This window comes from Clostridium sp. C8-1-8 (assembly GCF_009928445.1).
Classification (GTDB): Bacteria; Bacillota; Clostridia; order Clostridiales; family Clostridiaceae; genus Clostridium_AR.
Genome location: NZ_JAABNO010000013.1, coordinates 1 through 57,671, shown reverse-complemented (window position 1 = coordinate 57,671; position 57,671 = coordinate 1). Strand labels below are relative to the sequence as shown.

Here is a 57,671-nt window from a genome sequence, read left to right as displayed (position 1 = left end):
ATATTAGATTGTGAATACCGTATTTTTCAGTTAGTGTGGTGTAAAGAAGCTGCCAGAGCTGCTTGTATACTTCAGAACCTGAAGAGCCCCACCAGAACCAAGCGCCAGAACCATCCGTATTGTTATTACCTTCAGCTTCATGAAAAGGTCTGAAAAGTAGGGGAACCTTTGCATCTTGAAGAACACGAAGCTGTTTTGCAAGATCGTCAATTGCAAGCATTAAGTATGCATATTCCTTTGTGGATTTATCTAGACAGTTAGCTGCTTTAAAGCTAGATGTAGGTTTATAAGTGCATTTTGACCAGTCTAATTTATCGCCTAATTTATAGTTTGTAAAATCGGATGGAATGTTGATATGCCATGAGGAAGTTGCGATACCTCCACGTTGTTTTACCCATTGAATGATACGATTTGTTGTACCATCTTCCCATCCATATAGAGGATTGTAGTTCATCATATCAAAGCCTCTGATAGCAGGGTATTTACCTGTCTTGTCATGTATATAATTAAATTCAAGCTCAGTATTGCCGTTATTTCCGCCACCATAAATCTCCTGCTGTCCAGAAAGAACGTGATTGCCATAAACGCTGGTAAGGTAGTTTTTAAGGGCTTTTGTTTCAGATGTTGCATTTACATCAGAAGGAGTTGGATCAATCTTTAATGCAGGCATTTTGGCATTGTCAAAGGTCACAGTGTCATATAGTACAAAGCCCCAGCTGCCTGAAGTACCTATGTCGATTTTTGCTTGCCCTGCTTCAAGATAAAAGTATCCAAAACTATAGTCAGTCCATCCGCCCTTGTTTGGAATATAGAAATTGCCTTGGGAAACTCCGTTGATGCTAAGAACCTGAAGTCTAGTGTCACCCTTATTTCCAAGGTACATCCAGCACCTTGTTGAAAGCTCGTACATACCATTCTTAGGAACTGTTACGTTTAGCGTTATTGTACCTGAGTTTGGCACCCATACAAATCCACTTCCAGAATACCCAGGATATTTGGTTCCATAGACATTGTCAGTAACAGTAGCACCATTGCTTAGAGTGCAAGCTTCAGCTTCTACTTTTACAGGAAGGGAAGTTGCGGCTTTAACTGAAATAGGCTTGTTAGTGAGAAAAGTACCTGCAATTGCGATCGTTGTCACCAGAGACAGTACTTTGCGTAAAGTCTTATTCATAATAGATACACCCCTTAAAATTAAATTTTTGTTTATTAGATAATTATGTTTTTTGAATTAGTACTTATATAATTACATAAAGGCATCACCTACCGTCAGAAAAGTATATATTTATTAACTTACAAGACTATAATATGTTAAGAAATTAGAATTAATAACAAAAATTATTATAAAAATATGTTGATTTTAACATTGTTGATTATTTTTACTTACTTATAGATTTATATAGTATTTTTAATAGTACAAGATAATTTCAGGTAGCTATAATGTTAGATTATTTATATTTGAATAATAAATTGCTGTGGAGTATAATATGTTAAATTAAGTAATTATGGGGTATCTGGGGGTATTGAGATGTAAAAAGAAATTTATCCATATCCAAATATTCAGTTTTTTCAAAGCATATGAAGATTTCCTATATCGAAGTTGAATTAGTATATTATAATAAGTTATTATGAGAGGAATAAATAATGGGTAGTTATAAAGATTCCATAAATAAAGCTTTATTAGTAATAGATATACAGGAAGATATGACTGGATTAACAGCTACGAAACCACATCCATACAAGAATTCAGAAGAACTAATTAATAATGTGAATTCAGTAATTAAACTTTCCAAGGAAAAAGATATCGTTGTAGTATATATAAAACATCAATATAGAAATAGCTTATTAAGTAGAACTTTAATTGGGAAACTAATTAAAGATACTGCTGGAAGTGAGATAGACTCAAGGGTAAATATTATTAGCGATAATATCTATTCTAAAGATAAAGGTAATGCTTTTTCTAATCCTAACTTAGATACCTTCTTGAAGCAAAATAACATTAATGAGCTGTTTTTAGTTGGATTAGATGCTTCTGTTTGTGTTTTAAAAACATCAATAGGTGCTAAAGGTAGAGGATATAAAGTTTCGGTTCTAAAAGATGCTATTACCACTATGAATATGAGTAAAATGCCAAAATTATTGGATAAGTACTTAGAACGAGGTATAGTATTAACTTCAATAGAAGAGTTCGAAAAGATTAGTTAAGTTTAACTATATAAAAAGATATGCTCTCTCATAGTTATTTGGGAGGGCATTATATATAAATGCTGAAGGGAGATTTTATGGAAAAGTATACTTATTATAAGGCTTACAAAGGGAATATAATTTACAGTGAGAACAAGGATAATCTGATTAGTAAGGAGAATTCATACATATTAGTTTTTAATGGTGTGGTTAAGGAGATTTGCTATGAATTGCCGGAAGGATTTCCAAAGGAAAATATTATAGACCTTGGAGATAGGCTTATTATCCCTGGTTTCTGTGATATGCATGTTCATGCTCCTCAATTTTTACAAAGAGGAATAGGAATGGACAGGGAGTTATTAGATTGGTTAAATACATATACATATCCCAATGAGGCAAAGTTCAAGGATGTAGACCATGCAAAAAAGATATATACCCTTTTTGTGGACGAGCTGATACGTCAAGGAACCTTGCATGTTAATTGTTTTCCTTCGATTCATTACGAGGCTTCGGAAATACTTTTTGATATACTTAGAGAAAGAGGGCTTTTTGCTTTTACTGGAAAGTTAAACATGGATCAGAACAGCCCAGAATACTATATAGAAGAAACAGAGCAGTCTATCATTGACACAGAGAGCTTTATAAAAGAACATATAAAAGCTGGAGAAGTAAAGGCTTCTATTGTACCTAGGTTTTCAATAACTTGTAGTGAAAAGTTATTATCAGGACTAGGAGACTTAGCAGAAAGATATGAAGTTCCAGTGCATTCTCACATGTGTGAAGCTGTTAATGAAATGAAGGTTTGCAAGGAGCTTTTTCCAGACTATAAAAATGGAGCAGAGATATTTTATAAAAATAAACTTTTAGGCAATACTCCAACAATAATGGCACACTGCATCTTTATGGATGAGGATGTTTTGGAACTAATGAAAAATCCAAACTGTATGGCGGTTCATTGTCCAGATGCTACTTCAAATATAAATGCTGGAGGAATAATGCCAGTTAAGAAACTTCTTGAGATGGGGATAAATCTAGCTCTTGGCAGTGATATAGGTTCTGGAGCAAGTTTATCAATAGCTAGATGCATTGCAACTACTATACAGCATTCAAAAATCCGTAATATGTTTGATCCACAGTGGGATGCGGTAACCCTTTCAGAAGCTTTTTACATGGCTACTCGTTCTGGAGGAAGATACTTTGACAAGGTTGGGGCCTTTGAAGAAGGATATTGGTTTAATGCCTTAGTAATAGATGATAGCAATATTTATTCGCAAGATATAAATCCATTAGAAAGATTAGAACGTTTTTGTTACATGGGAGACGATAGAAATATAGCAAAGAGATATATTAAGGGAAATGAAATTGGCACACAGGGACGGTTCTAATGCCCCCAATTTGAGTACACACTTAGGCAGCTAATTTCCCAATTAAATTAAGTGGTTAGCAGGAGATAACTTATTAGCATTAAGGAATCTAGCCAGTAACCACTTAATTTCAACATGTTACTTTAACAAGGCCTAAAATTTAACCTATGATTTATTTACGAGCTTATAATATAACGCTTCTATATCAAAGCTTAGTCCAGAGAAATAGTTTTTAAGTTTTCTTAAGCCCACGGCCTCGCCAACTTGCAATAATGCTACCACGGGAAGCATTCCTATACCTAGAAAACTATCTAGAGTATTGTCATATACAAAATATGTCCAGGTAGAAACAGGTGGCTTATTTCTTTCACTAATTTCTTCAAAGGATATTTCAGCATTTAACAGTCTACTATAATCAGCTTTTATGGCTTCTTCTATTTCTTCCTGTAAAATATCAAATTCCTCTACCAAGGTAAGATTGAATACATTTAGAGGATTTTTACCTCCTAACAGATTTAGATGAATACCTTCCTTTATGCTAGCCACTTTCGCAAGATATTCAGACCAACACTGATCAATATTAAACAACCTGAGATTTTTCTTAAACTTCTCAATTTCAGCTAAAGTATGTTGCTGCTTTAGTTTATCATGCAGCATTGGATATTCTTTGGAGAGTATTTCATCTTCAAAACTACCTTCTATAATACTCATACGGATATTGTACATATATTGTCTTTGATCATCCAATATAAGCGAAAATTTATATAATTCCCTTCTCAAATCAGAGTTATTACCTTGAATTATTCTTTGAACTTGATTTATCTTTCCTCTAAAGGCAGCATTTTTAAGAGGTTCCTTTTGATGCTTAGGCATTCTTGATTTAGGGATAATATTCTGTATTCCGTATTTTACAATGAGATCATCCTCTAAGCTTATGAAGAAGCGGGTTAAGCCGGAATCTCCTTGTCTGCCAGTTCTACCTTTTAACTGCTTATCTATTCTTAAGCTTTCATGAAGGTTCGTTCCTATTACATATAGTCCACCTAAGCTTTTTATTTTTTCTACATCTTTTCCCTCAGGACCGCCTAGCAATATATCTACACCTCTTCCAGCCATGTTGGTTGAAACAGTGACAGCTCCTAAAACTCCAGCTCTTTCAATAATTTGAGCTTCTAGCTCATCGTTTTTAGCATTTAGTACCTTACAGTTTATTCCTGAGTTTAATAGTTTTTCTGCCAAGTATGTAGATTCTTGAATGCTACTAGTGCCAACTAGTATTGGCTGGCCAGTAGCATTAACGGTTTTAACTTCTTCAACTAAGGCCTTGTACTTAGCATCTTTATCAGTAAATACGTAGTTTGGCAAGTCTACTCTATTAGAATTTTTATTTGGAGGTATTACCACGATTTCAATATCATAAATTTCATTGAACTCGTACATTGAATCAACAGCGGTACCAGTCATACCTGCTAAGTTTTCATATAGGCTGATAAAATGTTGAAGGGTTATCTGAGTTAAGATCTTACCACTAGATCTAACTTCTAGGTTTTCCTTGGTCTCTAAAGCACTTTGAAGACCATCAGGCCAATGTCTATTTTTTGCCACACGGCCAGTGAACTCATCCACCATTTCAACTTTTTCATTACGTATGATATAGTCTATATCTTTTTTTAGTAGTACTTCCGCATAAAGAGCACTATTTACCTGAGTTAATAGATTAAAGTTTTCTTTTTCGTAGAGATTGCCGCACTCTAATAAGGCTTCAATATGAGTTATTCCCTTTTCTGTAAGATAAACATTTTGACCATATTCATCTTTGGTATAGTCTGTCAAAGCGTCTAGTGAGGTAACCGCATCTCTAACTTTCTTAAAGTTTGAACCTCTTTTATCAGAGCTTACAGCTATAACTAAAGGTATTCTAGCCTCGTCTATTAGTATTGAATCAGCCTCATCTATGATAGCAAAATGAAAAGAACCGTGAATTAAATCTTCCTTATTATAGCAAATTGAGTCTCTGAGAAAATCAAAGCCGGCTTCCTTTGCAGTAACATAAGTTACATCACAACCATAAGCTGCTTTCTTTTCTTTGGTGTACATACTTTCTTGTACAAAGCCAACAGTTATTCCAAGCATTTCATATATAGGTTTCATCCAAAGAGCATCTCTTTTGGCTAAGTAGTCATTAAAGGTAAGTATATGGACTCCTTTCTTTGATAGGCTGTTTAGATAAGCAGGAAATACTGCTGTTAAGGTTTTACCTTCTCCAGTTTTCATTTCAATAAGCTTCTTATCATTAAGTGCTACCGCCGCCGCTAACTGAACATCATAAACTTCAAAACCTAAAGTTCTTTTTACAGCTTCTTTCACTAAAGAGAATCCCTCTATAATAAGCTCATCAGTAGAAGTTCCATCCAGAGCAAGTTTCCCTAAATTATTTGATTTATTTAATAACTCCTCATTACTTAAATGTTGCAAATTGACTTTGTTTATTTCTTCAGCTACAAATTCATAGCTTTCTAAAAGCTTGTTTCTTTTAAACATGAATCTTCCTCCATGCTGCTTCATAAAATATTGTATGTTGTATATATTTTACATTAAGCGATGGATTTATAAAAGTAAAATATATGTTTCAAGGTTTACATATACAAACTAATAGTTGAGTTATAAAACCTATAATTCACTCCTTAAGTTGATTAAAGCATGGGAGGATTAGAAATTATTTTTGACTAAGTGCTTTAACATTTCTAAATCATAATATTGTATGTTAAGTTACCTTGTTTACATATATTTGAAAGTGTGATATTATTAAGTAAATTATACGGAAAGGGGAAAGTAAGTTATGATACCAGCTAATTGCTAATATTAATTTATGAAAAATTAATAGATATTTTGTAATGAGTTTTAATTTGCCTAGGTTTAATTAGGTTTTATTGTTGTACTCTTTATGGAATAAAGCATTTAGAAGGTAACTTGCTTCTCTGAGATTTATATTATAAATTATTAAGTATCCCAATAATTATAGGGACACCTTGGACTTTTGTATAATCCAAGAATTAGATATGATAATAATGAGTTTTTAGTGTTAGTATGAAGAACACTAACTTTTACTGTATTTAATTTTGATAAAATATTTCGGACTGTAGGAAGATAGAGCTTCTTGCAGTCCTTTTTATATTTTAGGGTTTTAGGTATTTGGTGTGAGCTTTTAGAAAAGTATACGTAGGAATTTTAAATGCTAAGGCTATGTGATCTGCTAAATTTTTTTATGTAGGTGTCAAAAATGCAGGGATGAAGTAAGATACTGCCTATCCATAAAGAAGTGATTTGGATTAATGGATGAAAGAAGGAATATGTATGTTTGAATTATCGTTAAATGGTGTGAAAAAATATATGGAAGCAACTCTTGTGACTAAAGATATAACCTTTCAGGTCTATTCAGGAGAAAAGGTTGGTATAGTAGGGGTAAATGGCAGTGGAAAAAGTACTATCCTTAAGCTAATAGCAGGTATAGAGCCTATGAACTATTACCCTGGATATCCTCAGACCTCTAGCTACGGCTATGATGAGGGCTTTATTAATCTACCTAGAGAAGCTAGTGTGGCTTACCTTGAACAGATACCTGAGTATCCAGAAGGCGTAAAGGTTATTGATGTGTTAAATCTAGCCTTCCAAGAAGTTCAGGACATAGAAGGGAAGATGCGTAATCTTGAGCATGAGTTAAAGACTCTGGAAGGAGAAGCTTTAGAGAAGGCTTTAAAGAAATATAGCTCTTTGGTCCAGCTTTATGAAATTAAAGGTGGATATGAGGTAGAAGAGAAGCTAGGAAAGGTATGTACTGGCTTAAAGTTTAGTGAAAGTTTTTTAAATAAGGATTTTAGTTTATTAAGCGGTGGAGAAAAAACCACTGTTGTTCTTGGAAAGCTTCTTATCGATAACCCAGATATATTGCTTTTAGATGAACCTACCAATCATCTAGACATGGACTCTATTGAATGGCTAGAAGGTTATCTTAAGGAGTATAAGGGCATTGTAATAATTGTATCTCATGATAGATATTTCCTAGATAATGTAGTAACAAAGATAGTTGAAATAGAAGATATGGAGTCCATAACTTATAAGGGCAATTATTCTTCTTATGTTAGCCAAAAGGAAGAAAATATGAGAATCCAGTATGAGCAGTTTAGGGAGCAGCAGAAGAAGATAAATGCCATGGAAAAGACCATTAAGGACTTGAGAGACTGGGCAATGAGAGCGGATAATAATAAATTCTTTAGAAGAGCGGCAAGTATGCAAATAAAGCTTGATAAGATGGATAGAATAGATAAACCAATTCTTGAAAAGCAAAATATGAAACTAAGCTTTAAAGCTGCCCAAAGATCAGGAAAGGAAACAATTAAAGCCTTAAACTTAAACAAGAACTTTGAGGACAAAACTATTTTTAAAGATGCAAATCTAATGGTTAGCTATGGAGAAAGAGTAGCACTTATAGGTCCTAATGGATGTGGTAAAACAACTTTTCTAAAGCTACTTTTAGGGGAAGAAACTGCAGATTCAGGGATAGTAGAGCTAGGAGCCAGTGTTAAGGCTGCATATCTTCCACAAAGGATAACCTTTAATGATGAGGAACTCACGGTTTTGGAGTGCTTCAGAGAGGGAATCTTTATAGCAGAAGGAAAGGCAAGAGAGTATCTTTCTAAGTTTATGTTTTATGGTAACAGTGTATTTAAGAAGGTTAAGCATCTATCTGGCGGAGAAAAAATCAGGTTAAAGCTTGGGAGATTGCTATATGAAGATATTAATCTTCTTATATTAGATGAACCTACAAATCACCTTGATATTGATTCTATAGAAAACTTTGAAGAAGCTTTGGAAGATTTTAGCGGAACTATATTCTTCATATCTCATGATAGATATTTTATTAATAAGGTTGGAGAAAGAGTAATTGCTGTTGAGGATAAGGGTTTTAAGAGCTATCTTGGTAATTATGACTTTTATAAAAAGGAAAAGCTTAAATTAGAGCCTCAAGAAGTAAAGGCACCTTTAATAAAAACTGAAAAGCCTAAGAAAACAAGGACTGTGGATGAAAGTAAAAGAAGAGAAGCTGAGAAAGAAAAGGCTTTTATAAAGCTTGAGAAGCTTGAAAAAGACATAGCTGAGGTGGATTTAGAAATGGCCAATTCAGAGCTTCATTATGATGAGCTTAACAAGCTTTACTGTAGAAAAGAGGAATTGAGTAAAGAACTAGATACAGTTATGGAGCTTTGGTTAAGCTTTGAAAACTAAATCTATTTATTAATTAAAATGCACTAAGAATAGCTTCTTTAGTGCATTTTTTACTGTATAAAAAATACACAATTTTTTCAAAGAATTAAAATAAGTTTAATGATAAAATAGAATAAGATATATTATTATAGATAATTTAATTTTAAACTTTGGATATGTTTAATAATATTGTTTAAATTAAGTGGTCATGAAGGAGATGCTATATGAGCGAGCAGTTAGAATTAAATGATTTTTTCAGATGGAATGGCTTTAAAAATCACTAATACGTTCTTCATTAGTGATTTTTTGCGCATCTGCCTTTTCTGAACGCATGTGAAGAAATTCTGGCAGGCGATATATTCTCTCTTTTTACTCTTTACTTGAATAGCATTCTTAATGTTCTTCAAATTAATATACATAAGACTTATAAAAAGTGAATGGTTAAATAAAGAGTAAAACTGTATGTTCGAACGTAGTGAGTTTACAGTTTTAGCCATGGAATATGACAAAATCATATTAATTCTTTGCGCAAGCTCATCTAAGCATCGGATGACTGACCACTTAATTTCAACACAGTACTTTAACATAGCCTAAACTTTTGACAGGGGGCTTACACAATGAAAGAAATAATTAAAGATGAAGTGTATAAAGTTAGGGAGAGGCTGGTTGAAATAAATGATTTTATTTATGAAAATCCTGAGCTTGGAAACAATGAATATAAAGCAGTAGAAACCTTAACTAGGTTCTTGAAGGAAAATAAATTTGAGGTACAAGTTGGGATAGATGAAATAAAAACAGCCTTTAAGGCTACCTATGATAGCGGACTTGAAGGTCCATCAGTAGCCTTACTTTGTGAGTATGATGCACTGCCTGGAATAGGTCATGGTTGTGGACATAACATGATAGGAACTATGAGTGTTGGCGCAGCAGTAGCTTTAAGTAAGGTAATAGACAAAATCGGTGGGAAAATTATAGTATTTGGAACACCTGCAGAAGAGACTGATGGTGCAAAGGTTAAACTAGCAGAAAGAGGATGCTTTGAAGGCATAGATGTAGCGATGATACTACATCCAGGTGAATTGACCTATAAAAGTGGAACCTCACTAGCTATGGATGCTATTCAGTTTGATTTCTATGGAAAGACTGCTCATGCTGCGGCTTCACCGGAAAAGGGGATAAATGCATTAGATGCAGTAATTCTTACTTTTGATGGTATAAATGCGTTAAGGCAACATGTAACTTCTGATGTTAGAATTCATGGAATAATAAGTGATGGGGGAAAAGCGGCTAATATAGTTCCAGATAAGGCTACAGCTCAATTTTATGTTAGGGCAGCTAAGAAGATCTATTTAAAAGAGGTTAGAGAAAAGGTGTGTAATGTTGCAAGAGGAGCTGCATTGATGACTGGTGCTACGCTTGAGATAAGCAATTATGAGATATCTTATGATGATATGAATACAAATAATGCACTTTCTGAAGCCTTCAATTCAAATCTGAAGCTTGTTGGAATAGAGGATATAAAAACACCGGAAGGTGGTCATGGGTCTATTGATATGGGAAATGTTAGTTATGTAGCACCAGCCATACATCCTACTATAGGGATAGGAAATCCAAAGCTTATTGGACATACAAAGGAGATGGCTGACTTTACTATTACAAAATCTGCTCATGAAGCCTTACTAAATGGAGCTTGTGCATTAGCATTTACAGGATATGATGTAATTACAGATAAGAATCTTCTAAAAAGCATAAAAAATGAGTTTGAAGTTAATACAAGAGTAGAGTAATTTTATGTAGAAAATAGCTATAATATTATTCGAAATTCATACTAAAGAAAGGATAAGGTTTATGGGTTTATATAGTAAATATTTTAAAAGATATAAGCGTCCATTCTTAACAGCAGTAACCTGTGTTGCTTTCGAAGCTTTTTGTGACCTTCTTGGTCCCACTTTAATGTCCAACATAATAAATACTGGAATTGAACAAGGGTCCCTTTCTAAGGTTTATTATTGGGGGGCGCTTATGCTTATAGTCACTGGTGTAGGAGCTTGCTTTGCAGTTACTAGAAATATCTTAGCCAGTAAGGTGTCACAGCGTATGGGTGCAGATCTAAGATATGATTTGTTTAAAAAAATCATGAGCTTTTCTGAGGTTAGTGCAGATAAGCTTGAAAGTGGTTCTTTAATAACTAGGATGACCAATGATACAGCACAGATAGTGCAATTTGTAAATGGAATAATGAGGATATTTTTGAAGGCTCCAATAACTTGTATTGGAAGTATTGTGCTTGCAAGCATTTTAAATTTTAGGCTAAGCATAATAATCTATAGCGTGGTTGCAGTAGTTGGAGTTCTTATAGTAATTAGTATGAAGCTTAGCTATCCACGTTTTTATAAACTTCAAAAAGCAATGGATAAGGTTAACTCAGTGGTTCAAGAGTATCTTATAGGAGTTCGCCTGGTTAAAGCCTTTGGAACCTATGATAAGGAAACTGATAAGTTCGAAGAGGCAAATTTAAATTTGATGAACATGGGAGTTTCCTCTCAGATGATAATAACCTTTATATCACCACTAATGACTTTGACAGTTGGTATAGGCACAGTAGTTGTTATTTTTACTGGAAGCAAGCTGTTTTTATCAAGGCTTGCTAGCCCAGGAGATATATCGGCATTTACTATTTATATGGCTCAGATATTGACTTCACTTATCATGATAACCAACATATTCAATACCTTTGTGAGGACTAAAGCTTCTACTTCTCGTATTAAGGAGGTTATAGACTCTGAAGAGGACTTTAATCATGCTGGTAAGTCTGTAGAATTAAATGGAGCTATTGAGTTTAAAGATGTTACTTTTGCATATCCTAATGGTAGCGGAGTGCCTGCAATAAAAGATTTATCTTTCTCTATAAGAGAAGGAGAGAGTCTAGCTATAATAGGCCCCACTGGAAGTGGTAAGTCAACAATAGCTTGGTTGTTATTAAGGTTTTATGATATAGATGGTGGAGAAATATTGATTAATGGTATAGATATTAAAAAAATAGATATAACCTCAGTCCGTAATACTATTGCTATAGTTCCTCAGAAGCCAATGTTATTTTCAGGCTCAGTTGCCGAAAATATAAGCTGGGGAAATAGCATGGCCACAGAGGATATGGTTAAGGAAGCAGCTGCTAAAGCACAAGCTTCGTTTATTGAAAAGATGCCAAGAGGTTACGATAGCACTTTAGGAAGCGCTGCTGTCAACATCTCAGGAGGGCAGAAGCAACGTATTTCTATAGCACGAGGTATACTTAAACAAGCTTCTGTTCTAATACTTGATGATGCAACTAGTGCTCTTGATGCTGTAACAGAAGCAAAGGTTAGAGATAATCTAAATTCAAAGGACAGGAGTCAAACAATAATAACTATCACGCAACGTTGTGGAACAGCTATGTTTGCCGATAAGATTTTAGTCATGGACAATGGTCGTAAGGTTGGATATGGAACCCATGATGAGCTTATGGAAAGTTGTGAAATATATCAAGATATCTATAAGACACAGATTGAAAGCAGCAGGGAGGTGTAACCTATGTCGCAGCAAATTTCAAGACCAGAGGCAAAAGGACCATCTTTAGGTGGAAGACCTGGAGGAGGTCCAAATAGATTTGCGCCTACGGCAAAGCCTAAGAATGCCAAAGGTACACTAAGGCGTATTATAAGCATCTATATGAGATGGGGGAAAACTATATTTGTAGCTATGGTACTTACAATATTTTCTTCATTAATTTCTGTGGCAATTCCTTACTTTGTGGGGAAGACCTTCAATACCTTTAAGATTAGTAGTAGAACAGTAGACACTGAAAGGCTTAAGTGGCTTTTACTAATAATAGTAGGTTTATATGTAATAAATTGGGTTATTTCTTATTTAAACGGGGTTATCATGCTTAAGGTTTCTCAAAGACTAGTATTAGTACTACGTACCGAATTTTTTGAGAAGATGCAGAAGCTTCCTTTAAAGTTTTATGACACTCGCTCCCATGGAGATACCATGAGTAGAATAACAAATGATGTGGATAATATAAGCTCAACTATAGCTCAGACAACCACTCAGTTGATAGCTAGTATATTAACATTGGTTGGCTCATTTGTGGTTATGATAACACTGAATATTCCGCTTACACTTACAGTTCTATTATGTGTTCCCCTTGTAGCTTTACTAACTAAAACTATTGCATCGAGAAGTAGAGGTTACTTTAAGGCCCAACAAGTAAGTCTTGGAGCTCTTAATGGGGTAATAGAAGAGAATATCCTTGGACTTAAAATGGTAAAAGCTTTTGGAAAGCAGGAGGATATATTAAAACACTTCAAAGAGATAAATGAAGAACTATACGAAAGCAGTAGTAAGGCTCAAATATGGTCTGGATATATGATGCCACTTATGAATGTTATAAACAATTTAGTTTTTGCTATTGTAGCTATTACAGGAGGTATTCTTTCCGTAGCTTATGGTGTTTCCGTAGGAACTGTTGTAAGCTTCATGAGTTATTCAAAGCAATTTGCACAGCCACTTAATTCTGTTGCAGGTATGTTTAACACTATCCAGTCTGCTTTAGCTGGTGCGGAGCGTGTTTTTGAAATACTAGATAGTGAAGAGGAGCCAGCGGATATAGAAACTGCTAAAGAAATACAAAATCCAAAAGGAGAAGTTACCTTTGAGGATGTACATTTTTCATATGATAAAGCTACACCTATACTAAAGAATGTAAGCTTTGAGGTTAAAGCTGGGGAAGTAGTAGCATTAGTAGGTGAAACTGGTGCCGGTAAGACTACTATTGTAAATCTTCTAACTCGGTTTTACGATGCAGATAGCGGAAGAATCCTTATTGATAATGAATCAATTACTAATCTAAGAAGAGATAGTCTCAGAAAGTGCTTTTCAGTAGTGCTTCAAGATACTTTTATGTTTACTGGTACTATAATGGATAACATACGGTATTCACAAACTGATGCCACAGATGAACAAGTAATAGAGGCTGCAAAGCTTGCCCATGCACATGATTTTATTGATAAGCTTCCAAAAGGCTATAATACCATGGTGTCTGGAGCTACAGACAATCTAAGTCAGGGCCAGAGGCAGTTGATATCAATAGCTAGGGCAGTACTTTGCGACAGCCCGATTTTAATTTTAGATGAGGCCACTAGTAGTGTTGATACTAAGACAGAAAAGGACATACAACATGCTCTACTAAGTTTGATGAAGAACCGTACAAGTTTTCTAATAGCTCATCGTTTATCTACTATTAGAGATGCAAATCACATAATGGTAATAGGCGAAGGAAGAATATTAGAAAAGGGCAATCACAAGACCCTTATGGAAAAAAAAGGACGATATTATGATATGGTAATGAGTCAAATGGGTAGACTAGATAAAGCTTAGGATTAAGTTATGGAGTCTGTTGGACAGGTATCTATATTTATGCTGAGCAAAATTTGAATTAAAAATAGTACTATATAATAAAGTGCATTTATTATATAGTACATTAAAATATACATTAAGATTAAGCTACGTGAGGGAGTATATATGGAAATGGATTTTATAAAAAAATCACGATTTTCTGGTGCAGGTTATTTGCTATGTGTTATTAGCGCATTGCTAATTAGTATTGATAATGATTACACTAATTTGAAAAATGGGATAATATTAATAATATTATTTTTCTTGCAGCTACTACTGATTCTGGCTAATATCGTTTCTATTAATAAAAAAAGAAGAAAATATAATGTAAAAGTAATTTTTTTACAGAGGATGGAGTTAGCATTAAGATTCATAGTTTTTTATATCATAAATACCAATTTGAATAGATTTGGAATACATATATATTTACAAGGTAAGTTAATAATTATTTTATGTTCATTTATCGTAAGTTGTATCATTATTATGCTTCAACATAAAACGGGCATGAATGCAAATACTTCCATATCAACGGAAACTGGTGCTACTAATTCACCAGAGATATCATCAGGAAGTAATAGTAAAGATTTAAGCCATATAAGCTTGATTGGATTTTTATTGTATATTTATTCTGTAACCATGATCAATCATGAAATTAAAACTGTTACTTTAGGGATTAAGTTATTAGCATTTGGAGGTGCTTTGTGGTTTATTGCTGAAAGATTAAAAAAATACCATTCAAAGTTAGAGAAAAATAAATTATCTTTAATAATTGCCGCCTTAGCAATAGGATTTCTCTCTAATCTCATCGTAGCAACTATAGTGAGTATTTATAATATTAATACTAGTGATTTCAATGGAATAAAGGACTTTATGTTCATATTCTCAATGATATGTGCTCTTCCATTATTAAAAGAATATTTTAGATAGAAAAATAATAAATTCTATAGGATTATTTTTCAGCGGCTTAGTAGTGTATATCAAATATAATCTTTTAAGAAGTTTGAAAAATTAAGGATTGAAGCATCTATTATATATTAAATTTTCTTAATCTGAAAATCCATTGACCTATTTCAAATAAAAATGCTAGCATATATTTATAGACAATAAAACATAATTAGGGTTGTAACTGGTAAGCAGGCAAAACCTAGATTAGTATGAGATATCTTATTTGAAGACCTAGGGATATCCTATTAATTTAGGTTTTATTATTTACCAATCATAATAGTATAGGAGGAAAATAATATGGCAAAAGAGATTAAGTTTCCAGAAGGTTTTTTGTGGGGAGGAGCTACTGCTGCCAACCAGTTTGAAGGCGCATATAATGAAGACGGAAAGGGCTTATCAACGCAGGACATAGCACCTAGGGGAATTGTTGGACCTCTTACAGAAGAACCAACTGAAGATAACATGAAGCTTATAGGTATTGACTTTTATCATAGATATAAAGAAGATATAAAGCTATTTGCAGAGATGGGCTTTAAGACTTTTAGACTTTCTATAGCGTGGTCAAGAATATTCCCAAATGGTGATGACAAGGAACCAAATGAAAAAGGTTTAGAGTTCTATGATAAAGTATTTGATGAACTAGCTAAGTACGGAATAGAGCCTTTAGTAACAATATCTCATTATGAAACTCCGCTGGCGCTAGCTAAAAATTATGATGGATGGGTTAATAGAAAGTTAATAGGTTTCTTTGAAAACTACGTTAGAACCATATTTACAAGGTATAAAGATAAGGTAAAATATTGGTTAACCTTCAATGAGATAAATTCTGCATTGCATGCACCTTACATGAGTGCCGGAATATGGACACCAAAAGAGAACTTAAGCAAGCAGGACCTATATCAAGCTATGCACCATGAGCTTGTTGCCAGTGCTTTAGCAGTAAAGGTAGGACATGAAATAAATCCAGACTTTAAGATAGGCTGTATGATTCTTGGGGTACCAAACTACCCATTAACTTCTAAGCCAAGTGATGTACTTAAGGCAATGGAACAGGATAGGGAAAATCTTTTCTTCGCAGACGTTCATGTAAGAGGAGAATATCCAAGATATATGAATAGAATATTTAAAGAAAATAACATAGAAATTAAGATGGAGCCAGGTGATGAAGAGATACTAAAAAATACAGTAGACTTTATTTCCTTCAGTTATTACATGAGTGCTTGTGCAACAGCAGATCCAGAAAAGAATAAAAAGGGAGAAGGAAATATTCTTTTAGGAGTTCCAAACCCATACTTGAAAGCTTCAGAATGGGGATGGCAGATAGATCCAGAAGGATTAAGATATATCCTAAATCAATTATATGACAGATATCAAAAGCATCTATTCATAGTTGAAAATGGACTAGGTGCAGTGGATGAATTAATAACTGATGAAAATGGAAATAAAACAGTAAATGACGACTATAGAATCAACTACTTAAATGATCACTTAGTTCAAGTTGCAGAAGCTATTGAAGATGGTGTTGAACTTATGGGGTATACTACTTGGGGCTGCATAGACTTAGTAAGTGCATCAACTGCTCAGCTTAAAAAGAGATATGGCTTCATATATGTAGATAGACATGATGATGGAAGTGGAACTTTAGAAAGATATAAGAAGAAGAGCTTTAATTGGTATAAGGAAGTTATAGCTACTAATGGAGCTAGCTTAAAGAGAGATATGTAAAAGTACCGTGTTGATATTATTAAACAAGATATATTGTTGTTTAAAAATACTTAAGAAAATCTTGCATCTAGGACTAATTGGGCCTTAGGGATGCAAGATTTTTTTACTGTACAAGAAGGCATAAAGTTATTAGTTAGCTGAAAATAACAATATCAAGTGGGTATAACAGCAAAAGGTAATATTATTCGTCTACCATGTTTTACTCTTATACTTTCAGAAAGTCAGATGAACAACTAAGGCACCGGAAGAAGATCAATCACTTAGTTTTATAATGGCTATATTAAGTTAAGCCTTCATTAAAGCTCAACGCCATAGGCTCTTAGACCTTCGACTAACTTGGTAGGATCTTTAAGTAGTATTGTATTGAAGTTAAGTTTTTTAGCTCCCTGAATATTTTCTTCCACATCATCAATAAATATTGATTCCTCAGGGTTAAGATTATATTTTTCAACTATCCTTGTATATATAGCTTCCTCAGGTTTTATTAGCTTTTCCTTATAAGATACTATACCTCCATCAAAAAGCTTGAAAAAATCATACTTCTCAGTTATATGTTCAAAGGCTAATAAGTGAAAGTTAGATAAAAAGTACAAGTTATACTTTAGTTCTTTAAGCTTTTTTATCACTTCAACGGTGGATTCGATAGGTGTAAGTATATCGTACCAACCCTCAAAAGCAAGTTTTATTAAATCTCCATTTGCCTTGCTTCTATTGATTATTACTTTTCTAGCTTCTTCTTCAGTGATAACACCTCTATCTAGCATCACCCATTCTTCGCTTTGAAATAACTCCTTATGTACCTCTAGAACCTTATCGGGTTCAGATATTTTTTGGCTAAGATAATCCTTAGGATTAAAATCTAAAATTACATTTCCTATATCAAATATTATATTTTTATACATTCTAAAACTCCTTTTCATACAATCAATATAAGCAACTATATTACATTATTATACATAAATAAATGTGATTGGTATATATGTGTGTGTATTAATTCTTTGGGTAAGCTCGTAAAAACATCACATGACTTATGGCTTAATCTCAACACAGCGCCTCAATAGAACCTAAAGTTTATTGTTTTGAATTCGTATATAATCTAATAAAAATAACAGATGGCTCCCAACATGGCATTGTTATAGGAGGTCATCTGCATTTATATAATAGCTTATATTCAGTTTTATTAAACCTTTCCTGTTAGAGTTAAATATATTAAAACAGCATTCATAATTATTATAACTGAAGCTATGAGCCAACCTAATATCTTTACAAAAGGTTTATTTACAAAGTCACCCATTAAGTCTTTTCTGTTAGTAATCTTTAGCATAGATATTATTGTAACTGGTAGTACAAAGCTTAAGCATACTTGGCTTATTACCAGTGCCTTCATTGGATTTACACCTATTGCTATAATAATTATTCCGGGAAGCATTGTTATGATTCTTCTTACAATTGCAGGAATTTTTAAGTCTACAAAGCCATCCATAATTGTTTCACCTGCCATAGCACCTACAGAAGAGGAGGAAAAACCAGAAGCTAGTAAAGCTGCTCCAAAAGCACCACTTGATAGAGAACCAAGTAAAGGCTCGAGAGATCTATGTGCTTGCTCTATTGAATCAACTACCATACCATGACTATAGAATACTGATGCTGAAACTATTACCATAGCGGCATTAACTATAAAGGCAATATTCATAGCTACGAACACATCAATCTTCTCCATGAAGAGATGTTTTTTCTTTTCTTCTAGAGTCTTATTGTTGCTTCGACTTTGGACTAACTGTGAATGAAGGTAAATTACATGAGGCATAACTGTAGCTCCAAGCATCCCTACTGCTATTAACAAAGCTTGGCCGTTGGGAATGGAAGGCAGTAAAGTATGAATAGCTACTTGAGACCAATCTGGTTTTGCAAGAAATAACTCTATGGTGTAGGCAATGCAGATTACAGCAATCAATATTGTAATAACAAGTTCAACAATTCTTTGACCGTATTTTTGGAGATAGACGATTGATAAGGTTATTATTGTAGTTATTACTACTGAGTAAGATATAGGAATATGAAGTAATAAGTAAAGCCCAAGTGCAGCGCCTACAAATTCAGCTAGGGAAGTGGCCATGGCTGCAAGAGTTGATACGATATAAAAGAACCAATTAACTTTCTTTGAAAATACTTCTCTGCACATCTGAGTTAGGTTCTTATTAGTTGCTATACCTAACTTGGCTGACATGATTTGAAGAAATATAGCCATTAGGTTACTCCATAAAATAACCCATAGTAGATTGTAATTAAAGGTAGAACCGCCACTGATATTAGTTGCAAAGTTTCCAGGATCAACATATGCAACGCTTACGATAAAGGCTGGGCCTAAAAATTTTAGTAAGTTTTTAAAACTTAGAAAAGTGCTAGACTTAGTATTTTCTTTTATATTATGAGTCTTTTTTGGAAAGCTTCGTTTATCCATATAATTCACCCTCTGTATTAAAAATAATATAAGTATCATAAGAGCAAAGTTTTACTCTAGGCTAAAATTCTTAACTTAATATAAACTATGAACTTAATTATAAAAATGTTACTCTAGAGTAATTTTTTAAGAAGTTAGTGCATATAATTTACTAAGCATTTATTAACCCTAAGAGAAGGTGAACAAATGGACAACAAAGCTTTCCGTACTTTCAGTGAATATATGAAAAATGAGGATAATCCACTTACTGCATCCATGGAGGATTATCTAGAGATGATATATCGGTTGTCAATAGATAAAGGCTTTACAAGAATACATGACTTATCCGATGCTCTAAATGTACATCCCCCCTCTGCTACCAGGATGGTACAGAGACTTGGAGAGTTAGATCTCTTACTATATGAAAAGTACGGAGTTATAGTTCTTAAGGAAGAAGGAAAGAAGTTAGGTGCATTTCTATTAAAACGCCACAAAACCATAGAGTGTTTTTTAAGAATCTTAGGAATTGCTGAGGACAAAATTTTGATAGAGACAGAAAAGGTAGAACATACTCTAAGTAATCAGAGTATAAAATGTTTCGATAAGTATATAGCTTTCATAAAAGATAATCCAGATATAGCTGTTAGGTTTGATGACTATATAGGTAAGAAGCAGAAGTAAAGAGTTTTTATGACCAAACGGAGCAAGTTTTTTTAAGTAATATCTTTAAGGTTTCTTACTTATTTTTGTAGGAATATAATTTTGTTATAGTAGGATCTGCTATATAAAGATGGACTATTTCAATATGAAATTTATTAAAAAAACTCCTCTGGATTCTGAGAGGATAATTTGAAAATATAAATTTTAGTATGAGGTGGTACATCCACAAATTTATATTTAGGAGACAGTTAAAATGTTAGAAGAGATGAGAAGCTTTTTTAATAAAAGGGTAGATGATTATGAACAGCACATGATGGATTTTGTTGATGGTGCAGGTAATTACTATATAGAAACAGCTAAGCTTGTGCCACAAAACCAACCTATAAATCTATTAGATTTAGGTTGTGGTACCGGATTGGAATTAGATGAAATATTTAAGTTTAATCCTAAGGTTGAAGTTACGGGGATTGACTTTTCAAAGGATATGTTGGAAAAGTTAAAGGAAAAGCACAAGGATAAAATAAATCGAATAACACTTATAGTAGACAGCTATTTTAATTATGATATGGGAGAGGAGAGCTTTGATGTTGCTCTATCTGTTCAGACTCTCCATCATTTCGCTCATGAAGAAAAGCTTCAGCTATATAAAAAGCTTTTTAAAAGCCTAAAACATGGTGGGATTTATATTGAAACTGACTATATGGCACCTAATCAAGAATATGAGGACTTTCATTTTCATGAGAATATAAGAATACGAAAAGAGCTTGGTATAACTGAAGGTTTCTATCATTATGATACTCCTTGTACTGTGGAAAATCAGAGAAAGCTGCTTTATGAAGCTGGCTTTAAGTCTGTAGAGAAGGTTAACCAGTTTGGAAATACTGTTATTCTAGTATCAAAGAAATTTTAAGACCACTTAATTTCAACACAGTACTTTAACAGAGTCAAAAGTTAATTTTACATCAGATTATTTATGTAAAAAAATTAGACAGTTTTAAGAAGCTGTATGTTTTTTAGACAAACAGAAAGTTTTGATTATTCAACATCTTTTTATAAAGAATTATATTATAACCATAGCAAGTGATTTGGGTATAAACTTGCTAGATAATATTTTATAAAGAGGGGTTGGGTAAAATGAGATTTAATTTTGACAGAAATGTAGATGTAGAAAAGATCAATGCTTATTTAGTTGGAGGGGGAATAGCATCTCTTTCAGCAGCGGTTTATTTAATCAGGGATGGTCATGTTCCAGCCAAGAATATTCATATACTTGAGCAAAGTAGCATAGAAGGCGGAAGTATGGATGGCGCTGGCAATCCTGAAACAGGTTACGTAATCCGTGGAGGAAGAATGTTTGATGAAGAGGCATATGCATGTATCTTTGGCATCATGGAGTGTATCCCTTCTCTAACTGATCCTACTGTTTCAATTATGGATGAGTTTAGAGCTTTTAATAAAAAAGTTCATACTTCATCAAAAGCTAGATTAATTGACAATGATGCAAACATATTAGAATCCTCAAAGTTAGGTTTTAATCGTCAAGATAGACTCGCTCTTATAGATATATTGATGAATACAGAAGATTCTTTAGGGACTAAGACAATTACTGATTGCTTCCCAGAGACTTTCTTCAAAACAAACTTCTGGTTTCAATGGACTACAACCTTTGCTTTTGAACCATGGCACAGTGCAGTAGAGTTTAAGAGATATCTTCATAGATTTTTTCATGAGCTTCCAAGGATAAGCGATTTGTCTGGAGTTCGTCGTACACCTTATAACCAATATGACTCAATAATACTACCTATGACTGAATGGTTAAAGGCACAAGGAGTTGATTTTCAATATGGCTGCTTAGTAACTAGCCTGGATTTTAACACAGACAATGATAAAAAGACTGTTACAGCAATTAATTGCTTGAGAACTGAAAAAGAAGAGAAGATAGTAGTTGAAGCTGATGATTTTGTATTTGTTACAATAGGTTCGTTAACTGCAGGAGCTAGCTTAGGTTCTATGAATACCGTACCAAAGCTTAATGATAAGACTGCAGGAGGAGACTGGAGTCTTTGGGAGAAGATAGCTAAAGAGTCACCTGAGTTTGGAAGACCAGAAGTATTTAACAACAGAGTAGAAGAATCTATGTGGGAATCTTTCACTGTTACTTTAAAAGATCCTACAATGTTTAATAAGATAATAGAATATACAGGAAATCAACCAGGGACAGGAGCTCTTATGACTTTCAAAGACTCAGGTTGGTTTATGTCCATAGTTCTACACAATCAACCTCACTTTATAAATCAGCCTGATGATGTACAAGCTTTCTGGGGCTATGCACTGTTTCCATATAAAGAAGGAGACTTTGTAAAGAAGAGAATGGTAGATTGTACTGGTGAAGAAATCCTCACTGAGCTATTGTACCATCTAAACTTTAAAGAAGATATGGACAAGATTATGAGCACATCTATATGTATTCCATGTATAATGCCATTTATAACAAGTCAATTTTTAACAAGATCAAAGGGAGATAGACCACAGGTAGTGCCAGAATGTTCTACTAACCTAGCTTTCCTTGGACAGTTTGCTGAGATCCCAGATGATGTTGTATTTACGGTAGATTACTCAGCAAGGTCAGCTCAAATGGCTGTATATAAATTCTTGAATTTAGATAAAGAAGTTACTCCTATATACAAAGGACAGTATGATGCAAGAGTACTTCTCAACTCAGCTATGGTTATGATGAGAGATGACAATCTACGTGAAGAGATAATGGCACTAAAGAAGTTATTTATAAAATAGTTAAGGATAAAGGGTTCAAGGCTTATACATTATAGCCTTGGACCCTTTTTTTACTCAGTATCTAGCTAGAGCACCTAGCATGCTGCCCTCTACAATATTTCTAATTTGTTCTACCATAGTCTTAGGGGATTCTTTCATGCCGCCTTTTATCCATTGAACTATTATTCCTACAAAAGCATGAGTATAAAATTCACATATAAACTTTTTGTCCTTTTGTGAAACCTTCAGCTGAGTAGACAGGTCATTAACTACGCCCAGGATGAGTTCATAGCTAAATTCAAAGAAATAACCGTCAAATGCATTTTGCCCAGGAGTATTAAGAGCATTTATATAAAAGGATTTGTTGTTCATTAGATAGCATAGGGTTCTATACATGCCATCAGGCCAGTTATCATAATGCCTGCAATTATCTATATTTTTTGTGACCTCAGTGTAATAAATCCAGTTTACAAGGTCAAATTTATCTTTAAAGTGATAATAGAAGGTTTGTCTATTTAGTCCGCAGTTATCTGCTATTTCTTGAATAGATATTTTAGATAATGGAATCGTCTCCATAAGCTGCTTAATCGAAGCTGCGAGAGCTCTTTTAGTTATTAATGACTCTGACATATCAATCTCCTATAACAGTTTTTCTTATTGATCATATAGTTTATTAATATGGGGATTTATAAATTACTTATAAGCTAGTCTGTTATTTCTATTATATATCATTTATGAAAATAATAACAATAATCATACAAAGCTGTAATAATATTTTAATTATCTAATTAACTTCATAAAAGAATCTAAAAACCAATGTTTTCAAAATTAACTATTTGAGAACATAAGTTTTAATATTAGGTGGTGTATCTATAAATAAGTATAAATATAACCAATGTTGTGATACTAAATAATAGTATATGAGGAATGGATGTGAAAGCATGTTTGACAATTATGATGTTAGGCATAAGATTGCAATCATATGGTTTTTATCTTTTATATTATTATGGATTATATTTAGAAATATTCTTCCTTTAAAATCTATGAATTATCAGCTTAATAAGATTCAAGCAACAATAGAACAGGGAGACTGGAAGAAAGCTGATCAGTACACTGAAGAGTTTGTACACAACTTTGAAAGCAACAAATTTATAATACAAGCAAATAATGCTACAGAAGCATTGATTAGCTTTGAGCACACAGTTGGACAACTTAAAGTAACTGTAAAGAATAGGCAAGATAGTTCATTAGAATATGTAGGAGCTCTAAGAGAAATGATAAATTTGGTGGTAAAACCTTTCTCTGGACCATAACTAGTTAGTTTTAATTGGAGGAGATTATGAAGATAGTTATAACTTATTCTATAAGGGTTATTTTAGTATACTTTTTCACTTATTTATCAACAAGAATGATGACAAAGAAAGCAATTGCTGAGATGACAGCTTATGAAATAGCTGGGGTTATGATACTTGCAAATGTTGCAGCAGAACCCTTAGTTGATAAGGTGGTAATAAAGTCAATATACGGAGTTGGAATGCTTGTGGCACTGATGCTTATTGCAGGAAGACTAGCTACTATAAATAAGCTTACTAGGTTTTTCGAACATACAGCTACTATAATAATAGAAAATGGAAATATTGATATGAAGGCTTTAAAGAAACTAAGTCTAAGTATGAATCAATTGAAGGGACTGCTAAGACAACAGGGCTGCGATAAAGTTTCAGATGTACAAACTGCGATTTTTGAACCTCAAGGAACGCTATCTGTTTTTCTCAAAGGTGAAAATAAACCAGTTACTCTTAAGGATTTAAATATGTCAGCAGCAAATGAAACTATTACTATTCCACTTATTCTAGATGGTACTATACAGCACAGTAATCTAAAACATATAGGAAAGGATGAAGGTTGGCTTATAAATGAACTGAAGAATAATGGGATTGAAGATTTTGTAAAGGAAGTTGCAATAGCGGAGCTAGACTCTTCATGGAAGCTAATTGTTTTACGAAAATATAATTAATTACTTATATTGATTTTTCAATAGGAGATATTTAGGAGCGATAATACAATGAGATATGATGTGGTTGAAAAAGATACTCCTTATAAAATAGGTGAAAACCTATATTCTGAAAAAACTATTGTAATAAATTTTTTTAATGATGAAGGGGAAGTAACTGAAATAAGACAATTTGGAGCTTTTAGTATAGAACAATTGCTAGATATAAAATCAGCATATATTGATTATAAGATTAGGGAACTTTATTTTTTGGATTTCTCCATAGAGGGGTATAGAGAGTTCTTTGGCTGTGATGGTGACAATAATATTAAGGACTTTTACGCTGAGAGATGTTTCTTTGACGGCAATTCAGATTTTAGCAATACTAAGTTTGGAGGAGAGGTATTTAGTCTAGCTAATTCTCTTTTTGGTAATGGTAAAGTTAATTTTGAAAAATCATATTTTTGGGTAAACAATACGGATTTTAATGGTATTAGATTCGGTAACGGAGAAAAGAACTTTTCTTTTTCTCACTTCTATGGAAAAGAGATAAATTTCTATGGAGCCCACTTTGGTGATGGAGATGTAAGCTTTAGGGCAAATAGCTTACCTGAGGGCCACTTAAATTTTAGTGGCGCATCCTTTGGAGATGGGCATATTGATTTTGACTATTCTATATTTAGTCCAGGTGGATTAGATTTTAGTGGTACAAACTTTGGTAAAGGGGATGTGTCCTTTAGAAATGCTAATTTTAGTAACGGAGATATCATATTTTTTGCATCTTCCTTTGAATTAGGAAAACTTTCTTTTAGTGGATCAATATTTGGAAATAGTAATATTGACTTTAGCTTTTGTAGATATTCTAAGTGTGATATACATTTTAGATATGTAGTATTTGGTAGTGGTAAATTTAATATGACTAGCTTGAACTTGACAGAAGGCAAGATTGTTTTCAAAGCTGCAGAGTTTAAAGGGAAACCTATAAGCTTTTCAGATAGTGCTATAGATGAACTTATATTTAAGGATTCCATATTTATTGAGCATGTAAATATGAGCTTGAAATATTGCGGAACCTTAGTGCTAGAAAATTGTATAATAGAAAAAACTTTTGATCTGGCTTCTTCAAGTAAAAAAGTCGTTAATATACAATCCTTTAATGTGCTTAACACAAAAAACTTAGGACAAATATATATAGATTGGAAAATGAATAAAGTTAAGGAAATGATATATTCTCAAGGTGATAAAACCAATTTTCAAGAGAAGGCTAATCAGTTCAGACTTTTGAAAGAGAATTTTAGAAATATTGGCAGGTACAATGATGAGGATTTGGCTTACTTAGAATTTAAGAGATGCGAAAGTATATATAAATTAAGAGGAGAAAACTTATCACCTGAGAATAATAAAATGATACATAAAATTAGAAGATATATGATGTTCCCTTTTAAGTGGTTTGTTTTAGATTTTGTAGGAAACTATGCTACAAATCCTATTAGAATAGGCTTTACTATGCTAATAACAGTAGTTACCTTTGCAGGAATATATACCTTGCCATTTGTAAAGCTAGATGGTGATAAGTTTTCTTCATATAAGAAAGTAAGCCCTATTCTACAGAAGTCCTTGCAAGGTTTATATCATAGCATTGCCACAATTTTAACCATAGGTTATGGAGATGTGAACCCAGGCAATATACAGGCTATGCTACTATCAGGTATTGAAGGGTTTATGGGAATGTTTCTAATGTCTTACTTTACAGTAGCCTTCGTAAGAAAAATATTAAGATGATATAAAGGCAGATGCGCAAAAAAATATACTGAAGAAAAACCGCTTCAGTATATTTTTTTATTCTTTAGAGGAAATTATATTTTAGATAAAGCTATGGATAAGTATGCTTCGATTGCTTAAGAAAGTATAGAGGAGAAAGAATAAAAAGAGAATTAAGTCGCCTGCCAGAATTTCTTCACATACGTTCAGAAAAGGTAGATGCGCAAAAAAATCACTGAAGGAAAAACGTTTCAGTGATTTTTTTTATTCTTTAGAGAAAATTATATTTCAGACAAAGCTGTGGATAAGTATGATTGAATTGGCTAAGAGTGTATAAAAGAGAAAGAATAAAAAAGAAAATTAAGTCGCCTGCCAGAATTTCTTCACATACGTTCAGAAAAGGCAGATGCGCAAAAAAAAATATACTGAAGAAAAACCGCTTCAGTATATTTTTTTATTTTAAACAAACCTAAAACGTTGAACATAAATCTAAAATAGTGTATATTATTGTTATTATACCAGGTTTATGTATTATTATCATTTATGTAAACGTTAAAGGTATTATAGGTATGGAGGAGAGAATGAATAAAAGATTTATAATTAATCTAACGAAGGTTATAATTGTAGTTGCATTTATAGTTGGCTTTGCATTCTATTTTGGTAGACCAAAGGAAGTTTCCTCAGGAGCAGATACAATTGTTAGGCTACAAGTCTATGACTTGCTAGGATATTATTTAACAAATACTAATTCTGAGGTGAAGATAGATAAAGACATATCACAAATATATGATAGTTATTATGTTCAAAGAAAAGGCTTAGCAGATTCTAAATATGTTTCTTTAGAATCTGTAAGTCATCCAGGGCACTTTTTAAAAAATGATAATAATATACTTACTTTATCAGAGAGTGATGGAAGTGCTTATTTTAAAGAAAATGCAACTTTTAAGAAGGTATCTGGGTTAGCTAGTTCAGCCTACGCCTCTTTTCAAACTTATAAAGATTCTAAGCTCTATATGAAGGTTAAGGATGGAAAGTGCATTTTTGAAGAAATATCAGGAGCTTCTGATAAAAAGGATGCTACCTTTAAGCTTTATTCCACCACAAGTACTATGACTAACCCAAGAGATACAGATAGAGATAAAGCTGATCCATATGTGTATAGTCATACAGATGGTTATTATTATGGAATGCATACTTATACGGTGGATGGTGCATATACTCCTAAGCTTATAATGTATAAAAGTAGAAATCTAAGCGATTTGTTTAATACTGAGGGGAAGATAATTTGGACCGCACCAGACTTTGGTTGGAATACTGAGAATATATGGGCACCAGAATTACACTATATAGATAAGGGTTGGTACATTTACTATAGTGGAGGAGGAAAGACCGGAGTTCTTAAAAATACTAGTGCTGATCCTACTACTGGTACATGGACAGATGCAGGTAGGTTATATGTAGAAGATGCAGATGATTGGGCAATAGATGGGACAATCCTTAGGCAAAATGGTAGTTTGTATTTTCTATGGTCTGGAATAACACCATCAGATCCAGGAGTACAAAAGATATTTATATCTAAGATGAGTAGTCCAACTTCTCTTACTGGAAAAAGAGTAGAGCTTTCAAGACCAAGTTTTTCTTGGGAGCAGCAAGGCACCAATGGAGTGTATAATGTGAATGAAGGGCCAAGCGTATTACAGCATAATGGAAAAACCTTTGTTACTTATTCAGCAAGCTTTTGTAGTACTCAGTATTATTGTTTAGGCATGCTTACTTGTGATAGTAAGTCAGACCCTTTAGTAGCCTCAAATTGGACAAAGTCAGAGAAGCCGGTGTTTCAGGCTTCAGAAGAAAATGGACTTTGGGGAGTTGGTCATAACTCCTTTGTAAAATCAAAAAATGATGATTCAGATTGGATTATATATCATGCCATGATGAGCCCAAATAACTATGCTCCGAGAATGGTTAGTATGCAGAGATTTACTTGGAACGGTGATGGCACACCAAACTTTGGTATACCAGTTGGAAGGTATAATCCTATACCAAAACCTAATGGAGAATAAATCAAGTTTAGTTAAATTTAGTTTCTATATAATAATATAGAAAATCTTTAAACTTATCTTTTAATTGAAATGAACTGCTTCAGCATATATAAGTTGTGTTGAAGTAGTTTTTTTAATATATTAATAAAAGGTATGTAAGTAAAAAATTACTAGCTTAAATTTAAAAAAGTTTACTAAAGAAGGTCGCTTTAGCGAATTTTTTATAATATATTTATTATATGTTTTAAAATAGGGCTATCTTTAATAATATCGTTGAAATTAAGTGGTAAACTCATTAAAGCATAGGATGGCTAGCCACTTAATCTAAACATTGTACTTTAACATAGCCTAAAATATAAATTGGTAGCTATATGAGGAGTAATAGATATGGATAAAAATAAGTTTTACACAAACAGAAGAAATATTGTAATATTAGCAACTTTATGCTGTGCTTTATGGGGGAGTGCTTATCCATCAATTAAGATTGGATATGGATTATTTCATGTAGGTGCTAATGACCTAGGCTCAAAGCTGACCTTTGCAGGTTATAGATTTACCTTAGCAGGAATTTTTGTGCTTTTACTTAGCTTACTTATGAAGAAAAACATATTTATTTTTTCAAAGAAACAATTTGGACAAGTTATATCACTTGGATTTCTTCAGACAGCACTTCAATACATATTTTTCTATATAGGAATGTCCTATACTACTGGTGTTAGAGGCTCAATTATAAATGGAACAGGAACCTTTGTTAGCATTATATTAGCTCACTTCATTTATAAAAATGATAAGCTTAACTTTAATAAAATACTTGGATGTATTGTAGGGTTTTCTGGCGTTATAATTGTAAACCTTAATGGGCAAGCTTCTGCTGGGGGAGCTTTTTCTTTCAGAGGTGAGGGATTTATAATGATTTCAGCAATTATATTTGCAGTTTCAGCTATATATGGAAAAAGAATAACTCAAAAGTCAGATCCATCTATAGTCACAGGGTATCAGTTATTTATTGGAGGGGTGATATTGACAATTTTAGGTCTTACGCTAGGGGGGAGATTGCAAGGCTTTAACTTGAAGTCTACAGGACTTTTAGTATATATGGCATTGCTTTCATCTGTAGCCTTTGCACTTTGGACACAGCTTTTAAACTACAATAAAGTAGGTTTGATATCAGTATTTAATTTCTTAGTACCTGTGTTTGGTACATTACTTTCAGCGTTGTCCTTAGGGGAAAATATATTTGATTTAAAGATATTAGTAGCGCTAATACTTGTATGCTACGGTATATTTTTAGTTTATAGAGTAAAGCAAAAGTAATGAATATATTTAAAATCAGGGTTTTTACTTATAAAAACCCTGACAAATACTAATCCACTCACATCCTTTACAGACTATAGAGAGCTTGTCTTGGCTTAAGATGTTTTTTTGCACTATTTGTTTAAAATCTGCCCACTGGATAACGTCGCCGAAATTTAAATTACATAAACTAAGGCAGGCTTTGTCATAATCTTCAGGTTTTTGTCCAGATAAGCAATTTCCTTGATTATTATTTGGACAAGAACTACAAATATTATCTGAAGCAGGTACTAAGGTTATTTCTATATTAGGTGTACTTTCAAGAACTTTAATTGTACCTTTCATATTATCAACAAACTCTTTGCTATATCCCTTTCCAACAAAATGCTGAATACAAAGGCCATGATGAGGTCTTAAATATATCATAGTTAACTCCTTTATTACTTTAATATGAAAACGAATCTTATTGATTGTAGGCTATAAGTAGCATGTTTATTAATAAAACTAGATATTCCAAGCCTATAATCTTAGAAATACTAAAAATAATTTTAACTATTAATGGCGCTTTTACTTGATAACTATATTATAACATGATATTTATACCTACAAATGTACTTAAGGCTTTACTGCTGTATAAACTTAATATAACTAATTTAATTAGATCACTGATAGAAACAGTGATTTTTTTTATGTATAGGAAACATAATATACTTGAACCTAATGTGATCATTTAGTTTGATTGAGGTAAGTGGCTTATATGTAGCTTGATCTAAATAGCTAGTATAAATTAACCTAAGGATTTAAGTATAAATATGGAGGTAAGCGGCAGAGATGGATAAAGAATATGTAAAGGGAGAGTGTTTCTTTACTAGAGCAAATAAGGTTATTAAACAGTATGAGTATTTAACAGAAGATATAGAAGCAGATGTAATAATAGTTGGAGGAGGTGTAACTGGAGCTATCTTAGGATACTATTTTTCTAAAAGTGGAGTAAATGCAGTTATCTTAGAGAAAGCAAGAATAGCCCATGGAAGTACTAGTATAACTACATCACTTCTTCAATATGAGCTTGATAGCAATGCAGAGAAATTAAAAAAAGATACTTCTTTGGAAAACATTATAAAGTCATACAAACTAGGCTTAGTAGCTTTAAATGAAATAGAGAAATTTATAGCTGAGCATGGGAACTACTGTGATTTTAAGCGGGTAGATAGCTTTTTGTATACAGCTAAAAATACAGATATTAAAGAAATAAGGGAAGAGTACAATCTTAGAAAGGAATATGGTTTTGATGTTGAATTTATAGATAAAGAAAGTAATCAATTTGGATTTGACGTGAAAGCAGGTGTGTTAAGTAAGAATGGAGGGGCAAAATTTGATCCCTATAGATTTACTCATAGCTTACTTGAAGCAGGTTTAAGTAAGGGCTTAAGGATATATGAAAATACAGAAGTAAGAAGAGTTGAGTATGAAGGTGATATTGTAAATGTGGAAACTGTTTATGGCTATAAAGTTAGAGGGAAAATTATAATTGTTGCAACAGGTTACAATACTAGTTTATTTACCAACAGGGATTTTGGGATTAAAACTACAACCTTCAATATAGTAACTAAGCCCATTGCTCAGATAGAAGAGCTATATAAAAACGTAATATTTAGAGATAATAAAGAGCCTTATAACTATTTTAGAACTACAGAAGATAACAGATTAATAATTGGAGGAGAAGATTTAGATTTCTTACATGGTATACCTAAGGAAGATATATGTAAGGAAAGTTATATAAAGCTGGAACAAAGGTTAAAAAATCTTTTCCCTAATCTACCGATAAACATAGATTACAGATATTGTGGAGCCTTTGCATCTACTAAAGATAACTTAGGCTTCTTAGGAAAGGATCCTAAAAATAATAAGCTTTGGTATTGTTTGGGGTACGGTGCCAATGGAATACTTTTTGCCATACTAGGCGGAATGATGCTCAGTAAGTTATATTTTGGAGAAACAGACGAGGATTTAAAGTTATTTAAAATCAATAGATATGATTGATAATCCACACATATTTTAACCACAATTCAACTGTACAATTAAATATATACCGCTTCAATTCGAAATCTATTTTTAGAACCCTCCGTCTTATTAGAGGAAAACTTTAAAATATAGATTTTCCATGAAGTGGTACATCTATATATATATTAGATAAAAATAAGATGTATTTTAATAAAGCTGGTTGAATTTACATTAGTATTATTAAACCATAAGTTATTAAGACTAATATAAACCTTTCGAAAATATTAATAACAATTTTAATTGAAATAAAAGTTTATTTAAACTTAATAATTATAGAGGTGGCATAGATTGGCTTTTATAGATATGTTAGTTATTAATCAGGAGCTAAAGGCTTATAGGCAAATAATAGATAAGATAAATGGCATAGTGCTGGTGTTTGACGTTGTAGGCAATATAGTAATGGTCAATAGTGAAGCTATGATAACCTACGGATATACAGAGAATGAGCTCTTATCAATGAATGTACTTGACGTAAGTACTCAAAGTACTATGGATCGCTTTTGGGATAAGTTTCACCAGGCACTTGAAAAAGAAATAGAGTTCGAATCCTATAATTATAAGAGGAATGGAGCTATATTTGCAGTAAGAATAAAGTCTTTTGGAATTAATATAAATGATATTGATTATGTTGTCAGTATTATTTCTGATGTCACTGATTCGAAAAGAAGTTATGATGAGATAAGATATTTATATTCCATATCAGAAGAAACTACAGATGCCATAATTGGAACAGATGTTGAAGGCATAATAAAAATATGGAACAGAAATGCAGAATGCATATATGGATTTTCAAAGGAAGAGGTTATAGGCAAAAACTTATTTATAGATATGTTTAATAAGTGTGGATATGATTACTTTAGCGAAGTATTAAAAGTATTTAAGGGAGAAAAAATTAAAGATTTTGAGATTATAGACCTAAGAAAAGATGGAAAGAAAATTTGTATATCTGTAACTGGCTCTGCTGTTTATAGTGATAATGACATAATAGGTACATTGTTCTTCATTAGAGATATAACGGATAGAATAATGCTAGTAGATAAATTAAACGAGAATCAGGAAAGATTAAGGATGGCCATTGAAGGAAGCCAATCTGGAGTATGGGACTTTAGTATTAATTCAGGAGAAGTATATTATTCCGAGGTTTTTGAAAAGATTCTTGGTTATGATAATGATGATTATCCCAGAGACTTAGAAAAATACATAATGACTATTCATCCTGACGATATAGATGCTGTAAGAAAAGCCATAGATGACGCTGTTTTGGGTGACTTTTTAAAGGTAGAACATAGGATGCGCAGAAAAGATGGAAAGTATGTATGGGTAAGCTCCATGGGGAAGGTTATTAATAATTTTGGAAGCAGTAATAATATTAGAATGGTTGGGCTTACAAAGGATATAACCTGGCAAAAAAAGCTCGAAGATAAACTAAGAGTTAATGAAGAACGATATAGGTTATTATATGGTTCTATGAGTCAAGGAGTAGCTTTAGGAGATGCTATTTACGATGATAATCACAACATAATTGATTGTAAATTTGTGAGCGTAAATAAAAGTTTTCAAGAAATCACTGGTACAGAAGCAGTGAAGTGCATAGGAAGGTCTTTGCTTCAGGTATTTCCTGAGTTAGAGGACTGGGTGTATAAGGGATATCAGAAGGCTACTGATAATGGGGTTTCACATTGTGCTCAATTCTATTGTGATTTTATACATAAGTATATTGACGTGCAGGCATATGAATTAAAAAATGGTCAAATTGCTATATTTGTGACCGACATAACTGATGCTGTATTAAAGGAGAATCAATTAAAAGATAACTTTAAGCAATTGCAGTTAGAAAAAGAAAAAGCCGAAAGGGCTAATCAAGCTAAGTCACAATTCTTAGCCAATATGAGTCATGAATTGAGAACTCCTATGAATGGAATATTAGGGATTGCACAATTGATGGAATTTACTGAGATAAATGAGGAACAGAAAGAATATATAAATATTTTAAAAACTTCTTCTAATCACTTACTGAAAATAATAAATGACTTACTAGATATATCTAAGATAGAGGCTGGAAAAGAAGTTATTAGTTTGGAAAAGTATAATTTTAGAGAATCTATTGAGATGATAATTCAGGAATTATCTATTACAGCCAGTGAAAAAAACTTGGAGGCATTGTATTATATAGATCCCTTGATAAGTGAAAAGGTAGAAGGAGATCAATTAAAGATACGGCAGATACTGCTTAATCTTATAAGTAATGCTGTCAAGTTTACAGAAAAGGGTCATATATATTTTAAAGTAAAGAGAGTATCAAATACTTCTGATAAAATTAAATTGCAATTTTCCATTGAAGACAGTGGTAGGGGGATAGCTTCTAGCTTTAGAGAGGATATATTTTGTTTATTCACACAGGAGGATAGTTCTTACACAAGAAAATACGGAGGAACTGGTCTGGGACTTGCAATTTCAAGAAAACTTGCTAATCTAATGGGTGGAGATATATGGTTTGAAAGTGAAGAAGGTAAAGGAAGCACCTTTTATTTTACTATAGAACTTTTAAGTGATGAAATTACTAAATCAAATTATTGTAAAGAACCTAATCCATTAATTAAAAAAGCAGACATGCCAAGTAATAGAAAGAATATCCTTGTTGCAGAAAATGATCCGATGAATGCATTAGTAATTGAACACTTCTTACAAAATCTTATGTATGAATATCATTGTGTAAAAGACGGTGAAGAGGTTTTGGTGTCTATGGATAAAAACAAATATGATATTATTTTGATGGATATTCAGATGCCTTTATTAGATGGATGTGAAACAACAAAGGTAATTAGATCAAAAGAGAGAGTATGTAATAAGCACATACCTATAATTGCCATGACAGCATATGCTATGGAAGGAGATAAGGAAAGATTCATAAGTTGTGGTATAGATGATTATCTATCTAAGCCTATAGATCTAGAAGCGCTTACAAATATTTTGAGAAGATATTTATAATCTTAAGTTTATATAGAATTTTCTTATAACGACTTAATTTTAATAGTGTCCAAAAACATAATAAAGATTATAAAAAGGCGTTTAGTATAATTTTAATTTGCTAAGCGTCTTTTTAAGCTATAAGAATATTAGGGTTTCAATTTAAAACTATTGTTAAAAGTATAGTAATATTATAAAAGTATATGAAAAATATTACATAAATTCATTTTAATAATATTATTTTACAAAAAACAAAGATTTTATTTAATAATGCATGTATAATATAAATAAAGCTACAAATTATTGAACGAACGATTAATCGTTAGTCTGAATTGATTAATTTAGGAGAGGATAGCGATGAGTGTAAGGTTAAAGACTTTAATAATATCTATAATGAGTTTTTTGCTTTTTGTTATTTTTACAAATGCTGTTTCCTATCAAGTTATTGATAAATATATTAATAAAATAGAAAATAAGACCGTAAATGATTCTTTTGATGTATTAACCTCAATACTAAATAAAGAGGAAAATAATATTAAAAGCACTTCTTTGGACTGGGCTCATTGGGATGAAACCTATAATTTCTTAGAGAACAAAAATGAAGAGTATATTAGACAAAACATAGTTGACAACACTATGCAGCAGCTTAAAGTAAGTTTTATTTATTACATAGATCAAAACAATGATTTGTTTTATAAGAAAACATATATGGTAGAAGACGAAGAAAGAACTGAAATAGAGAAAAAATTACTTAATAAAAGCTACCTAGGTAAGATAAACCCATTAAGCATAGAGGCAAAGGAAGGCATAGTAAGTAGTAATAATAAACTATATATAGTATCTATAGCACCAATTACCACTTCGGATGAAAGGTCAAAACCAAATGGTAAACTCATAATTGGTAGAGTTGCAGACAAGGAACTATTGAATTATATAAATACAATAAGTAAAAGTAATATAAAATTCTTAGATAAGTTGAGGGATTATAATAATAAAGATGAACTAACTATAAAAAACAATGGATATATTATTGCTTCTAAATTTTTGAAAGACATAAATGGTAATAATAGCATAGAAGTTACAATCGATATTGAGAGGTATTTATATAATATAGGGTTAAGTTATTTGATTATATTTGGAAGTTTGTACATATCAGCATTGCTTATAGTTTTGTTCTTAGATAGATTTGTATTAAATAGATTTGTATTAAAAAGACTTAAAGTATTGGATTCTTTTATTGGAGATATAAGAAGTAAGAAGGATACTAGCTCGAGAATTTTGCTTGATGGAAATGATGAGTTTAGTCATATAGCACAGTCTACTAATAGTATGCTAGAAGAACTAGCATTAGCTAATATCGATATCAAGGACATGAATGAAAGATTTACACTTGTAATGGAGGCAACAAAAGACGGATATTTTGATCTAAACATAGAGGAAAGTAGGCTCTATATAAATGAACAGTGGAAACAGGCTTTAGGATATGAAGCAGGAGATGACCGTGAATTATTTCATGAACATTTTTCGAAAATACATCCAGAATGCTTAGAGAACTTAAGAAGTAGATATGACGACATACTAAATAGAGGCGCTGATTTCTTTGATGTATCATATAGAATGTTTAATAATAGTGGAGATATAGTTTGGGTTTCTCAGCGTGGAAAGATTGTAGATAGAGATGGTAAAGGAAATCCTCTTAGATTGATAAGTGTATTGATTAATATAACGGAAAGAAAAAAGTATGAAGATGAAATATTATTCTTAAGCTATTCTGATAAATTGACGGGATTAAAAAATAGAACATATATGGAGAAAGAACTCGAAGAGCTTGATAGAAACCATTATGAGAAATACTTCTTAATAATGGGAGATGTAAATGGCTTAAAACTTATTAATGATGCACTAGGTCATAAAGAAGGAGATAAGTTAATATACAATGTAAGTAAAGAACTTAAGAGTCTTTGTAGTAATGATGATATTGTCTCACGCTGGGGAGGCGACGAATTTGTAATATTGATTAAAGATAAGAACAAGGAATATGTAGAGGAATTAATTACAAAAATAAAAGTTGCTTGTGATAGCATAAGAGACTTTCCTATAAATGTTAGCATTGCATTAGGTTATGCTAACATGGATGAAGAAAATATGGATTCAGAGGCTGTCATGAGCGTTGCAGAGAAAAGGATGTATAGAAATAAACTTATAGAGAAAAAGAGTACAAGAAATGCAGTTACAAGCTCATTATTAAGGACCTTACATGAGAAACACAGTGAAACTGAAGAACATACTATGAGAATTAAAGAAATGAGTTATAAACTAGGAACTAGATTAGGATTATCAAAGGATAAATTAGATGAATTAGAACTTTTAGGACTTCTTCATGATATAGGTAAAATAGGTATTCCAGAGCATATACTGCTAAAGCCTTCTAAGCTAACAAGCGATGAGTGGGAGGTTATGAAAACCCATACTGAAATAGGATATAGGATAGCAAAATCAACTCCTGAATTATCTCATATAGCAGATGAAATACTAGCTCACCATGAAAGATATGATGGGACAGGCTATCCTAATGGATGGAAGGCGGAAGAAATACCTCTCTTAGCTAGAATAATAAATGTTGTTGATTCTTTTGATGTAATGACTCATAAAAGAGAATACAAGGAAGCTAAGGATATTGATTATGCTGTTGAAGAATTAAGAAGATGTTCGTCAAAACAGTTTGATCCGATTTTAGTAGAGGAGTTTTTAAGGGTATTAGAGATGGAAGGTTTAATATAGTTATAAAAAGTAATTTAAACAGCATATTGGAATACTGAAAAGTGCTAGAATCACCATAGGGTTTAAACTAATTTTTACTGAACCCTATGGTTAAGTTCCAGTAAAATTGACAATATATTTGACGAGATCCATCTGTAGTAATATAGCAATTATAAAACTTTAATTGTTTGTGGGAAAGCTAAGATTATTATGAAATTTTACATATATTACTTAAATATTTATGGTATAATTTTCAATATACCTATGAGAATTATGCCATAAATATTTATAGTTTTAGGAAAAGAGTCGAATTTGGGGGCGCGGCTATGAACAAATTATGCAAAACTAAAAACTATACGATTTACAAAACAATTTTCACCTATATAATTTATTCAATATTGATTTCTCTAATATTAGCTTTTATAATTTGGAAAGGATATTGGGTAAAAGATAAAGAGATAATTCATTCAATTCTAGAAATAATAACTGCAGTAGTTGGTGTGGCTATATTCTTAATCGTTTGGTACCAGATTGAGATGGACAATGAAGTAAACATAATACTAGGATTCGGATTTTTAATTGTAGCAATTTTAGATTTAATACACGCTCACTATTATAAATATCTCATATTAAATGATATTATAAATTCAAATCTAACCATAAGATACTGGATTTTAGCACGTCTAATACAGATGATGACCTTATTAGTATTCTCTTATAAACCTTTCACAAAAAATAATAATAGATATGTAGGTTTAATTATTACTATATTCAGCGGAATTGTAGTTTTCTATCTATCTAGGCTTGGTTATGGGGATATCCCTGCTTTATACGATGAAAAAGGTATTACTTTCTTTAAGATATTGCTAGAGTTATTAGTTATAGGATTAGCTTTATTTACACTAAAAAAATTAAGTATTAGACTGGAAGAAAATTATTTAGTGAGGTTTACCTATATATTTCTCTGTGTCGCTATGATAATTCCATCTGAGGCATGTCTTGCATTATATAAAGATACAAACTCTTTTTTTATGGTATTAGGTCATATAATGAAGATCGTAAGTTATTACTTCCTTTATAAGGGAGTATTTTCAAGTGTAATAAGATACCCTTATGTTAGGATGATGGAGACCAACCAAAGGTTAGCAGATATTCTTAACGCTGTTCCAATGCCTATCCATACCTATGATAATGATAATAAAATTGACTTTGTGAATGACAAGTTTGTAGAATTATTTAAGTGTTCTAAAGAAAAGGTTGTAGGTATTAGTGACAATAAGCTATTAGAGATTCTACCAAGATTGGGTGAAGAAGAAGAGACCATTGCTGATATTGTAAAAAAATGCGAAAAGGAAGTAAATAATCTTATTAGAACCTATGTTAATGCAGATAAAGAACTTGTAAGAGTCATCGTAAACGCATGTAAAATAAAGAATGGAGTTCTTGTATTACTTAAGGATGTAAAGCAAGAGCAGGAAATAGACAATCTGCATTTGCAGACTCAAGTAATCTTGAATTCTATATCAGCCCCTATAATGATTTTAGATGCTAATGAGAAGATAACGGCTTATAATGAGCATTACAGTGATTTGTTTGAAATACAAAGTAGAAGTCTTTTGGGACTAAGTTTGGAAGAATTTAAAGAAAGTGTTGGGTTCAATGAAACAAGTTTTTCTGAGGTGACAGAAGATGGAAAAGTAGTAGGCAAAATATATGAAGGATCAATATTTTTTGAGGATAACTTGAAGAGAGAAATAGGTGGAACCTGCTCTATGATACGAAATATAGACGATGAAAAAATTGGAGCTGTTTGTATCTTCAGAGATATAACTCAAGAAAAAGAGAAGCAGCAAAAATTGATCAATCAAGAAAAACTAGCAACTATAGGGCAGATGGGAGCAACAATAATCCATGAAACTAGAAATTTCTTGACGACTATTAAAGGCAGTAGTCAGCTAATTGAACTTTATGCAAATGATATAAGGATAAAGGAATACGCAAAAAAGATTAATATTAGTACAGATGAAGTAAATAGAATAATAAGTGGTTTCCTAAGTTTATCTAAGCCAAAAGAAACAGAATTTTTAGAGGTAGCTTTTATTGATTTAATTGGATCTATGAGAGGAATACTTGAGACATCTTCTCTTATGAGAGGTGTTGAGCTAATTTTAGATTTAAAATACGATGAAAGATATGTACTTTGTGATGAGACTCAAATTAGACAAGTCATGCTTAATATATGTAAGAATGCTGTAGAAGCTATGGATAACTCAAAGCATCCAGTTTTACTTATAAAAAGTGGAATAAGAGAAGCAAATAAAGAAATATTCATAAGTGTAGCCGACAATGGAAATGGAATACCTAAAGACATGGTGAAAAAGATAGGAACACCATTTCTATCTACTAAGAAAAATGGAACGGGACTAGGATTAAGTGCGTGTTTTAATATAATAGAGGAGCATAAGGGAAGGATAGAGGTTGAAAGTGAACTTGGGATAGGAACTACATTTACAATCATAATTCCATATATCGAAGAAGATTTGGATGATATAGTTTAATAAGTAAAAAATCTTGCTGAAGAAGAATGCTTCAGCAAGATTTTTTATAAGTCATAGTAGACTATTTAGCTCTATAATATCCAACTATCTTCTTCACTTTTCCCCAGTAACTACCGTATTTAGCTATTGCAACTCCTGTACTAGTTTGAGAGCCTATAAATTGGGTGCTGTCTATATATATACCAGCATGTCCCTCGGAGAAAATTACTATATCGCCTTTTTGGGGAGTGGATACCTTTGTCAACTGACTCGGGTAAGAGCTTGGATGGCTTGACCAATCTGAAGCTGTCATATAAGTGAATGGAACACCAGCTTCCTTATAAATAGTATTTATAAAATGGGAGCAGTCTATACCGCTCTTGCTGTTTCCTCCTAGTTTATAAGGTGTACCTATCCATGCCTCAGCTTTACTAACTATGGTATTTCCACTAACAGCTTTTGAAGATATTAAAGGATTAGGAGTTGTGTAATTGCTTATATTAAAGGTATAACTTAACTGCTTGTCCGATATTGAGCCTTTAGTTAGCTCAGATGCATGCACGGTATTAGATGGCATCATTGAAGCATAAATTCCTAAAGTACAAAGTGCTGTTGCTACTAAAATCTTAAATTTCATACAATCACCTCTTGAAAAAATTGGAATCGGCCGATGTGATTATTATACATAATATGGAAAAAGATTGTCAATGATGTTAACATAAAGTTAACGAAGTAAAGTAGGATTAGTTATATAAATCTTATTTATAACGTTCAGTTCTGCTACATAGAAATTTATTAGGTGTATAAGACTGAGGATAAATATGGTTATAAGGACTAAATACAATAGCAGCTTGAATGCTATAGAAGTGGTTATTGTAGTATTTTGTAATAAAAATGCGAATAAAATCAATTGATTTATGCAAGCGTATGCACAATAATTGTCTTATAGGATTGTAAACGTTGTATATACAATGCTTTAAAGAATGGGGAGTGGTTATGCTAAACAATATATTAGGAAGTTGGAAGAACAGAACTGTTCAGTTATTTATAATAATTTTGGGTTATGTTATTTCTATATTAGTTACATCTGGATTAATAAGTGGAGTGCAAAAAAAGATTTTTGAGTTCAATCAATCTAATTTTGGAAAGCTTGAAAGTCGTACAGCAATGTATTTGTATAATAAAACAAATGGGAAATACGATACTAATACTTTAAATCTATTGAGGTTTTTAGGAAAGACTGCTGAGGTTGACATACTTAGATTGGACAATGAAGAATTAAGAAATGGGAATAAGGTTAGTGAAGGCGAAGTAGTTCCATTTTACTATGAAAATAAACCAGATTGGCAACCTGCGTTATATTCAGGAAGATTCATTACTCCAAAAGAGTGTAAGAATAATGATAAAAAGTTGCTATTGGGAATTGGATTGGCTGAAGATCTAAAATTGAAGACAGGAGATTTTGTAAGCTTTTATGGAATGGACTATGAAGTAGTAGGTATATTAGGAAAAATGTATATGGATACAAATTTTGATAGAGCAGTTTATATACCAATTGGTTCAATAACAGATACCTACACAACTAAATTAAATCAGCAAGTCATATCAAGAAGTGGCGAAGAGAGTCAATTAAATATAAATATTTTATACAGAGTGAATGAGAATAATGTAAAACGGCTGATAGATAGTGCTGGCAAAAAGTTTAATAGCGATTTTAAATACGATATTCAACCTAATGTAGATCTTAAGGTATCATCTGATGATGTGCTAGTGGATGTAGTAGTGGTGAGTTTACCACTGCTTATTGTAGCGCTTATAAATATAATTAGTATCTCTATTTTTTGGATAGATGGTAGAAAAAAGGAGATATCTATAAAAAAGGCACTTGGAGCAAATGATAGATACATAAAGCAAAGTATAGAAAAAGACATGCTTCTAGTTGCAGTAATATCTTCACTGATTTCTGTTTTTGTACAAAGTGTTTTGTTCAAGGTTGTTGAACCAGTTGTAAATAAGTATAGATTTACCTTTAACTTATCTTGGCTTAATCTTTGTGTAAGCTTGCTTCTTGCTCTGTTTATAGGATACATTGCATCTTTAATCCCCGTAAAAAAGACGCTTGAAATGAATCCAGCAGATGCAGTAAAAGTAACCTAATAGGAGAATAGAAATGGAATTAATATTAATAATATGGAAATCCCTAAAAAATCAGAAAAAGAGAAACATATTCATGATAGTTGAATTAACTCTAAGCTTTTTTGTAATTTTTGTAGTTTCTGGAAGGATAGAGTATTATAATACCTTTGCCAATAAAGAAATAGCAATTATGAATAAAGATTACTATAAAGTATCCTCAAGTAATATAACTAATAAAGATGATTATAACCTTACCAAGTTTAGTTTTATTCCTAAGTATGAGACGGATATTACACCAACGAGTAAAATATATGAAATCGCAAAGAATGACAATAGAGTAGATACTGTAGGAAGGCTTTTTGGTACTGTGTTAAAGCCAAGTATGAATAATCCTAATGAAATAAAAGCTAATGTTTTAAATTTGCTTGCCATATTTGATGATAAACCAGCAACAAAACTCTTTGATTATAAGGTTATAAAAGGCGAAAATTTTACTCAATATTATGAAAAATATAAGAAAACAGATGATACTGAAGCTATTCCATTACTAATAGGTCCTCCACTAGAAAAGCTTAATCCTATCGGCTCAGTGGTGCAGTTACCTGGAGCGTTGGACTACAAGACATTTAAGCCAATAAGATATAAGGTTATAGGAATTTTAGATCCAAGTATGCCTACAGGTTTTGAACCTGGAACATTTGACATGAGATTGGACAATAACGGTTATGTAACTATAGGTGCAAAACTTCCCAGTGATCAAACGGCAGTGGATAAAGAGATTTTTTATACTGTATTAATTACGGTAAAAAGTAAGACAGATATTGAACAAATTGAGAAAGATTATACGGAGAAAATAAAAACTCATAAGATATCCCTTGATAATGTCAAAGATTATTATAGAACCATAAAAAAAGATGGGGAGAGGAACTATACAGGTATTTTTTATGGAGTAATAATGCTTTTGCTATCATCTTTCGGAATTATTAGCATATCCTTTTCTACATTGTTAAAGCGTAAAAGAGAGATTGGAATAAGATTTGCAGTAGGAGCTAAGAAGAGTAATATAGCAATAATGATTGGAGGAGAATTATTTTTTCTTTATATTGTTTCTGGCGTTATTTCATTGCCTCTGGCTAAGGGAGTTGAGAAAATTGTACCTCAGATGTTAATCAGTATGCATGTTGTGTTTATAGCTTCTTCTATGGTAATTAGTTTTATGTTGTTATCAACAATACCTTTAGTTGTTAAAACTTTTAAACTGAATATTATGGAGTTTATAAAGGTTGATTAGTAGAAAACCTAAAGTTTATAGGGATAAGGAGTTAAAATATATGAGCCAAGTTAATATAAAAGACATAGTAAAGAGGTACGTTACTTATGGTACTGTAACTATGGCTTTAGATAGTATATCTTTAGAAATATCTGAGGGTGAGATGATAGCTATAATGGGGCCTTCTGGATCAGGAAAGAGCACTATGCTTAATATCCTGGGGTGTTTAGATGAACCTACTTCAGGAAAATATCTAATCAATGATAAATCTGTAGAAAAGCTAGGGGGTCTAGAACTTGCCAAGACTAGGAACGAGAGAATTGGGTTTATATTCCAACAATTTGCTTTGATTGATGAGTATACAGTACAAGATAATATAGAGCTACCTTTGACATATAGGAACCTGTACCGTAAGAGAAAAGATAAGCTGTCAAGAAAAGAAATAAATTCTAAAGTCTTAAGTATGTTAGATGCTCTTGGGATAAAAGAACATAGATTTAAACATCCATATCAGCTTTCAGGAGGCCAACAGCAAAGAGTTGCTATCGCAAGAGCTTTAATTGCAGAGCCTGAAATTATAATAGCAGATGAGCCCACAGGAGCATTAGATCAAAAGACTGGTAAAGAAGTTATGAATCTACTGGTAGACATAAACAAAAAAGGCAGGACTGTTATTATAGTGACTCATGATGAGAATGTAGCAGCCTACTGTAAGAGGCGTATTGATATCTTGGATGGAAAAGTAATATCGGATGAGCTTACCAGTATAAAAGCTATATAGTTTAAGAATGAATCGCTAATGAGTGCTTCATTAGCGATTCATTCTTATTTACTCTTATTAGATAACCTTTCTTCGAAGGCTTGAACTGCATTTTTCGTGAAATTTCCACCTTCTGCTCCGCCTATCATCCCACAAACCTTTGAGCTAGTATTTCCCCAGTAACCATCATTTGGAAGTTGTATTCCTAACTCTTTTGCTTGTTCTGATTTTGTATTTAATTCATTAATTATCTCTCTCATAATACGAACACCTTCCTTATCAAAAATTTATAAATATAGTACAAACCTTTGAAGTGCTAAGTTTATATACTTCACATATTATTGATTTCCATAATGAAATAATTTATTTTATAGGATAGCTAGTAATTTGATTGTATTTTTTCTATTTATAACATTAGGTTCCATGTAATTACCCATTTTGTATATTAGCAGAAAAGAATATAAATAATACCTTAGTAATTTTAGGTTATGAAGGAGAAGTTTGCTCATCTTAAGCTGGATAAAAGAAACAGTAATATGAGGGTGCTATTAAATTTAAAGTGATGAAGAAAAGCTTAATTTTAAGAGATTATCTTGAAACAGCTTAGTGAAAAAATAGTTTTATTAGTAGTAGCAGAAATAGTTCAAAGAAAATAGTATATATAAATTCCTTATATCAAAGAGAGAAAGTTTTTATATTAAATATTGTTAAAAGTCTTTTTAGATTTGAATGTATTTGGAGATAGGATACTTTAACTTAGCTATTAGCGTTTTTAAGTCATTTTTATTTTGTACAAGCTAGACTTAAAAATATAATAAACGGAGGATTAAAATGGATATTAAATCTAGATTTAAAAACTATGGATTATGGGTTTCAGTTTTAGCATTAATTCCAATTATATTGAAGGTTTTTGGATTAGATATAATGCCAAACAACTACAATGAGCTAGTAACTGCTGTTTTAGGCATAATTGTTCTTTTTGGTATTATCAGTAATCCTGCAACTGAGGAACATGGATATAAGGATGACAAAAGATCTTCAAACAATGATAACAAGATCAATAGAAAATATGTGTTAAAAGAAGATAAGTTTGATGGAAGAGATTATTACTATAAAGACCATCCATCGGTAAAGCTTTTAGAATTGCCTAAATCAGTTGATTTAAGGGAAAAGATGCCACCTATATATGAGCAAGGACAATTAGGTTCCTGCACCGCCAATGCCGGATGTGCGAATGAAGAATATTTTATTAATAATAGGGCTGAGCTTTCAAGGCTTTTTCTGTATTACAAAGAAAGACTTATTCAAGGAACTGTAGATGAAGATAGTGGAGCATCTATTAGAGATATATGTGTAGCATTAAAAAATAGTGGTATATGTGAAGAAAGTTTTTATCCTTATGATATAAGTAAATTTACAGCTGAGCCTTCAGCTGCAGCAGATCAAAATGCTCTGCAATATACTATTAACTCCTACCATAGAATAACCTCTTTAGAAGAAGTAAAGCAAGCATTGGCAAGTGCTCTACCAGTTCTTTTAGGAATTACAGTATATGAAAGCTTTGAGAATGTAGGAAAAGATGGTTTTGTTCCTATGCCTAGTTTCTTTGAAACAATGCTTGGTGGGCATGCTGTTCTTCTAGTTGGATATGTAGACAACAATTGGAAAAAACAAGGTGATTTTAGTATATGCGGTATGATTAGAAAAAGAAGAAATAATAACGGCTACTTTATACTAAGAAATTCTTGGGGAACAGATTTTGGGGATAAGGGCTATATGTATCTTCCTTATGAAGTTTTTGAGAAGATAAAAAACGACATTTGGGTTATAATTCAGTAACTTTGATTATGTAAATTTCCTTCAGATGCTCTTAATAAAGGACATCTGAGGAAAAAATAACTAAGCGATACTAATTCAGTGATTTTATACTTGTAAGAATAAAAAAAATTAGTTAAGATTATCCTAAGAAAACCGATAGATATATATAAGTATGTTGATTGGATGTGTGTTAAATGACCTATCTTAGAATAAAAGAAGCTGGACTTAAACTTTTTTCGCAAAAGGGATTTGATGGGACAACAATTAAAGACATAGCAAGTGAGGCTGGATTAAAGCCATCATCTATATATTCACACTTTTCTAGTAAGGAAGAGATATTTGTAACTGTATGGAGAGAGTGTATTAGTAAGGCTGGAGTAGGGGTAAGTAGTGTAAAAGAGTATGTTGCAAAGGTAGAAGATTATGATGCTAAGGATGTTCTTCATAAATACTATGTAGCTATAGTTGGATACTTTTCTAAAAATAAGCAAGAATACATGTTTCTTAGGCAAGCGTCATTCTTTGCAAAGGGTAAGGAAAATATCAATGATGTTAACTACTCTAACTTTATGATAAATGAAGCTAGTGTAAAGTTTTTTGAAAAATTTTTTGATAAATTGAAAGATGAAAACAGGATAATTGAAGATAGCAATGAAAACTTGTTTTATATATATATTTCTGGAATACTGGCCTATTTAGAAGAAAAAGTAGTTTACAATATTCCTCTAAATGATGAATTTGTAGATATACTATGGTCAGGGTTTTGGAAAAGTATAAAAAAATAAAAAATTTACAACAAAACGAACGACTATTCGTTTCTAAACAAAAAGGAGTTCGCTAAAGAAGGTAGCTTTAGCGGACTCTTTTTATTGTTTGGACTAGTTATTTAAATAAGTGGTAGCCTAGCATAGTAAATTCAAGGGCTTATAACAGCTGGTTTTTATTTTTGCATATATTTGAGATAAGGCTATGGGTAAATATTCTTATTTGCTTTTAAAAGTTAAAAAGTATAGAATTTTATTTGGAATCTAACAAAAGACATATAATTGCATAAAGGAAGTGTATCAAATGAATAACGATTTAATAAGTATAGAGCAGATGATCATGATTGGATCCACGGGTAGGAATAGCGGAAAGACAACCTTAGCCTCAGCTCTTATCAATAAATTTAAAAGTGATATAAAGGTTATAGCCCTAAAGATTACTACCATAGAGAATAAAAATGGCAAGTGTCAAAGAGGTGGAGAAGGTTGTGGTGTATGCACTAACTTAAAAGAAAACTTCGAGCTTATAGAAGAGCTTGATTGTAATAGAAATAAGGATACAGCACTGCTACTTTCGGCTGGTGCAGATAAGGTTTACTGGCTTAAATGTCTAAAGGGTCACCTAGAAGAGGGCATAAACTACTTCATGTCAAAGGTTCCATCTGAAACACTGATAATTTGTGAATCAAACAGTCTTAGAAATGTTGTTGTACCTGGATACTTTGTAATGATAAAGAACACAAAAAGCAAGTATGTTAAGGAATCTGCATCGAAAGTAATAGATAGGGCTGATTTTATAATAGAAAATGATTTTAATAGAAAATTCGATATATTTGTTAGTAATGTTGAAGTTGAGGAGGATGAGAGAAAGATAAAGATAAAATACGTAGATTATGAAAGAAGGAAATATTTTGTTGTCAATGAAAGAGGATAAATTTGACGATGGCTTTGTACTAAGCAAATCAATGATTTTAGTTATGGCTATGGCTTGCGGCATAACAGTGGCTAATTTGTATTATATTCAACCGCTATTGGCTGAGATAGCTAAAGAGTTTAATGTTACTCAAGTTAGTATAGGATTTGTGGCTATGCTTACTCAAATTGGATATGCCATTGGAATGTTGCTGCTTTTACCACTAGCAGACATCAAGGAAAAAAGATCTCTAATAGTTTTGATGTTATTTTGTGCTGCTGCTGCTCTTACTCTAATGAGCTTCTCTTTTAATGTTACAGTTCTAGCTATAGCATCTTTTCTAGTAGGATTTACTTCTGTAGTACCGCAGCTAATAGTCCCTTTGGCTTCCCAACTGTCTAAGCCAGAAGAGAGAGGAAAGACAATTGGCAACGTAATGAGTGGGCTTTTGATAGGAATATTGATATCTCGTACTTTTAGTGGATTATTGGGGAAATACTTTGGTTGGAGGGTTGTATATGTAATTGCAGTTATAATGATGTTAACCTTAGCGTTTTTTTTAAGGAAGTTAATACCAGTAGGGTTACCTGTTTCAAAGATTAAGTATAAAGAATTATTTAAATCAATGCTATACTTTATAAAAACAGAGCCTGTTTTGAGAGAGGCAGCTTTAAATGGAGCATCTATGTTTGCAGCTTTTAGTATATTTTGGACATCGCTATCATTTTTATTGGCAAGCTATCACTACAAGATGGGATCAGATGCGGCAGGTTTGTTTGGATTAGTTGGAGTTACTGGGGCCTTAGCAGCTCCGGTTGTTGGAAGGATAGCAGATAAAAGAAGTCCAAAGTTTACTATAGGTATAGGAATGATTATAGTTGTAGCAGCATATATCTGCTTTTATATTTTTGGATTTAAACTAATAGGTTTAGTGATAGGTGTCATCTTACTTGATTTAGGTGTCCAGTCTTGTCAGATATCTAATCAGGCTAGAGTTCATGCTATAAGTGAGGAGGCTCGAAACAGAGTAAACACTGTTTTTATGGTATCTTACTTTTTAGGGGGATCCATAGGTTCATTTGTGGGTGCTTATAGTTATTCTCATTTTGGATGGTACGGTGTTTGTACTGCAGGTCTTATTACCCAAGGAATAGCTTTAGCCTGCCATAAGCTAGGTAAGGATAAATAATTAAGAAAGCATGTCTTCGAAAGTGTTTGCTGAGGGCATGCTTTTTAACTGTTTAGACCAGTTGTGCAAAAAAATGATAGTTAAACTTAGTGATCTTAAGGGTTTAGAACAGCTACTTAAGATATTCTAGAGTTTGTAGATTCAGTATATTCTATTAGTTTTATGGAATAATAAATTTTAAAGATATCTTCACTGTCCTTTAGATCTACTCCTAATATACCCTTGATCTTATTAAGTTTATAATTCAATGTGTTTCTATGTATAAAAAGTTTTTCAGAAGTCAAATTTGTATTTTGGTTATTTTGAAGATAAACTTTTAATATTTTATAGTAATCTGTGTGATTATTTGAATCATATTCAAGCAGTTTAAGAACAGAACTGTGGCAATATTCATTTGAAAATTCGGAATTATTATTGGCGATAGAGTCAATTAAACTATAAAATTTGTAGTCATTATATTTAAAGATAATTCCTGATATATTTAACTGCTTGGACAAATTTATAACGGTTTTACATTGATTATAGCTCTTACGAATATCTGTAAGTTTAGAAAATCTGTCGCTTATACCAATAGAAAGGTTATTAGCTGTCAAAAAATCTAAGTTTTGCTTCAGTACAGAGTCTAAATTTTTCGTATTATCTCGACTATCTAATAATATAACTATATCCTCTTTATAATAAATAAATCTAGAGTTAATAAAGATACTATCTAAATAATTCTTTAATGGTTGGTTAGGGCTAATTTGTTTATAATTAGATAAATCAATAGTTACTAAAAATAAGTTTTTTGAAAAAGTACAATTGGAATTTCGCATTTTTTCTAAGGCAATATTCTCATCTTTTATAGTATCCTCTAACAAATCATATATAAGATTTTCATAGTTATTTCCTTTGGTAGTTCTATAAAATAGATTGCTTCTAAGTTCTTCTGCGATGGCGTTGTTTAAAATCTTTAATAGGCTTAGGTGCTCCGATCTTACATTGGAGTTACATTCCAGTAATACCAAGTATCCAACTAGTCTGCAATCTAACACAATCTTGCTCACATATTTAATATAAGGACTAGCTATGCATTTAAAAACAAAGGGCTCATTGCTTAAAGTAGAGCCTTTTATTTCCTTTTGCTTTTGTACATAAGAAATAAATTCATAAGAACAATACCCTCTGTTGATGTTACGAGTCCAAATATCATCAGATATAGGTATGTTTTTAGAATACTCTAATATAGAAAAACTGCTATCTAAGAGAATTACTGGATTGTCTATAAATTCTGACCCTATATTCATAAGGTCTTTTAGTCCATTTCCATGAGCTAAAGAATCTAGTAGACTGACTGCAGGGTTATCAACCAAAAGATATTTTGTAAGCATTTCATTTATTAGATTAAAAGCTGAGAAAAGCTGTTGTTCATTGCTGAGCAATATATAGTTTGACAGTTTTACATTTGATATATCACTGTCTTTAAGTAATATGAAGCTGATACTATTATAATCATATGTATTTACTAGTTGAGAAGTTTTACCTATATATAAACAAGACTGTTCAAAATAAGAAATATCACTGGTTAGAAACTTTATTTTCCTTAGGGCAGTTGAGTTGCAATTGTTTTCATAGCCGCTAAACTCATAAAGATCTTTTATTTCCTTAAGGATATCTTTCAAATATATTTGCATAAAATCACTCCCATAATATAGTGCTATATGCATTATATTATATCCTATTTTTGTTCAGGGAGACTATATTTATATAATTATCCTTATGTTAACTTATAATTATAGATATATGTATAACTTTACATTACTGATGTTGTATGTGTGTGTTTTACTTAATAGAGAATTATAGGAGGATATTATGGGGTACAAAAAGTTATTTTCTAAGGGTAATATTGGAGGTCTTGAATTAAGGAACAGAATAGTAATGCCTGCCATAGGCACTTCCTTAGCTAGTTATACAGGGGAAGCATCGCAAGAACTTATTGCTTATTATGAAGAAAGAGCAAAAGGAGGATGTGGACTTATAATAACTGAGATAACTAGAATAGATGAAGAGTATGGTGTAGGAACATCGAACCAGTTAAGTGTTACTAGCATAAAACATGTAGCTCAACTTGAAAGACTTGTGAGAACAGTTCATAAGTATGATACTAAAATATTTGTTCAGTTGCATCATCCAGGAAGAGAAAGTCATAGTCATTTAATTGATGGTAAGCAGCTTATAGCTCCTAGTGCAATCCCTTGTGGTGTTTGCAAAGAAGTGCCTAGGGAGATGACTATTGAAGAAGCTGAAAATCTTGTTAAGAAGTTTATAAAAGGAGCTAAGATAGCTCAAACTGCAGGTGTAGATGGAGTGGAGTTACATGCTGCACACGGATATTTGATAGATCAATTCTTGAGCCCATATACAAATAAAAGAATAGATAAATATGGAGGCAGCTTTGAAGGCAGAATGAGATTTATAACCGAAATAATAATGGGTATAAAAAGTGTATGTGGGCCTAAGTTTCCTGTTAGTGTGAGAATCGATGGAGATGAATTTGTAGAAGGTGGCTTAAGAATAGAGGATTCTATTAAAATAGCAAAGTATTTGGAGAGTATCGGAGTTGCTGCTATAAATGTAAGCAGTGGTATATACGAGTCAGGATATAGCATAATTGAGCCAATTGCTTTTGAGCAAGGCTGGAAGAAACATCTGGCTAAAAATATTAAAGATAATATTAGTATACCTGTAATAGCAGTTAATAACATAAAGCATCCAAGTGTTGCAGAAGAACTTCTAAATGAAGGAGTGATGGATTTTGCTGGTCTTGGAAGAGCTCAACTTGCTGATGCTGAGTTTGCATTAAAGGCTTTTGAGGGAAGAGCTGATGAAATAACTCCATGTATATCCTGTCTTCATTGTATAGAAGAGCTTGAATCAGGTAAGACAGTTAAATGTGCTGTTAATCCAAGATTAGGAAGAGAGCTAGAGTTTAATGGTATTAAGAGAGATGGTGCTAATAGAACTATTGTTGTGATTGGAGCAGGACCTGCTGGTCTGGAAGCTGCAAGGTGTGCAGCACTTAGGGACTTTAAGGTTGTACTTTTTGAAAAAGAATCAGAGTTAGGTGGAATGGTTGCGCTAGGAAGTAAGCCTCCTAAGAAAGAAAAGCTAACTGAATTAATAAATTTCTATAAAAGAGAGCTTGATAAGTTGGATGTGGATATAAGGCTTAATTGTAAAGCTGACATTAATAGTATCAAGAAGCTTAATCCATATGCAGTATTTGTAGCTACTGGTTCAGATCCAATTGTACCTTCTATAGATGGAATATCCGGTGCCAATGTGTACAATGTATCAGATGTCCTTTCAGGTAAAGTAGATATTAGAGGCGAAAAGGTGATGGTAATAGGATCTGGAATGACTGGGTGTGAAACAGCTGAGTACTTAGCTATTAAAAATAATAAAATAACATTAGTGGACATACTGCCTAAGATAGGAACAGGAGTTTATCCGTCTAATATGTATACTGTAGTAGGTAATCTTATGAAGCATAATACCAATATACTTACTTCACATAAATTAATTAAGATAAATGAACATTCTGTTGATCTTATAAACCTAATTACTGATGAAATTGTAAATATAGAAGTTGATAAAGTTATACTTTCATTAGGAATCAAATCTAATAATTCTTTGGTGCAAGTACTTGAGGAATACTTTGATAAAGTAAGGGTAATAGGAGATGCTAGTGCACCAGGAAGAATAGCAGAGGCTATAAGACAGGGATTTGAAAAAGTATATATAATTTAATTTTGTATATTTGAACCATTAATAAAAATAATGTATAATTCTACTATTATATAGCTAATATTGTATAAATTTAGTTAAGGATTCTATAATCACTAGTACTTAGATTAAAATATAGAGGGAGAGATATGAGATGAAAGATTTTAAAAACAAAGTTGCTGTAATAACTGGAGCTGCAAATGGCTTTGGTGTGGAGTTTGCTAAAGAGTGTGCAAAAAGAGAAATGAAAATAGTCCTTGCAGATATAGATAGCGAAAATTTAAAAAAGGTTGATGAAACAATAAAAGCTATGGGAGCAGAAACTTTAGCAGTAACATTAGATGTAACTGTATATGAACAAGTTCAGGCTTTAGCTGATAAAACAATAGAAAGATTTGGACAAGTAGATTTATTGTTTAATAATGCAGGAGTTGTAGTAGGTGGAGCTGCTTGGGAAGTTCCAGTAAGAGATTGGGATTGGATTATAGGAACTAACGTTAATGGTTTAGTATATGGAGCTAAGGCTTTTATTCCTACAATGCTTAAACAAGATAGAGAGGCTTATATCGTTAATACTGCATCTGTAGCAGGGCTTTTAACTTCACCAGGTCTTACAATATACCATACAACAAAACATGCAGCAGTAGCATTAACAGAATCTATGTATTATGATCTACAGGCTATGAACTCTAAAATAAAGATGTCTGTATTCTGCCCAGGGTTTGTTCAAACAGATCTTCATAATAGCTATAGACATAGACCAGAAAGATTTGCGGCAGATCCTCAGGTTGATCCATACTATGCAACAGAAAGTTATAAGAGAACTTTAGATGTTGCTAGACATTTAATTGAAACTGGAATGCCAATAGACACAATAGCAAGTACAGTTTTCGCGGCTATTGAACAAGAAAAGTTCTATATAACAACTCATCCTGAGTATGAGCCTATTATAGGATTAAGAACAAAAAATATATTAGAAGGTAAGAATCCTGACGTAAGTATATTTAATAAATAAATTTATATTAAAAAAGACCTGAGGTAAGTCCCAGGTCTTTTTTAATTGATCCGGGAAAGTCATATACATAAAAAATCAACAAACACAGTCGCATTATCGCTTTTTTATGATATTATATAGGTAAGTTTTAATTGGGTAAGTGAATATTATATAATGAAAATTAACTATAGCTAGTCGCTAGTATTTATGATTATATAGTTTTTAGTTGAAAGAATAAATAATTATAACTATAGAAATGGAGCTTAGAGGATGGATAGAATTATTTGTTTAGTTGGAGAAAGTGGAAGTGGTAAATCTACGATAGCTGAGGAACTTTCAAAAAAAGATTATAATTATATACAAAGTTATACTACAAGGAAACAAAGATATGAAGGAGAAAAAGGACATATATTTGTTAATTATGAAATGTACATAGAAAGTACTATTACTGTTGAAGACAAGGCTAATATAATAGCGTATACATATTTTGATGGAAATCATTATTGGGCTAGTAGAGAACAGTACAGAAATAGGGGGAACTCAATCTATATAGTTGATCCTGTTGGTGTTAGGGAGTTAAAAGAGGAAGTAAAAGATGCTGAGATTATAACAATATACTTAAATGCAGATGAACAAATTCGTTATAATAGAATGTGTAAGAGAAAGTACGGTGAAGAAAATATATATGACGAAGCAATATATTCTAGAATAAAACATGATAAAAACGCCTTTAAGATAATTCAGTGTGATTATGTTGTTGACTCAAATAGAAATTTAGAAGAAGTATTAAGTGATATTGAAACTATAATAGGTTATATGAATAAAAAATAATATTAGGCTCTTAATGGGCTTAATATTATTTTTTTATTCTTTAGAAATTCACATAGTTGCTAAAACCTAGCAAAGTATAATGGATAATACTTTCTTTTCCGCAGAAAATTACGTTTTGCATAAGTATATATATAAGTATGTGTACGTAGTTTAAATGTACATATTTAACAATAGAGGATATTAAAAATCATTTTTGAAATTAACAGAATAATTAATAAATAATAATTGTTATTACCAAATAATAACCATAGCAATTATCATATCATTGCGTATATAATTATTCCATGTAATTGATTTATATAGAATGAAAATTTGAATTTAATTAAAAATTAATATAAAAATATGAGGTGCTATTTTGATAAGAAGAAGGGGTAAAATTATTGGCTTGATTGCGCTCTGCCTTGTTTTAAGTTCTCCAGTTTCAAAGGTTGCAAAAGCCGTAACAGTAGTTACAGATAAAACCAGTATTACAAACAATCAATCGGTGGCATGGCCTTCAAAGTTCTATCCCTATAGCAAGAAGGATGGAACGTATATCTATGACTTATACGAGGCATACAACCCAGGTACGGATTTGGTAAGTAGTGATGTATTAACTAAGGGGCAATCAGGTACTTTACCTTCAGTATATGTTGCTTCAGATGGAACTAATATATTTTTTAGATTTAGATTAGATGCTAATCCTACAGCTCTAACTGCTGGTGGTTTTGACTCTTCAGTATGGCAGTTAGTAGTTGCGGCAGAAGATATAAACAATGGAAGTTCTAGCTATGGAAAGTTCGTACAAAGAGTGACTATAGGTATTGATGGAAAGAACCCATCTGATGACTATGTTTATATAACAGATGGAGCTGAAACAAATGTATATAAGATATTTAAAGCTATATCTAATGGTACTACTGGACAACAGATAGTTCCAGGAACTAGAGTAGTTAAAGCAGAAGGAACTGAGCCTTATTTTCTAGATTTCCAAATCCCTATAAGTTTAATAACTGATTTCGAAAAAAATGCATTAGGTATGACGAGTCCTATTACAGGTAATACTCCTGTAAAGCTATATTTTGGTACCACTAGGGCAGGGTCAATATCCACTATTAATAAGGATTGGATGGACGGTACGTCCATGAACTTTGATAATTTGTCTACAGTAACTTTATCTAGTATATCTCAGACGCTTCCAAGCATTAGTATTGATGGGGGGAGTGCTGTAACCGTTGCTACTTCCACTCCAACAATTTCTGGAGACACAGAAGCTCAAGATGGAAGTCAAGTGGCTGTTACTATAAATGGACATACGTATAATACAACTGTTAGTAGTAAAAGATGGAGTGTAAATGTAACTGATCCATTACCTAATGCAACTTATCCAGTTACTGCTAAGCTTACAACTGCTTTGGGAAACAGTGCTACAGCTACCCAAAACTTAACTGTGTTAAAGCCTAATACTGCACCAACTGCTACTAACGGTTCACTTAATGTATCAGAAGATACTCCTAAAGCAGGAACATTAGTTGGTAATGATGTAGATACTGGAACTACTCTTAGTTATATAATAATAAGCGGACCAACTCATGGTTCAGTAACCTTAGGTGCAAATGGAGCTTATACCTATACACCAGCTGCAAATTACAATGGAACAGATAGTTTTGTTTTTAAAGTAAATGACGGACAACTAGACTCTAATACTGCCAATGTAAGTATAAGTGTTACACCAGTAAATGACGCGCCGGTGGCAAATGGACAAACATTAAATACAGATGAGGATAAAAGTTTAAATGGAGTACTAACTGGATCAGATATAGATGGTGATAGTTTAAAATACTATGTAGTTAAAGCGCCATCTCATGGAAGTTTAAACATAAACCAAGACGGAACCTTTACATATACTCCTAATAAGGATTATAACGGAACTGATAGCTTCACCTTCAAAAATAATGATGGAACAGTAGATTCAGCTCCAGCTACAGTAAACTTAACAGTAAAACCAGTAAATGATGCACCAATAGCAAATACACAAAACCTTACATCAGATGAGGATAAGACTTTATCAGGTACCTTGACAGGTTCAGATGTGGATGGGGACGTTTTAAAGTATTATCTAGTTACCGGTCCTTCACATGGAACTGTAGTGGTAAATCAAGATGGAACCTTTAATTATACTCCAAATACCAATTACAATGGGCAGGACAGTTTTACATTTAAGGTGAATGATGGCCTAGTTGATTCTGCTCCTGCTACAGTAATATTGAATATAAGTCCTGTAAATGATAAACCGGTTGCATATGGACAAAGTGGTAGTTTAGCTGAAGATGACCTACTTCAAGGAATACTTACTGGATTAGATATTGATGGAGATAATTTAAAATATGCCGTAGTTCTAGGACCAACTCATGGAAACTTAAAGTTAAACGAAGATGGAACTTTTATCTATACACCAGATAAAAATTACAATGGACAAGATAGCTTTACTTTCAAGGTAAATGACGGAACTGAAGATTCCGTATCAGCTAAAGTAGATTTAACTGTTATTCCTACAAATGATGGGCCTGAAGCTTATGATAAAAGTGTTACTATTGGAGAAGATGAAAGCTTAAATGCAGCTGTTAAAGGTATAGATATTGATGGAGATGTTTTGAGTTATTACCTTGTATCTAATCCAACTCATGGAAGTTTAATTTTTAATGAAGATGGAAGTTTTAGTTATACACCAGATAAAGATTATAATGGACAAGATAGTTTTACTTATATTGTTAGTGATGGACTTGAGTTTTCATTATCTGCAAAAGTGAATATTACTATTAATCCAATAAATGATAAACCAACAGCATTTGGACAAAACCAAATTATTGATGAAGATAGTAATTTAACTGGAATAGTTTCTGGTACGGATATAGATGGAGATAGCCTAAAGTACTATGTAGTAACAGCACCAACTCATGGAACATTAAAGCTAAATGAGGATGGAACTTTTACCTATACTCCAAACAAGGACTACAATGGATCAGACAGCTTTAGCTTTAAAGCAA

The 57,671-nt window shown here is 32.2% G+C and carries 40 protein-coding genes (1 of these 40 running past the window's edge); 31 read left to right on the top strand and 9 right to left on the bottom strand.

Going from position 1 to position 57,671, the window contains the following annotated elements; translation table 11 throughout:
• Positions 1–1,174, bottom strand: the 5' portion of a protein-coding gene (locus tag GXK57_RS14250) for a glycosyl hydrolase (protein WP_160677634.1). 470 nt of this gene lie to the left of the window's left edge; the window shows 1,174 of its 1,644 coding nt (coding positions 1–1,174); the start codon lies at positions 1,172–1,174; its stop codon lies beyond the left edge, outside the window.
• 470 nt (positions 1,175–1,644) lie between these two features.
• On the opposite strand from GXK57_RS14250, the gene GXK57_RS14245 reads away from it, so the two are divergent.
• Together GXK57_RS14245 and GXK57_RS14240 are read left to right on the top strand one after the other, a co-directional pair.
• Positions 1,645–2,205: an isochorismatase family cysteine hydrolase gene (locus tag GXK57_RS14245; RefSeq protein ID WP_160677631.1), complete on the top strand. Its 561-nt coding sequence runs from the start codon at positions 1,645–1,647 to the stop codon at positions 2,203–2,205.
• A gap of 59 nt (positions 2,206–2,264) precedes the next feature.
• The gene (locus tag GXK57_RS14240) at positions 2,265–3,569 is read left to right on the top strand and encodes an amidohydrolase family protein (RefSeq protein ID WP_207710235.1); all 1,305 of its coding nucleotides are present in this window, start codon (positions 2,265–2,267) and stop codon (positions 3,567–3,569) included.
• Positions 3,570–3,713: 144 nt separating this feature from the next.
• Here GXK57_RS14240 and GXK57_RS14235 read toward each other — a convergent pair whose 3' ends face one another.
• A complete protein-coding gene (locus tag GXK57_RS14235) occupies positions 3,714–6,089 on the bottom strand; it encodes a DEAD/DEAH box helicase (RefSeq protein ID WP_160677625.1) in 2,376 nt (791 codons plus the stop codon).
• An 813-nt stretch (positions 6,090–6,902) separates the two neighbouring features.
• On the opposite strand from GXK57_RS14235, the gene abc-f reads away from it, so the two are divergent.
• The 6 genes from abc-f (at position 6,903) to GXK57_RS14205 (ending at position 16,916) form a co-directional block, all read left to right on the top strand.
• Positions 6,903–8,831 (top strand): ribosomal protection-like ABC-F family protein, encoded by a 1,929-nt coding sequence (gene abc-f / locus GXK57_RS14230; protein WP_160677622.1) that lies wholly within the window; start codon positions 6,903–6,905, stop codon positions 8,829–8,831.
• Between the two features lie 596 nt (positions 8,832–9,427).
• Entirely contained in the window at positions 9,428–10,597 is a 1,170-nt protein-coding gene (locus GXK57_RS14225) for a M20 family metallopeptidase (RefSeq protein ID WP_160677619.1), read from the top strand.
• 61 nt (positions 10,598–10,658) lie between these two features.
• Entirely contained in the window at positions 10,659–12,377 is a 1,719-nt protein-coding gene (locus GXK57_RS14220; RefSeq protein WP_160677617.1) for an ABC transporter ATP-binding protein, read from the top strand.
• Between the two features lie 3 nt (positions 12,378–12,380).
• Positions 12,381–14,228 (top strand): ABC transporter ATP-binding protein, encoded by a 1,848-nt coding sequence (locus GXK57_RS14215; RefSeq protein ID WP_160677614.1) that lies wholly within the window; start codon positions 12,381–12,383, stop codon positions 14,226–14,228.
• Between the two features lie 144 nt (positions 14,229–14,372).
• Entirely contained in the window at positions 14,373–15,173 is an 801-nt protein-coding gene (locus tag GXK57_RS14210; RefSeq protein ID WP_160677611.1) for a hypothetical protein, read from the top strand.
• A gap of 315 nt (positions 15,174–15,488) precedes the next feature.
• A complete protein-coding gene (locus tag GXK57_RS14205) occupies positions 15,489–16,916 on the top strand; it encodes a glycoside hydrolase family 1 protein (RefSeq protein ID WP_160677608.1) in 1,428 nt (475 codons plus the stop codon).
• Positions 16,917–17,212: 296 nt separating this feature from the next.
• Here the strand turns inward: GXK57_RS14205 and GXK57_RS14200 are convergent, their stop codons facing one another.
• Complete coding sequence (locus GXK57_RS14200; protein WP_160677605.1) at positions 17,213–17,818, bottom strand: HAD family phosphatase; 606 nt, start codon at positions 17,816–17,818, stop codon at positions 17,213–17,215.
• A gap of 278 nt (positions 17,819–18,096) precedes the next feature.
• Positions 18,097–19,377 carry an Nramp family divalent metal transporter gene (locus GXK57_RS14195; RefSeq protein ID WP_160677602.1) on the bottom strand — a complete coding sequence of 427 codons (1,281 nt, stop codon included), beginning with the start codon at positions 19,375–19,377 and terminating at the stop codon, positions 18,097–18,099.
• 186 nt (positions 19,378–19,563) lie between these two features.
• On the opposite strand from GXK57_RS14195, the gene GXK57_RS14190 reads away from it, so the two are divergent.
• The 3 genes from GXK57_RS14190 to GXK57_RS14180 all read left to right on the top strand — a co-directional run bounded on the left by GXK57_RS14190 (position 19,564) and on the right by GXK57_RS14180 (position 22,809).
• Positions 19,564–20,037 (top strand): iron dependent repressor, metal binding and dimerization domain protein, encoded by a 474-nt coding sequence (locus GXK57_RS14190; RefSeq protein ID WP_160677599.1) that lies wholly within the window; start codon positions 19,564–19,566, stop codon positions 20,035–20,037.
• A 232-nt stretch (positions 20,038–20,269) separates the two neighbouring features.
• The gene (locus tag GXK57_RS14185) at positions 20,270–20,926 is read left to right on the top strand and encodes a class I SAM-dependent methyltransferase (RefSeq protein WP_160677596.1); all 657 of its coding nucleotides are present in this window, start codon (positions 20,270–20,272) and stop codon (positions 20,924–20,926) included.
• 224 nt (positions 20,927–21,150) lie between these two features.
• On the top strand, positions 21,151–22,809 hold the full coding sequence (locus tag GXK57_RS14180; RefSeq protein ID WP_160677593.1) for an oleate hydratase: 1,659 nt from the start codon (positions 21,151–21,153) through the stop codon (positions 22,807–22,809).
• A gap of 54 nt (positions 22,810–22,863) precedes the next feature.
• On the opposite strand, the gene dhaS is transcribed toward GXK57_RS14180, so the two are convergent.
• Positions 22,864–23,418, bottom strand: coding sequence for a dihydroxyacetone kinase transcriptional activator DhaS (gene dhaS, locus GXK57_RS14175; protein WP_160677590.1), 555 nt, complete (start codon positions 23,416–23,418; stop codon positions 22,864–22,866).
• A 311-nt stretch (positions 23,419–23,729) separates the two neighbouring features.
• Between dhaS and GXK57_RS14170 the strand changes: the two genes are divergently transcribed.
• From GXK57_RS14170 to GXK57_RS14150, 5 genes are all read left to right on the top strand, one after another.
• Complete coding sequence (locus GXK57_RS14170) at positions 23,730–24,101, top strand: hypothetical protein (protein ID WP_160677587.1); 372 nt, start codon at positions 23,730–23,732, stop codon at positions 24,099–24,101.
• A 26-nt stretch (positions 24,102–24,127) separates the two neighbouring features.
• Positions 24,128–24,805: a DUF421 domain-containing protein gene (locus GXK57_RS14165; RefSeq protein WP_160677584.1), complete on the top strand. Its 678-nt coding sequence runs from the start codon at positions 24,128–24,130 to the stop codon at positions 24,803–24,805.
• 48 nt (positions 24,806–24,853) lie between these two features.
• On the top strand, positions 24,854–26,563 hold the full coding sequence (locus GXK57_RS14160) for a potassium channel family protein (protein WP_160677581.1): 1,710 nt from the start codon (positions 24,854–24,856) through the stop codon (positions 26,561–26,563).
• A 560-nt stretch (positions 26,564–27,123) separates the two neighbouring features.
• Positions 27,124–28,605: a family 43 glycosylhydrolase gene (locus tag GXK57_RS14155; RefSeq protein ID WP_160677578.1), complete on the top strand. Its 1,482-nt coding sequence runs from the start codon at positions 27,124–27,126 to the stop codon at positions 28,603–28,605.
• Positions 28,606–28,971: 366 nt separating this feature from the next.
• Positions 28,972–29,898, top strand: coding sequence for a DMT family transporter (locus GXK57_RS14150; protein WP_160677575.1), 927 nt, complete (start codon positions 28,972–28,974; stop codon positions 29,896–29,898).
• A gap of 24 nt (positions 29,899–29,922) precedes the next feature.
• On the opposite strand, the gene GXK57_RS14145 is transcribed toward GXK57_RS14150, so the two are convergent.
• The gene (locus tag GXK57_RS14145) at positions 29,923–30,303 is read right to left on the bottom strand and encodes a DUF1284 domain-containing protein (RefSeq protein ID WP_160677572.1); all 381 of its coding nucleotides are present in this window, start codon (positions 30,301–30,303) and stop codon (positions 29,923–29,925) included.
• 405 nt (positions 30,304–30,708) lie between these two features.
• Between GXK57_RS14145 and GXK57_RS14140 the strand changes: the two genes are divergently transcribed.
• From GXK57_RS14140 to GXK57_RS14125, 4 genes are all read left to right on the top strand, one after another.
• Complete coding sequence (locus GXK57_RS14140; RefSeq protein WP_160677569.1) at positions 30,709–31,920, top strand: FAD-dependent oxidoreductase; 1,212 nt, start codon at positions 30,709–30,711, stop codon at positions 31,918–31,920.
• 309 nt (positions 31,921–32,229) lie between these two features.
• Positions 32,230–34,929: a PAS domain S-box protein gene (locus GXK57_RS14135; RefSeq protein ID WP_160677566.1), complete on the top strand. Its 2,700-nt coding sequence runs from the start codon at positions 32,230–32,232 to the stop codon at positions 34,927–34,929.
• 336 nt (positions 34,930–35,265) lie between these two features.
• Complete coding sequence (locus GXK57_RS14130) at positions 35,266–37,689, top strand: HD domain-containing phosphohydrolase (RefSeq protein WP_160677563.1); 2,424 nt, start codon at positions 35,266–35,268, stop codon at positions 37,687–37,689.
• A 305-nt stretch (positions 37,690–37,994) separates the two neighbouring features.
• Positions 37,995–40,226 (top strand): MASE3 domain-containing protein, encoded by a 2,232-nt coding sequence (locus tag GXK57_RS14125; protein ID WP_160677560.1) that lies wholly within the window; start codon positions 37,995–37,997, stop codon positions 40,224–40,226.
• Positions 40,227–40,287: 61 nt separating this feature from the next.
• On the opposite strand, the gene GXK57_RS14120 is transcribed toward GXK57_RS14125, so the two are convergent.
• The gene (locus GXK57_RS14120) at positions 40,288–40,842 is read right to left on the bottom strand and encodes an NlpC/P60 family protein (protein WP_160677557.1); all 555 of its coding nucleotides are present in this window, start codon (positions 40,840–40,842) and stop codon (positions 40,288–40,290) included.
• 359 nt (positions 40,843–41,201) lie between these two features.
• Between GXK57_RS14120 and GXK57_RS14115 the strand changes: the two genes are divergently transcribed.
• Genes GXK57_RS14115 through GXK57_RS14105 form a run of 3 tightly spaced genes read left to right on the top strand, consistent with a single transcriptional unit; the run spans position 41,202 to position 44,392 of the window.
• The gene (locus GXK57_RS14115; protein WP_160677554.1) at positions 41,202–42,362 is read left to right on the top strand and encodes an ABC transporter permease; all 1,161 of its coding nucleotides are present in this window, start codon (positions 41,202–41,204) and stop codon (positions 42,360–42,362) included.
• 13 nt (positions 42,363–42,375) lie between these two features.
• Positions 42,376–43,632 (top strand): ABC transporter permease, encoded by a 1,257-nt coding sequence (locus tag GXK57_RS14110; protein ID WP_160677551.1) that lies wholly within the window; start codon positions 42,376–42,378, stop codon positions 43,630–43,632.
• 40 nt (positions 43,633–43,672) lie between these two features.
• Positions 43,673–44,392 carry an ABC transporter ATP-binding protein gene (locus GXK57_RS14105; RefSeq protein WP_160677548.1) on the top strand — a complete coding sequence of 240 codons (720 nt, stop codon included), beginning with the start codon at positions 43,673–43,675 and terminating at the stop codon, positions 44,390–44,392.
• A 44-nt stretch (positions 44,393–44,436) separates the two neighbouring features.
• Here GXK57_RS14105 and GXK57_RS14100 read toward each other — a convergent pair whose 3' ends face one another.
• Positions 44,437–44,631, bottom strand: coding sequence for an alpha/beta-type small acid-soluble spore protein (locus tag GXK57_RS14100; protein WP_160677545.1), 195 nt, complete (start codon positions 44,629–44,631; stop codon positions 44,437–44,439).
• Positions 44,632–45,202: 571 nt separating this feature from the next.
• Here GXK57_RS14100 and GXK57_RS14095 point away from each other — a divergent pair.
• From GXK57_RS14095 to GXK57_RS14080, 4 genes are all read left to right on the top strand, one after another.
• Positions 45,203–46,210 (top strand): C1 family peptidase, encoded by a 1,008-nt coding sequence (locus GXK57_RS14095; protein WP_243156437.1) that lies wholly within the window; start codon positions 45,203–45,205, stop codon positions 46,208–46,210.
• Between the two features lie 173 nt (positions 46,211–46,383).
• The gene (locus tag GXK57_RS14090; RefSeq protein ID WP_160677542.1) at positions 46,384–46,974 is read left to right on the top strand and encodes a TetR/AcrR family transcriptional regulator; all 591 of its coding nucleotides are present in this window, start codon (positions 46,384–46,386) and stop codon (positions 46,972–46,974) included.
• Positions 46,975–47,257: 283 nt separating this feature from the next.
• Complete coding sequence (locus GXK57_RS14085; RefSeq protein WP_243156436.1) at positions 47,258–47,887, top strand: hypothetical protein; 630 nt, start codon at positions 47,258–47,260, stop codon at positions 47,885–47,887.
• Complete coding sequence (locus tag GXK57_RS14080; protein WP_160677809.1) at positions 47,874–49,055, top strand: MFS transporter; 1,182 nt, start codon at positions 47,874–47,876, stop codon at positions 49,053–49,055. The genes GXK57_RS14085 and GXK57_RS14080 overlap by 14 nt, the downstream gene beginning before the upstream one ends.
• Before the next feature lie 116 nt (positions 49,056–49,171).
• Here GXK57_RS14080 and GXK57_RS14075 read toward each other — a convergent pair whose 3' ends face one another.
• Positions 49,172–50,728 (bottom strand): helix-turn-helix domain-containing protein, encoded by a 1,557-nt coding sequence (locus GXK57_RS14075; RefSeq protein WP_160677539.1) that lies wholly within the window; start codon positions 50,726–50,728, stop codon positions 49,172–49,174.
• Positions 50,729–50,906: 178 nt separating this feature from the next.
• Here GXK57_RS14075 and GXK57_RS14070 point away from each other — a divergent pair, with 178 nt between their 5' ends.
• The 4 genes from GXK57_RS14070 to GXK57_RS14055 form a co-directional block, all read left to right on the top strand.
• Entirely contained in the window at positions 50,907–52,844 is a 1,938-nt protein-coding gene (locus GXK57_RS14070) for an NAD(P)/FAD-dependent oxidoreductase (protein WP_202127729.1), read from the top strand.
• A gap of 130 nt (positions 52,845–52,974) precedes the next feature.
• Positions 52,975–53,835, top strand: a complete 861-nt coding sequence (locus GXK57_RS14065) for an SDR family NAD(P)-dependent oxidoreductase (protein ID WP_160677536.1) — start codon at positions 52,975–52,977, stop codon at positions 53,833–53,835.
• A gap of 249 nt (positions 53,836–54,084) precedes the next feature.
• Positions 54,085–54,645: an AAA family ATPase gene (locus GXK57_RS14060; protein WP_160677533.1), complete on the top strand. Its 561-nt coding sequence runs from the start codon at positions 54,085–54,087 to the stop codon at positions 54,643–54,645.
• 355 nt (positions 54,646–55,000) lie between these two features.
• Positions 55,001–57,671, top strand: a 2,671-nt coding sequence (locus GXK57_RS14055; protein ID WP_160677530.1) for an Ig-like domain-containing protein, incomplete at its 3' end; no start/stop codon positions are given.

Coding starts and splice junctions, on each gene's coding strand:
- dhaS (WP_160677590.1), bottom strand. CDS start 23,418: ATGTCAGAGTCATTAATAACTAAAAGAGCTCTCGCAGCTTCGATTAAG.
- GXK57_RS14195 (WP_160677602.1), bottom strand. CDS start 19,377: ATGGATAAACGAAGCTTTCCAAAAAAGACTCATAATATAAAAGAAAAT.
- GXK57_RS14080 (WP_160677809.1), top strand. CDS start 47,874: ATGAAAGAGGATAAATTTGACGATGGCTTTGTACTAAGCAAATCAATG.
- GXK57_RS14095 (WP_243156437.1), top strand. CDS start 45,203: ATGGATATTAAATCTAGATTTAAAAACTATGGATTATGGGTTTCAGTT.
- GXK57_RS14220 (WP_160677617.1), top strand. CDS start 10,659: ATGGGTTTATATAGTAAATATTTTAAAAGATATAAGCGTCCATTCTTA.
- GXK57_RS14105 (WP_160677548.1), top strand. CDS start 43,673: ATGAGCCAAGTTAATATAAAAGACATAGTAAAGAGGTACGTTACTTAT.
- abc-f (WP_160677622.1), top strand. CDS start 6,903: ATGTTTGAATTATCGTTAAATGGTGTGAAAAAATATATGGAAGCAACT.
- GXK57_RS14075 (WP_160677539.1), bottom strand. CDS start 50,728: ATGCAAATATATTTGAAAGATATCCTTAAGGAAATAAAAGATCTTTAT.
- GXK57_RS14160 (WP_160677581.1), top strand. CDS start 24,854: ATGAGATATGATGTGGTTGAAAAAGATACTCCTTATAAAATAGGTGAA.
- GXK57_RS14200 (WP_160677605.1), bottom strand. CDS start 17,818: ATGTATAAAAATATAATATTTGATATAGGAAATGTAATTTTAGATTTT.
- GXK57_RS14150 (WP_160677575.1), top strand. CDS start 28,972: ATGGATAAAAATAAGTTTTACACAAACAGAAGAAATATTGTAATATTA.
- GXK57_RS14190 (WP_160677599.1), top strand. CDS start 19,564: ATGGACAACAAAGCTTTCCGTACTTTCAGTGAATATATGAAAAATGAG.
- GXK57_RS14185 (WP_160677596.1), top strand. CDS start 20,270: ATGTTAGAAGAGATGAGAAGCTTTTTTAATAAAAGGGTAGATGATTAT.
- GXK57_RS14235 (WP_160677625.1), bottom strand. CDS start 6,089: ATGTTTAAAAGAAACAAGCTTTTAGAAAGCTATGAATTTGTAGCTGAA.
- GXK57_RS14085 (WP_243156436.1), top strand. CDS start 47,258: ATGAATAACGATTTAATAAGTATAGAGCAGATGATCATGATTGGATCC.
- GXK57_RS14180 (WP_160677593.1), top strand. CDS start 21,151: ATGAGATTTAATTTTGACAGAAATGTAGATGTAGAAAAGATCAATGCT.
- GXK57_RS14205 (WP_160677608.1), top strand. CDS start 15,489: ATGGCAAAAGAGATTAAGTTTCCAGAAGGTTTTTTGTGGGGAGGAGCT.
- GXK57_RS14140 (WP_160677569.1), top strand. CDS start 30,709: ATGGATAAAGAATATGTAAAGGGAGAGTGTTTCTTTACTAGAGCAAAT.
- GXK57_RS14130 (WP_160677563.1), top strand. CDS start 35,266: ATGAGTGTAAGGTTAAAGACTTTAATAATATCTATAATGAGTTTTTTG.
- GXK57_RS14245 (WP_160677631.1), top strand. CDS start 1,645: ATGGGTAGTTATAAAGATTCCATAAATAAAGCTTTATTAGTAATAGAT.
- GXK57_RS14110 (WP_160677551.1), top strand. CDS start 42,376: ATGGAATTAATATTAATAATATGGAAATCCCTAAAAAATCAGAAAAAG.
- GXK57_RS14145 (WP_160677572.1), bottom strand. CDS start 30,303: ATGATATATTTAAGACCTCATCATGGCCTTTGTATTCAGCATTTTGTT.
- GXK57_RS14090 (WP_160677542.1), top strand. CDS start 46,384: ATGACCTATCTTAGAATAAAAGAAGCTGGACTTAAACTTTTTTCGCAA.
- GXK57_RS14070 (WP_202127729.1), top strand. CDS start 50,907: ATGGGGTACAAAAAGTTATTTTCTAAGGGTAATATTGGAGGTCTTGAA.
- GXK57_RS14215 (WP_160677614.1), top strand. CDS start 12,381: ATGTCGCAGCAAATTTCAAGACCAGAGGCAAAAGGACCATCTTTAGGT.
- GXK57_RS14100 (WP_160677545.1), bottom strand. CDS start 44,631: ATGAGAGAGATAATTAATGAATTAAATACAAAATCAGAACAAGCAAAA.
- GXK57_RS14165 (WP_160677584.1), top strand. CDS start 24,128: ATGAAGATAGTTATAACTTATTCTATAAGGGTTATTTTAGTATACTTT.
- GXK57_RS14125 (WP_160677560.1), top strand. CDS start 37,995: ATGAACAAATTATGCAAAACTAAAAACTATACGATTTACAAAACAATT.
- GXK57_RS14060 (WP_160677533.1), top strand. CDS start 54,085: ATGGATAGAATTATTTGTTTAGTTGGAGAAAGTGGAAGTGGTAAATCT.
- GXK57_RS14065 (WP_160677536.1), top strand. CDS start 52,975: ATGAAAGATTTTAAAAACAAAGTTGCTGTAATAACTGGAGCTGCAAAT.
- GXK57_RS14155 (WP_160677578.1), top strand. CDS start 27,124: ATGAATAAAAGATTTATAATTAATCTAACGAAGGTTATAATTGTAGTT.
- GXK57_RS14115 (WP_160677554.1), top strand. CDS start 41,202: ATGCTAAACAATATATTAGGAAGTTGGAAGAACAGAACTGTTCAGTTA.
- GXK57_RS14170 (WP_160677587.1), top strand. CDS start 23,730: ATGTTTGACAATTATGATGTTAGGCATAAGATTGCAATCATATGGTTT.
- GXK57_RS14240 (WP_207710235.1), top strand. CDS start 2,265: ATGCTGAAGGGAGATTTTATGGAAAAGTATACTTATTATAAGGCTTAC.
- GXK57_RS14210 (WP_160677611.1), top strand. CDS start 14,373: ATGGAAATGGATTTTATAAAAAAATCACGATTTTCTGGTGCAGGTTAT.
- GXK57_RS14120 (WP_160677557.1), bottom strand. CDS start 40,842: ATGAAATTTAAGATTTTAGTAGCAACAGCACTTTGTACTTTAGGAATT.
- GXK57_RS14225 (WP_160677619.1), top strand. CDS start 9,428: ATGAAAGAAATAATTAAAGATGAAGTGTATAAAGTTAGGGAGAGGCTG.